Origin of the sequence: Francisella sp. 19S2-4, from assembly GCF_036281795.1 — a bacterium.
Taxonomy (GTDB): domain Bacteria; phylum Pseudomonadota; class Gammaproteobacteria; order Francisellales; family Francisellaceae; genus Francisella.
This window is the reverse complement of the sequence record NZ_JAWUZH010000004.1, coordinates 1-57671: the sequence shown is the minus strand read 5'-3', so window position 1 is coordinate 57671 and position 57671 is coordinate 1. Positions and strand designations below refer to the sequence as shown.

Here is a 57671-nt window from a genome sequence, read left to right as displayed (position 1 = left end):
ATGCTAAGTTTTTGATGAGCCTTTCTGATGATAAATTTGAGCAAGAGCTAGCAACTGCAATTGGTAATACTCTTGGAAGTGTGAAGCTTTTATCAAAAAGATTTAGTTTTGAGCTAATTCAGCGTCATGCAAAAAATTATGCACAAGATAATGTTGTATTAATTGGTGATGCCGCTCATACTATTCATCCTCTTGCTGGACAGGGCGTGAACATTGGTTTTAAAGATGTAATAGCTCTTACTAAAATTATAAGTGAAGCTTTTGCAAAAGGTAGGTTGATTGGCCATATCTCAACTCTTGATAAGTATCAACGTGAAAGAAGACTTGATAACAAAAAGATGATTGCTCTAATGAAAGCTTTTAAAGAAGTCTTTGCTAGTGAGAATGATTATATTAAAAAAGCTCGTAGAGCTGGATTTGAGTTTGTTGATAAAAATAGTATTGTTAAAAGTTTCGTAGTGAAGCAGGCTTTGTAAAATAAGTTTTAGGAGGTTGAGCTTGGAGAAAGAAGAATATCAAAAAATGCTTTTAGAATTTTATAAAGAAAATTCTAAATTTATGGAAAAGCTTATACCAAGCTCGTCACTTATTGTTGTAGGCTTATTTGTTAGTAAGTTAGAAATGATTCAAAATTTAAGTTGTTGTTATTTAAAGATACTTTTTTTATTATGTATATTTTGTTTTATAGCTACTATTGTTATATCTGTTTATACAATAATAAAAAGTCAAAAGATAATAAATGAAGTTTATGATAGTCTTGAAAATGAAAGATTTAGAGTTATTGAGATTATGGAAGCTACTTATCGGTGGTTTTTTATTTTATCGTTAATATTTAGTTTTATTTTTATTGTAATAATTGTTGTTGGAGGATAAGTACTATGTCAAAAGAGAATAAATCAATTAAAGTTATTAAAAATGTAGATTTTCAAGATTCAGCACCATTATCTAAAATCAAGGTTACTCAACCTAAAAAAGAATCTGCTCCGCCATCAAGAGTTAAGCCAAAGCCATCAAAGTAAAAAGAAAAGAATATTGAAAATAAAAACAGATGATTACAAATTACATATTAAAACTTCTTAATATCAATCCCTAACTTCTTTTGTAGTTTTTCGATATAAGAGAATTCAGATTCTTTAATTATTAGAATGCTATTACCAAATCTACCCATACGACCTGTTCTACCTGCTCGATGTTGATAATCTTCTACTTTAGATGGGATATCATAATTTATTACAAAATCTACATCATTAATATCAAGTCCTCTAGCTGCAACATCAGAGGCAACTAAAACTTTAATTTGTCCATTCTTGAATTTTTTGATGGTATTAGCTCTATCAATTTTATCTTGTTCGCCATGAATAGAACCAACACCACATTCTAGTTTATCTATTTTTTTAGTGACGAAATCTACATCATTATTTCTATGTAGAAATACTATAGATTTGGCAGGAGATATTTTATTAAGTAACTTTCGTAAGGTATCTGTTTTACGATTGCCATCAGCAGTAATATAGCCATGTTCTATAGTTTCTTTTTCTTTTGAATTATCAATAAGCTCTAAATTTTCAATAAAACCATTAGCAATATCAAAGGCATTATTTTTGATAGTAGCAGAGCCTAATATATATTGTAGATTTGTAGTTTTAGAGATAATTTGTTTTAAAAGCTTTAAGCTATCATCTTCAAGCATACGATCTGCTTCATCGATAACGCAATATTGTAAATGAGAGGCTTTTAGTTTTTTTTGATCAATAAGCTCTAGAATTCTTCCAACAGAACCAACAACAATATTTGGTTTTTTCTTTAATTTTTCTTTTTGTCTGTCTATTGATGCCTTACCAATTAATGCTAATGATTTAATACCTATGCTTGAGAAAGTCTCATTTATAAAATTACTAATTTGAATAGCTAATTCATGAGTAGGTGTAAAAAAAACAACTTGTGTAAGAGGTTTTTTATCTGTTAGCAATTTATTTATAATTGGCAAAATATAAGCGAGTGTCTTACCACTACCTGTTGGTGATTTTAGCCAAATATTGTTGCTATTTGAAATTTTTTCAAAGCTTAAGATTTGTGAATTTGTAGGTATTTTGATATTTTTATTTTCTAATATTTCTATAATGTTTTGGCTTAAATGTAAGTCTGAAAATAGCATAAATATTTATATTTAAATTTTTAATATATACGGATAATAGCATATTAGAGCGATAATGACCTAAATTGTTATATCTATTATCTAAGTTATGATAAGATTTTGCTCAAAAGCTTTTTTAAAAAATAATTTTATTAAATGAAAACTGATGATTTTGATTATAAGTTACCAGAAGAGTTAATTGCTAGTTATCCTTTAGAAAATCGTGATGCTAGTAGATTGTTGAAGTTGAATAAGCAAACAGGTGAAATAGTTGATCATAAGTTTACTGATTTTATAGATTTTATAAATCCAGAAGATCTGCTTATTTTTAATAATAGTAAGGTGATGCTTGCCAGATTGTATGGTGAGAAAACTACAGGCGCAAAACTTGAGTATCTTATAGAAAGAGTTAAAACTCCTAAAATTTTTGAAACACATATCAAAGCTAATCGCTCACCAGCTGTTGGCAGTGAGATATATGTCCAAGATACTTTGGCAAAAGTGTTAGAAAAAGATGGCGGTATGTATCTACTTGAGCTGCAGGGTGATAAAGATATTTATCAATTGATGGAGGAGTTCGGACATATTCCTCTTCCTCCATATATGAAACGAGATGATGAGGAGTTTGATGCAGAAAGGTATCAAACAGTATATGCTAAAGATTTAGGTTCTGTTGCTGCTCCAACAGCAGGTTTACATTTTTCAAAAGAGTTAATGCAACAGATAAAAGCTAAAGGAGTTGATATAGCTTATATCACTTTACATGTTGGTTCAGGAACTTTTAAACCTGTCCAAGTTGATGATGTTAATAATCATAAGATGCATTCAGAAGTTATATCAGTACCAGAAGATGTTTGCCATAAAATTCGTCAAACAAAAGCAAACGGTGGTAGAATTATAGCTGTGGGTACAACTTCTGTTAGATCTCTTGAGACAGCTGGAAAAAATGGTCAAATTGAGCCTTATCAAGGCGAGACCGATATATTTTTATATCCTGGGAAAAAATTTAATATAATTGATGCAATGATTACTAATTTTCACTTGCCGAAGTCTACTTTGATTATGTTGGTTAGTGCATTTGCAGATAAAGAGAAAATCATGAAAGCATATGAGCATGCAATAGCTGAGAAGTATAGATTTTTTAGCTATGGCGATGCGATGTTTATTTATGAATAGTTTTTAGAATATATAATGTCATTATCGTATTTAATACGATAGTTTCTAATTTATAAATTAAAATTTCAAAACTCTGCTTTTAAAGTGGATGATATATTAAGTTAAGGAATATGATGAAAAAAAAAGCATTCTTTTTTGATATTGATGGAACTTTAGTACATGAGAAAAAAGGTCAACTTTTTGTCTCTGATAAAAATATTCAGGCTATAGAAGCTTTAAGAAAACAAGGTTATAAGACTTTTATAGCAACAGGTAGAACACAAGGGTTTATTCCTAAAGCAGTGTTAGATTTACCAATGGATGGATTTATTACAGCAAATGGCTCTGTTGTTAGAGTAGGAGATAAGCTGGTTTATGAAAAGCTTTTTCCTCAAAGTGCTATAGATGATGTTTTAAAATTTTGTGAAAAACATAATCATGATTGGCTTTTTGAAGGTGAGTTTGCTTATGTTAATGATTTAGAGTCAGATGATCTTGAGTACTTTTATAATAATGTGATTGTCAATAAAGATAAAATTATAACAACACATAATTTATATAATGTAACTATTTATAATGCTCTAGTATTAGGTAGAGATGTTGACACTGTAGCGTTACAGCATACTTTAGGAAATAGCTATGTTATAGCTCCACATAATGAAAATGGTTATGTTGATTGTTATTTGGCTGGACATACAAAAGCTGATGGCATAGATAAAGTTGTTGAAAACCTTAGTTTAGATGAGTATGAAACATATGCATTTGGCGATGGTAATAACGATTTAGAAATGTTTGATAGAGTTGATGTTGCAGTAGCTATGGAAAATGCTTCAGATAGATTAAAAGAAAAGGCAACATTTATAACTAAAGCAAATTATCATGATGGTGTTTATTATGGTTTACTTAAGCTTGGTGTAATTTAGTTTTAAAATTAATTTGGAATATGAGTAAAAAATGATTTCTGTTATTTTCTGTTTTATTATTATAGGTATTATAGTAGGTACTTTATCAGCACTATTTGGTTTCGGTGGTGGGGTTATAGTAGTTCCAGCTATTGCAATGTATATTTCTGTTTATGATCCTACATATGCATCTAATTCGATGCATATAGCTATTGCGACATCTTTGCTTGTTATGTTGTTTACATCATTGAAAACAACTTATGCTCACCATAAAGCGAATAATATTATTTGGGATATTGCGCTAAAATTAAAGTTAGGGTTAATTATAGGTACTATTGTGGGCGCAGTAGTTGCTAGTTATCTTTCAAGTATCTTGTTAAAAATCCTATTTATTATATTTTTGATATATACAATTGCTAAACTAATATTAAAAATGATAAGTAATGCAAGATCAACAAAAGTTAATAAATCCAGTCATAGTATAAATAAGCCATCATCTAAGTTATTGTATGCTTATGGTCTTATAACAGGTTTTGTATCAGTTGTGCTTGGTATTGGCGGAAGTATAATTATTGTTCCTTTCTTAAGAGGGCGTAATTATAAACTTACATCAGCAGCCGCAATTTCATCATCGATAATACCTTTTTTAGCACTTTTTGGAGCTATTTCATACACATTGATAGGGTTTGGAGATCCAAACTTACCTAGTTATTGTTTAGGATATGTTTATCTGCCAGTAGCTGTTAGTATAATTGTTGGTTCTTTTGTTGGTGTATCAATTGGTGTTAAATTGTCACGAATAGTCCCTAATAAAATACAGGACTGGGTATATTTGGTATGTATTGTTGTGATTTTAATTCTTATGATTCTTTAGGTTTTGTAAAAGCTAAAATATAAAATAATGGTGCATTTATAAGAGCTATTATATATTTTATAACTAATGTTGATATTATTATTTCAAAGGCAAATTGTATAGGTAGTATTCCAGCTAGTGCAAATCCATAAGTTATAAGAGTTGTATCTAGTATTTGAGAAATTAATGTTGAACCAGTATTTCTAAACCATAACCATTTCATATCGGAGCTAAAACTTTTAATTTTTGAATAAATAAATACATCAAAAAGTTGTGATATTAGATAAACGCAATTACCAATAATTACAGCCTTTAATGCACCACCATTAATTGAAAAAAATAAGCTAAAAGCATGATTTGTTTCTTTATAAAAAGAATCATTAATAGAGTTAAATAGTGTGGCCATAAACATCAAAAGTACAAATGATAAACCAAAAAATATTGATTTAAGTACAGCTTTTCTAGCCTCTTGTCTACCATATTTCTCATTAAGTAAGTCATTAGCAGTAAAAATACCACCAAACATAACATTACCTAAAGTTGCAACTATATGGAATCCTGCTATATCATAAGTAACGCCCTTATTTACTTGTATGTTAGCAGCTATAACACTGATGACAATAAATACAAATAATCCTTTTTTACCAAAAAGCTTATAAGATAGCAGAAGTATAAAAAAGTCTATAAATGTAAATAGAATTAAAATATTAAAATTACTCATTTGTTTACCTTTAGTTTTGTTTACCCTGGATAGTTACGAACAGGGGGTTTAAAATCTGGTATAATATATCAAAAGTATTTGGTAATAACAAATCTATGTTATAGGAGATTGCTTTATGCGTTTTGCTCATGTGATGTTAAGAGTTAAAGATTTAGATAAATCTGTGGATTTTTATACAAATATACTAGGAATGAGTGTTCAAAAGAAAATGGATAATCATGAGTATAAATATACTCTAGTATTTCTAGGATATGGAGGTATTTCTAATCATACAGTTTTAGAATTAACATATAACTGGGGTGATCATCAGTATGATCATGGTAATGCATTTGGACACTTATGTATGCAAGTTGAAGATGTCTATAAAGCTTGTGAAGATGTTAAAAATAAAGGTGGAGTTGTAACTCGTGAAGCAGGCCCTCTAAAGGGTGGTACACAAGTTATAGCATTTATAAAAGATCCTGATGGTTATCAAATAGAACTTATTGAAAAAGCTTAATGAATACTATAAATATAAAAGATACTTTAAATATCATAATAATAAGGGGCTATTATAGTAAAGGTGATTCTGTTGAACATGTTAACGTTGATGGTATAAAAGTTAAAGTTACGACAGTAGCTCTAGGGCGTCCAGTTTTTGTTAAAAGAAAACTAAAAAGAATTATTAATAAATACCAAATTAGTTCGGAAAATTATGATTTAATATATGCTATTTCTATGTCAGCAGGAATATCGTCATTAATAGATGAGGAATTATATAAAAAATTACATTTAATTACGCCTTTTTTTATTCATCATAAAACCATGCTTGTTCTTAGAAAAGTTAGACTTAGAAAGATGCTGGGGGCTTATTTTTTATTACTTATGAATGGTAAGCTAGGTAAATTTAATAAGGATATTAGAGTTACTCTTACAGAAAATGATGATATCGTTGATAATAAATTTTTTGAAAGTACTTGGGGTAATGTTAACTTAGTTAGAGATTTAGATCATACATTAACTCATGAAGTTGTTGAGGAAATTATTAGAAAGGACATTCAGTTAATTTCCAAGAATAGTTAAAACCGTAAAACTTTAGCAGAATAAGATATTTATTTAATTATTGATAGAACCAAGTAATCCATACTTATTGTTATCTAAAGGCCCAGCAGGATTATCATCAAAGAACTTATCATTTATAGTAAGATGGTATGAGTTAAACTTCTGAGTAGGAATTGTAAGTCTAATATAAAGATAAGTATCTTTAGAATTAGGAGGAGATACAGCAAAATATTTAGCTACTGTAAACTGTCTATTGATACTATTGAACTCTCCATTGTAATGACTAGCAGAAAGTCTTGTTAGATCACCTAGCTGAACTTTTTTAGGCATATTAGCAATCCATTTTTTAAGAATATTAGTTCTGTCAACTATATCTGTTGAGGAATCTTGATTTTGGTTGTTAACATTATTTAGATGATAATAGTTAGTATTCCAAACATAACCATTATTAGTAACTTTAGATCCATATTCTCCTTTATATCCCTCTTCAAAGTTTGCAACTTGTTGATGATCACTTATTGTATATAAAGCAGGATTATTTTGGCTAAATATTTTTGCTTTATTTTTTTCAACTTGTGCTACCGTTGAGTAATTTTTAAGGAGATTTTCGACTGTAGTTGTTTCAATTTGATCTACATTTTTAGCAGCAGGCATATGGCTAGCAGGATCATTTACTAAGACGGTTAATCCTTTTGAATTAGTACCTCCAGCAATATATGGATATCCTTTTGCTGTATTATCTGTGTTGTATGTTAATGCTAAAAAACTATTCCCTTGTTTAAATTTAAATATCTCTAAACGTTCTTTACCAATTATTTCAGCATCTCTATTTTTAAATATCAAAGTTCCACCACCTTTGACGATATTCCCTGCAAATCCCATCGATGTACAAGCAAAACTTGAGATGTACGCTAGACTTATTACTGATGCAAAAAGGATCTTAAATTTATTTTTCATAAGTGAGATTTTATATTTAAATTTTATAACTTAAATATAATTTTATTTTAATTATGTATAAATATAAAGTTTAATTTTTTATGGCAATACCCCTAAGTCTTACATAATCAGCATACCACTTACCATTTTTAAAAAGATGCTCATGTGCAAGAATTTCAGCATCATTTAGAAATTCATCTATATTATCCATTTGTTTTAATAAATTTACTCTAAATGTTTTAACCCAGTTTTTGAAACCATCTTTGCCTTCAAGAAGAGTAGGTCTTTCAAATAGAGTCATATATTTTACTGTAAATCCATTTTTTTCAAGAAGAGAGCTATATTCAGAGATACTGGGGTAGAAATTATTTATATCATAGTCACTAATATTGTATTTTTTTGCAGTAGTATCTAAGCTAGATAATACTTCCTTAATATTACCTTTACCACCCATCTCAAATACAAATTTGCCATTTTTTTTCAGAATATTATTTATATTTTTAATAACAGCAAGAGGATTGGTCATCCAGTGTAGAGCAGCATTTGAAAAAACTGCGTCAAAGCTTTCCTTTTCAAAGTTTAGGCATTGTTGAGCATCCATTTGTTCAAAATCAATATCAGGATAATTTTCTTTTGCTTTTTTAAGCATGTTTTCTGAAATATCGACACCTGTAACTTTAGCGCCAGTTTTCTTTATTTCATTACTAAGCTCGCCTGTACCACAGCCTAAATCTAGAATGTTTTGTCCTTTAATAGGGTTTAAAAGATCTAAAACCTCATTACCATATTGTGTAACAAACTTTCCAGTAGAGTTATAGGATTTAGGCTTCCATAAATTATTATTGCTCATAAAAATCCTTATTTTATTTTCTATCCTCTAGAGATAGTCGAATGATGAAATAACCAATATATTAGTAATCCCCATATACCAAAGATTAAACCAACTAAAATCCAAATATTCTTAGGAAGTAGAATGGTTGTTAATCTTTTATCTAAGACTTTCGGAATATCTTTTGCAATTCCTAAGCCACAAAAAATATGTATTAGAACATTAAAAGCAACAATTATTGGTAATGAGTTATGTATTAAAGTTGAAGAAATTGTATTAATATCCATAATTAAACCTTTAAAAAACTATATGAGCATGTTCTTTAGAGTGATATGCATTTTGATAGTATTCACGAATAATATCAATAACTTCTTCTGTAGTATCAACAAGATGTAGAATTTTTAGATCATCTTTATTAATAACTCCATTTTCTAACATTGTTGTTTTAATCCAGTCTACGAGTCCTCCCCAGAAGTCTTTACCAAAGAGAATAACTGGCATGTATGTCTTTTTTTCAGTTTGAATAAGAGTTGATATATCAAATAACTCATCCATAGTTCCAAATCCTCCGGGCATAACTATATAAGCCATAGAGTGCTTAATAAACATCGCTTTTCGAGTGAAAAAATATCTATAAGAAAGGCTTATATCTTGGTACTTATTAGGCTTTTGCTCATGGGGTAATGTTATATTTAAGCCAACACTAGAGGAGCACCCTTGTAGGCCACCTTTGTTTCCAGCTTCCATAATCCCAGGGCCTCCACCTGTAATAATTGTAAATCCATGATTTGATAGCTTTTCTGCTATTTCAATTGTTTTTAAATAGTATTTATTATCTTTTTTTAATCTTGCTGATCCAAAAATACTTATAGCTGGAGTTAGCTTATCTAATCGCTCATAACCCTCTACAAGTTCAGATGTTATCTTTAATATATTCCATGTTTCTTTTGCTCGATCAAAAGTTACTTCACCATCATGTGTTGGTACTATTTTTTTATTATTATACATAGAGCATCTCTCTTTAAATAAATTAGGCTAGTGTTTTATTTTATGATTAACTATAATTATATCTATTAGTTTAGTGTATTTGTATCATATAATCACTAAAGGTTATAATACAAAAATTAAAGATTTTAATAAAACTTCACAAAGGAGAATTTACATGGGTTTTCTAAAAGGTAAGAAAATATTAGTTACTGGTCTTTTAAGTAATAAGTCAATTGCTTATGGTATTGCAACAGCTTTACATAGAGAAGGTGCCGAGCTAGCTTTTACTTATGTTGGCCAATTCAAAGAAAGAGTTGAAAAACTAAGTGCTGAATTTGATCCTGCAGCAGTTCTTCCTTGTGATGTTACATCAGATCAAGAAATCAAAGATTTATTTGTAGAGCTTGGCAAAGTTTGGGATGGTCTTGACGGTATTATTCATTCAATTGCATTTGCTCCACGTGATCAGCTTGGGGGAGATTTTGTTGATACAGTAACTCGTGAAGGTTTTGCGATTGCTCATGATATTAGTGCATATTCTTTCGCCGCATTAGCTAAAGAAGGTCGTGCAATGATGAAAGGTAGAAAAGGCTCTATCGTAGGTCTTACTTATATCGGAGCTGAGAAAGCTATGCCTAGTTATAATACTATGGGTATTGCTAAAGCATCTTTAGAAGCTACTATGAGATATACAGCTCTTGCATTAGGCCCAGATGGAATTAATGTAAATTGTGTATCAGCAGGCCCAATTAAAACTTTAGCTGCTTCTGGTATTTCTAATTTTAAGAAAATGTTAGATTATAATGCTACAGTTTCTCCGCTTAAAAAGAATGTTGATATTATGGAAGTTGGTAATACAGTCGCTTTCCTATGTTCTGATATGGCTTCAGGAATTACAGGGGAAAATATCCACGTTGATGCTGGTTACCATAGTGTATTAATGGGTAATGTTCTTTAATTCTCTTTAAATTAGTCTAATTCAATCTCATTTTATTCATATAAATAAAACTGATATGTTTTATCAAAAATATTAATTATTCTTATTTGTTTTAATAGTTGATAATAACCTTATAAAAAAATTATAAGGTTGTTTATGAAAAAAAGAGCTTTTAACTTTGTACTTGCTTCAATGTGTGTCTTTGGAGTATCTCAAGGTATCGCACAAACAAATCCACAGTGCTTAGATAAATCTTTCACTTTGCAACTTCTTGGTTCGGGAGGACCAATCACAGATGATGCTAGAGCATCTGCAGGTGAATTGATTTGGTTAGATGGCAAGTCTAAGATTTTGATCGATGCTGGCGGTGGTACTTATCTTAGATTTGGTCAATCTGGAGCTCGATTAGAAGATTTGAAAATGATTAATATGACTCATTTTCATGCAGATCACTCAGCAGATTTACCAGCGATATTAAAAGGTGCATATTTTTCTGATAGAAAAGATGATTTACCTTTATCTGGTCCTACACACTCAGGTCTTTTCCCAAGTGCAACAGATTTTCTTCAAAGAATATTTGGGAAAGATCATGGAGCTTTTGCATATTTACATGGAATACTTACAGGTACAGATGGTTTTCCTTTTAAGCTTGATCCTGTAACAAATGTTGATTATACAAAATTAGAGCCTACCAAAGTCTTCTCAAATGATGAGTTTACTGTTTGGGCATTAGGGATTCCTAAAGGCGATGTTCCAACTTTAGCATATAAGATTGTATCTAAGAAAGGAACTATTGTAGTAGCAGGTGCTGGTGGTAGTAACAAACATGACAGATTTAGAGATGCTTTTATTAAATTTGCAAAGAATGCAGATATTCTAATGATGCCTATGCCAATTGATGAAAGCGCAGATACAGCAGGTAGCTTCTTACATGCTAAACCATCAGTAATTGGGCAAGTTGCAGCAGCAGCTAATCCCAAAGCATTAGTTTTAAGTCATTTCTTAGGTAAAGGTTTAGTGCTTAAAGATGAGTCTACAAAAATAGTTAAAAAGTATTATAAAGGACCTATCTATGAAGGTCGAGATTTAGCATGTTTCCCAGTTAATGGAGTTAAATAGGAGAATTTAGGATGAAAAAAATACCTTTAACAATAGTTTTAACAGCTTCTATATCATTTAGTGTTGCTTTAGCAGAAGAGGCTAAAGCTCCAATTACTCAAACTCAAAGTGTTCAGGATGTATCTGAGAGTAGCCCTATAGCGCAAGGTGAAGGTAAATGTGCTAGCGGTAAATGTGGCTCTCTTAAAAAATTTGGAGTAGTGGATGTCGATGCTGATGAGCAAGATGGAAAACTTGTCAGAGCAAGAGATGGTAACTGTGGCACAAAGGTTTGTAAAAGTTATGGTAAACAAGATAAAAAAGAGATAGCACAACTAGGTAAATGCTCTAATGGAGTTTGTGGACAATGACAGGTAAATATCAAGGTATAGGTTTAAGATCAGAACATCAATCAATATTATCTACACAAAAAATTGATGGAATTGATTTTTTAGAACTTTCTCCAGAAAATTGGATGAATTTAGGAGGTTTTAAGCAAGACTATCTTGATAGAGTAGCTAGTATTTATCCTATCATAGCTCATGGTTTGAGTTTGTCGATAGGTGGTTTTCAACCGCTTAATAAAAAATTTTTAAATGAAATTAGAGTATTTTTAGATGATTACAAAATAGAAGTTTATAGTGATCATTTGTGTTTTTCTGATGATGAGAAAGGGTATCTGTATGATCTTTTGCCAGTTCCTAGAGAGAAAGAAAATATTTCTTATATTTGTGATCGTATAGATCAGGTTCAAGAGATTATAAAAAGACCTCTCACTTTAGAAAATATTTCATACTATTATGAGTATGATAATGATATGAGTGAGCTAGATTTTATTAATGAAATTTTACAAAGAAGTGGTGCAAAAATGCTTCTTGATATAAATAATGTTTATGTCAATGGGCATAATCATAACTATGATGCTTATGAGTTTATAAAAGGTATAAATAAAGGCAGTATCAATTATTACCATATTGCAGGGCATTATAAAAAAGGTGATTTTATTTTAGATACACATGGTAAGGATGTAATACAAGAAGTAAAAGAGCTAGCTAAATTTACAATAGAGCAGCACGGATGGCATCCAATGCTACTTGAACGCGATCATTTTGTACCAAAGCTTGCTGATTTAGTTAATGAGTTGAATGGCATAACAGATGTTATAGAGGGAAAAATATGAATATATCAGAGTCTATAAAAAGTAAAATGCAAAGTTTTACACATGCTATTCGTTATGGTAATTCAACTGATAAAAAGATACAAATGTATCGAGAATTTATCATTGGCAATGTTTCTGGTGTCTTGGAAAATACTTTTCCTTATTTTAACATCCATGCATCCCGAGAATTAAAAGATACTATCTTAAAAGTTTTCTTTGAGGATAATATATCATCTGAGCCAGCATTTCATCAGATTGCTACAGGAATATTAAAATCTTCAAAGTCTGTAGAAATGAGTGAAAAATGGTCTAAGTTAATAGAGTTTGAGTGGCTACTTTTTTCTATAGAAATAGATGAATCTAAAGTTTTTAAGAATATAGAGATTACTAAAAATCTAAGTTTTAGAGATATAAAAAGTATACAAGCAAATCCAACGTTAACTTTTATATCATTACCATTTGATATAAACGATTTAAATGAAAAAATAAGTGAAGATCAGAATATGCTATATGCAATCTATCGTGATGTAAATCACAGAACTTCATATCACATGTTATCACCATTAGAGTTTGCAGTTCTAAGCTCTATGCTAGAAAAAGGTGTTAGTATTGTTGACTTGTATGATTTTCAACAAATAGACAATAAATATAAAGAACAGCTAATCAAGAGTTTAGTCTCTTGGCACAATCAAAATATGATTAGTTTATCAGTATAAGGAGCAATTTATGATAAATAGGATATATGAAATATATTACAAGATTATCCAAAAGTTTCAGTCTATCGATTTTTTGCTTTTGTTAAGTATAAGACTTTATTTAGTACCAACAATGTTTACAGGGGCTAGATCAAAAATTGAAGGATTCAGTACTACAGCAGCTTGGTTTGGAGCACCAGCTTCTCAAGGAGGATTAGGCATGCCTCTTCCAGATGTTATGGCATTTTTAGCGACTTCTGCAGAAGTTATTGGATGTATAGGTATCGCGTTAGGATTATTTACTAGACTTGTTTCAATTCCAATGATGTTTGTAATGGGTGTTGCGGGTGTTATGGTGCATTGGGTTCATGGTTGGCCAGCTATTGCAGATAAAACAGCAGAATCTACACAAAGATTAAACGATCTATTTGTATGGCTATCGCAAAACTTCCCAGATAGATATAACTATGTTACTGCTTTAGGTGATCCTGTAATGCTAAATGGTGGTATGGAGTTCTCTGTTACATACTTCATTATGCTATTTACACTATTCTTATATGGTGGCGGAAGATATGTGAGTGCTGACCATTGGCTAAAAAAAATATTTATCAAAAAATAAATAATTTTCCTTTTTCTGTAATTATTAACTCATACATATTATAACTCTTAAAATAGAATAGTTATTATCTATTAATAAGATTTTATTTTGTCAGTGAATGATAATTATTATTCTTTTTGTATAGATCGGTGCTTGCAAAGTTTAATAGATTAAGAGATTATAAATTTAATTACATTTGTAAGATGTAATTTGGGATAGGATTAATCAAGGAGAAGAGTTATGAAAAATAAAATACCTTTAACGATAGCATTAACAGCTTCTATGTCATTTGGTGTAGCTTTAGCTGAGCAGGCAAATACTTCAACTACCCAAGGCTCCTCAAGTGCTGTAAGTAGTCAAACTGCTCCTAGTGATGCTAGTTGTGGTAGTAAGTGTGCTAGTGGATCTTGTGGTTCTAATAGTAAATCTGATAAAACACAGCCAACAAGTCAAAAGTCAGTTAAAGCTCAAGATAGTAGTTGCGGTAGTAAATGTGCTAGCGGATCATGTGGTAGCCACGCTAAGTCTAATTCTGGCAATACTGATGCTAATCAAGTACAAGATAGCTCTAGCCAAGATCAAGATATAGAAGCTTAATTATTTTCTAATTTTTAAATTAAAAAGTTTTAAAATAACGTTATGCGAATAACTGAAAAAGCTCAAGGTATTGGCTTAAGGTCTGAGCATCAAAAAACATTATCAGCTAGAAAGGTTGAGGGTATTGATTTTTTGGAGCTTGCACCAGAAAACTGGATGGGTTTAGGAGGGTTTAAGAGAGATTATCTTGATAAAGTTGCTAGTATTTATCCTATAATTGCTCATAGTCTTAACTTATCAATAGCTGGTTTTAGGCCGTTAAATAAGGAATTTCTAAATAACGTTAAAGATTTTTTAGATTATTATAATATAAGCATATATAGTGATCATTTATGCTTTACTGATGATGAAAAGGGCTATTTATATGATCTTTTGCCTGCACCAAGAGAAAAAGAAGTTATTACATATATATGTGATAGGATTGGACAGGTTCAAGATATTATTAAAAGACCGTTAGCTTTAGAAAATATTTCATATTACTATCAGTATGATAATGATATGGATGAGCTTGAATTTGTTAATACTATTTTAGAAAAAAGTGGTGCTAAACTTCTTCTTGATATTAATAATGTTTATGTCAATGGCCAAAATCATAATTATGATCCATATGAGTTTATAGCTAATATAAAAAAAGGAAGTATAAGCTACTATCATATTGCAGGACATTATAAAAGTGATGATTTTATAATAGATACTCATGGTAGAGATGTTATTCAAGAAGTAAAAGATTTAGCTAAATTTACAATTAAGAAACATGGTTGGCATCCTTTGTTGCTTGAAAGAGATAATTTTGTTCCAGAGTTAGGTGACCTTGTAGCAGAATTAAATAATATAACTAGTTTTATAGGTAATTAGATATGGATATCTCTGATATTATAAAAAGCAAGATGAAAAATTTTACTAGTTTTATTCGTTATGGAAACTCAAGTGATAAATCTGTTCAGATGTATAGAGATTTTATTATACAAAATATATCAAGTGTTTTGGAGAATACTTTTCCATATTTTAGTTCTTATTTATCACTAGATTTAAAAGACCAAATTATAAAAATATTTCTAGAACAAAACTCTTCTTTTGATCCTGCTTTTCATCAAATAGCAACAGAATTATTAGTGTGTTCAAAGAGCGTTAAAATGTCAGAGCAGTTATCTAAGCTAATGGAGTTTGAATGGTTACTTTATGCTATAGAAATATCTGAATCTAAAATTTCTCAAAGTAGTAAAATAAATAAAGATATTAAATTTTCTAATATAAAAGAAATCAATATAAACCCAACCCTTGAACTTATATCACTACCATTTGATGCAAATAACCTTGACTATAATATTGATGCTAAGGAAGAGCAATCTTACATTGTTTATCGTGACTTAGATCATCATACTCATTATCAAAATATATCTCCTATAGAGTTTGCAATGATAAGTTCAATATTAGAAAGAGGTATTGAGGTTTTTGAGTTAACAGATTTTAAAAATCTAGATGATCGTTATAAGAAATATCTTATTAAACAATTAGTCGTATGGAATAATCAAAATATAATTAATTTATCAATATAAATAGTAAGTGTTAGTTTATTTAAGGCCTAGTTTAATAAGGTCATGCATTGTTACAACACCTAGAACATGATGATCATTATCTACCACAGCAAGACTCATAATTTCAAACTCTTCCATTTTTTCTAATGCTGTCATAGCCATATCATCTTTAGATACAGTCTTAGGATGCTTACTCATTACATTAGAAATTGGTATATGAGAGTTAAAACTATCAGATTCGAATATCCTACGTAAGTCACCGTCTGTGAATATACCTAGGAGCTTATTGTTTTCACAAGTAACTAGAGTATTTCCTATTCCTTTACTGCTTATTTCAAGTATTGCACTACGGATAGTATCTGTTGGGCTTATTTTAGGGATTTCAATTCCTTTACGCATAATATTTTCAACCCTTAAAATTAGCTTTCTTCCAAGTGCTCCACTAGGGTGTGAAAATGCAAAATCTTTAGCAGAAAAGTTTTTTGCTTTGAGTAAAGCTATTGCTAAAGCATCGCCTAAAACCAAAGTGGCTGTTGTACTTGAGGTTGGGGCTAGATTTAATGGACATGCTTCTTTATCGACGCCAAGATTTATATGAACATCACTATTTTTAGCCATTAATGATTCTGGATTGCTAGTTATTGAAATAATAGGTATATTAAGATGTTTAATCATGGGCATTAACCCCATTATTTCACTTGAGTTACCAGAGTTTGATATGGCTATTAATACATCATTAGGAGTGATCATACCGAAGTCTCCATGGCCAGCTTCACCTGGGTGGACAAAAAATGCTGGGGTGCCAGTACTAGCAAAAGTAGCCGCTATTTTTTTACCTATATGGCCAGATTTGCCCATTCCTGTAATAATTACACGTCCTTTGTTATTAGTTAGGATAATATCACAGGCTTTTTTAAAACTTCCCCCTATAGAATTTTTTAAGTTTTCCAATGCTTCTATTTCCATCTTAAAGGCTTTTTTCGCATTTTCTATATGGCTCATTTGGTATTTATCCTCTATTTAAAAAAGTTCACTACTAGTTAAGGTTTTTAAATTGCGATTTGTTCAAATATTTTATACTGTTATGTTACAATTATCTCTAATATTTTATACTATAAAAAAATAAATATTATGAAAAAACTTCAAATTAATCCTTCTATTCTATCTGCAGACTTAGCAAGATTAGGAGATGATGTCAAAGCTGTTTTAGAAGCTGGTGCAGATAATATTCATTTTGATGTTATGGATAATCACTATGTACCTAATCTTACTTTTGGCCCTATGATACTCAAAGCGCTTAGAGATTATGGTATTGATGCAGGTATGGATGTTCATCTTATGGTGAAGCCTGTAGATAGTCTTATTGAAAGTTTTGCTAAAGCTGGAGCCAGTAGTATTGTATTTCATCCAGAGGCAAGTGAACATATCGATAGAAGTTTGCAACTTATTAAATCTTTTGGTATCAAAGCAGGTCTTGCACTTAATCCAGCTACAGGGATTGATTGTTTGAAATATGTTGAGAATCATATAGATAGAGTTTTAGTAATGTCTGTAAACCCTGGTTTTGGAGGGCAAAAGTTTATTCCAGCTATGCTTGATAAAGCTAAAGAAATTTCTCAATGGATTAAATCTACAGGTAGAGATATTTTATTAGAAATTGATGGTGGTGTTAATCCAAGCAATATTGCGGAAATAGCTTCTTGTGGAGTTGATGCCTTTGTTGCAGGATCTGCTATATTTAACTCACAAGATTATAAAAAAACTATAGAATCTATGAGGAATGAGCTTGCTAAAGTGTAATAAGCCACTTATTTATCTTAAGATTATTGAGATAATAATTTCTGTAATAATTGTATTGCTAAGTTATTCAATACCTTTACATCTTTTAAAATATAATACAAGTAACTTTAGTAGTTTTAATTTTCTGGCAACATTTATAGTGATAACTTCTTTGTTTGTTTTTCTTGTCAGTGAGTATACAAATGGAGAGAAAACTTCAAAGTCAAGAAATGTTCTAAAAGTACTATTATGTTGTTTATCGATTACTATAATAATAACTTCACTAGCTTTTTTTCTAAGAGGATTTTCATTCCCAAGAAGTCTAATTATTTTAGGTTTTCTAATTCAGTTTATAGTTTTATCTTTATTAAGAGTATTTTTTAGAAGTTTAATGAGGAAAACTATAAGAAATAAAATATTGATTTTAGGGTTAGAAGATGAAAATAAATGGATTTTTGAAAAAGCAAAAGGTTCTAAATTACCTAATGAGCTTATTACGGGATATCTTAGCTTAGATAATGAGGGTTTTGATTTATCAGAGATTATCAGTAAACATACTAAAGTTTTTATCTCGGATAAAGCTTTAAAAAAAATGTCTGATAATGATTTAGTAGTACTGAGTAAATATGGTATGGAAATTGTTCTGATCCCAAGAAAATATGAGATATCTATTTGGGGAGCTATACTTGTGCCATTAGGAGATAGTATGGCAATGAGTGTTAAAAACTTTGGTTTATCTTTTGAAGCTCAAGCTATAAAAAGAATTTTTGATATTGTTTGTAGTAGTATTCTTATTGTATTGAGCTTACCTATAATGCTTATAACGGCGTTAGCTATTTTTTTAGAGGATAGGAAGTCTCCTTTTTTTGTACAGGAGCGAGTTACAAAAAATAATGTAAAGTTTAAACTCATAAAGTTTAGGAGTATGAGACCTGGTGCGGAAGCTCAGACTGGAGCTGTGTGGTCATTTAACTCTGATGACAGGGTTACTAAAATAGGTAAAATAATTAGACCTATATGGATTGATGAGCTTCCACAGTTTTTTAATGTATTAAAGGGAGATATGTCAATAGTTGGACCTCGCCCTGAGAGACAAGAGTTAATAGATGAATTTACTAAGAGTATTCCTGAATTTATTTATAGAACAAAAATCAAAGCAGGCATTACAGGGTATGCTCAGGTTCTCACTAACTATGAAACATTACCTGAAAATAAATTAAAGCTCGATTTGATTTATATTAGACGGTGGAGTTTTATTTTTGATTTGCTTATTATTATTGAAACAGTAAGAGTTATATGTAAAAAGATTATAAATTTATTTTTACCTAAGAATAAGGTAAAAAATATACAAGTTAAAGAAACCAAAAATAAAAATTATATAGAGTATATTTATGAATAAAAAAATATTAGTAACTGGCGGTACAGGTTATATAGGCAGTCATACTGTAGTTGAGCTTTTAGATAGAGATTATGATGTCGTTATAGTTGATGATTTATCAAATAGTAAAGAATCAGTCATTGCAAGGTTAAAAACTATCACAGGCAAAGATTTTGAGTTTTATAAAGTTAATCTTTTAGATAAGCCAACTTTAGAGACTATTTTTCAGAATCATAATATTGACTCTGTAATACATTTTGCAGGGTTTAAAGCTGTTGGAGAGAGTGTCAAGAAACCCTTAGAGTATTATCATAATAATATTCAAGGAACTATAAATTTGCTTGAGTTAATGCAAGATTATAAAGTTTATGATTTTGTTTTTAGCTCTTCAGCTACTGTTTATGGAATGAATAACGAGCCCCCATTTACAGAAGATATGCCTCTGAGTACGACAAATCCTTATGGTGCTACGAAGTTGATGTTAGAAGAAATCTTGAAAGATCTTCAGAATGCTAATAATAAATTTAATATTACTTGTTTAAGATATTTTAATCCAGTAGGAGCTCATAAAAGTGGTATGATTGGTGAAGATCCTCAAGGAATTCCAAATAATCTCATGCCATATGTTGGTCAGGTTGGTGCTGGTAAGTTAGCTAAACTTAGTATTTTTGGAGGAGATTATGAGACTAGAGATGGTACTGGGGTAAGAGACTATATTCATGTGGTAGATCTAGCAATTGGTCATATTTTAGCATTAGAAAAGCTCTCTCAAGATAAGCCTGCTTGGAGAGCATATAATTTAGGCTCAGGTAATGGATATTCTGTATTAGAGCTTGTTAAAGCTTATGAAAAGGCATTAGGTAAGGAAATTCCATATCAAATAGTAGATAGGCGAGCGGGTGATATTGCTGCAAGTTTTGCAGATGTTTCCAAAGCTAAAAAAGAGTTAGGTTTTGAAACAAAAAAAACAATAGATGATATTTGCTTAGATATGGTTAGATGGCAAAATTACGTGAAAGAGAATAATATCTAATAAAATGAATATAGTTATTATAGATCACTATGCTACTAGAGCTTATAAAGGTAAAGGTGGGCGTCAGTACTACTTTGCTAGAGAACTAGCTAGAAAAGGTCATAATGTAAAAGTGGTTTGTGCTAATGTAGATCATCATAGTGATTATATTATTGATACAAATAAAAGTATTTCTAAGACTCTAGAAGATGATAATGGTAATGATTGGGTTTTTGTAAATACATTAAAATATAAACCTGTACAATCTAAGCGAAGATGGTTAAATGTTTTAGATTTTTATTTTAAGCTTTTCTTTTTTTATAAAAAGATAATACCTAAAGATACAGATATTATTATTGCTTCTAGCGGGCCTCTATCAACCCTTCATGCCGGTTTACACATTGCAAAGAAAATGAGTATTCCTTGCGTTTGTGAAGTCAGAGATTTGTGGCCACTCTCTATAGTTGAATATTCACGTTTAACTGATAAGAATCTAATTATAAAAGCCTTATATAAGCTAGAAAAATGGTGTTATAAAAAAGCGGCTGCAATAGTGTTTACTATAGAAGGTGGTAAACAATACATTAAAGATAAAGGATGGGATAGTGATATAGATCTTGAAAAAGTTTACTATATTAATAATGGAGTTTGTTTAGAGACATTTAACAAAAATAAAGAAAAGTATGTTTATAGTGACACTGATTTAGATAATCCTAATATATTTAAAATTGTTTATACAGGTACTATATCGAAAGTAAACAGGATTAAAGAACTTGTTAATCTTGCAGAACAGCTTAAAAATAAAAAAATAAAAATTATTATTTTTGGTGAAGGTTCGGAGGAAAGTAAACTAAAAAACTATTGTTTATCAAAAAGTTTAAGCAACATAGAGTTTAAAGGAAGAGTCGAGAAAAAATATATTCCGTCAATCATATCAAAAGCAGATTTAAATATTATTGTTATCGATGATAAACCAAACTTATATAAGTATGGTATTTCAATGAATAAGTTATTTGAATATCTGGCATCAGCAAAACCAATAATATTAACAAATCCAGCCGAAGACTATAATTTTATAGTGAAAAGAGGTTGTGGACTGAATGTCTATCCTTTAACTACAGACAATATAATTAATGCGATTGATAAAATATATTTATTAGATAGTCATAGTAAAGAGAAATATATTTCTAACTCTATACATCAAGCTAATAGTTTTGACTTTAAAAATCATGCAGAAAGATTAGAAAATATTCTTATAAAGGTTAAAAATGATTATGAAAGCTAGTTTATTAGAAAAGATAAAATCTAAAAGTATAACTATAGGAGTTGTTGGTTTAGGTTATGTAGGTTTACCTTTAGCTGTAGAGAAAGCCTTGGTTGGATTTAAAACAATAGGTTTTGATATTCAAAATGTCAAAGTAGATAAAGTTAATAAAGGTGAGAACTATATTGGAGATATTATTGACTCTGATTTATCAAAGGCCGTTGATAGTGGTTTATTGAAGGCTACGAATGACTTTAGCTTTATAAAAGATGTTGATTTCGTGGCTTTATGTGTACCAACACCATTAGATGCTTATCAACAACCAGATATTAGTTATGTGAGAGATTCTGCAAGAGCAGTAGCAAAGTACCTTAAAAAAGGTGCTATGGTAGTACTTGAATCAACAACATATCCAGGTACTACAGAAGAGCTTCTAAGACCAATTTTAGAGGAAGGTTCTGGGATGAAATGTGGAGAAGACTTTTACTTAGGTTTTTCACCAGAGAGAGTTGATCCAGGTAATAAGCAGTTTAAAACAAAAAATACCCCTAAAGTAGTAGGAGCAATAGGTGAAGATGCCAAAGAGGTTATTTCTGAGGTTTATAGGCAAGTCTTAGAAGGAGATGTATTTGTAACATCTACACCAGCAGTAGCTGAGATGACAAAGATATTAGAAAATACTTATAGAAATATAAATATTGGTCTAGCAAATGAGATGGCGATCCTTAGTGAAAGAATGGGTATTAACTATTGGGAGGTTGTAGAAGCTGCTAAAACTAAACCATTTGGTTTTCAGGCATTTTATCCAGGCCCTGGGTTAGGTGGACACTGTATACCTTTGGATCCGTATTATTTATCCTGGAAAGCTAGAGAGTTTGGTTTTCATACTTCTATGATAGAAGCATCTATGATGGTTAATGACCGTATGCCAGAGTACTGTGTGGAAAGAGTCTCTAAGGTTTTAAATAAATATAAAAAGTCTATAAATGGCTCAAAAATATTAGTGCTAGGTGTTGCCTATAAAAATAATATTGATGACTATAGAGAAAGTCCTATCTTAAAAATCATAGATATTCTTGAGTCAATGGGAGCAAATGTTGAGTTTTATGATCCGTATATTAACGAATATAAGTATAAAAATATTAAAAAAACTGGCTTAAAAGATTTGAGTACTAGTAATTTAAATAGTGCTGACTTAGTTTTTATAGGAGCAAATCATAGTAGTTTTGACTATGACTTAGTGCAAACAAATGCCGAAGTTATTTTTGATGCTAAAAATGCAACAACTAATTTAGTTGATAAATCTAATGTTGAGGTTTTGTAAAAGGAGTATATGAAAAGTATAATAATTTTATATCCTATAGGTGTTAAAAAAGGTGCTCCTGCCTATCAAAGAATAAGCTCATTTGTTAACTTTTATAAAAAAAATAATATAAAGGTAATATTTAAATATACTCCTAACAGTTTTTATTCAAGAATTAAACTAATAAAGTTTATGTACAAAAATAAAGTCTTTAATATTTTCATTTCTATGCCACCTTTTAGAAATTGGACATTTTTTTTAATTCCATATATTAACTTAATACTAGATATAAGAGACGGTTGGTCTATCGCAATTAAAACTGGGTATGGTAATACAGTTAAACCAAAAAAAATAAAGAGTTTCTTTGCTAGGCAAATTGAAAAAATAGCAATATATAGGAGCCATCTATCTATAACATGCACTAATGGTTTACAAGAGTATCTCAGAAAGTTGTCATCAAAAGATATTTTATTAATTACAAATGGCTATAATGAAAATGATTCAAAAATTGTTGAAAGCTATAGTCATAGTGTGAAGTCTCCAAATAAACGTAATGAAAAAGTTGCAGTATGTGTTGGTAAATTTTCAGAATATGGTGTTGATAAGGTTAAGACTATTTTATTCAGATTAAATAGAGAGAAAGTTTTAGTCAAGCTTATTGGCTCTAACTTTGAACAGAATAAGTGGATTTTTTCATTTTTAAAAAAACATCAGTTAAAAAATATAAGTTTAGAGATTTTGCCAAGGTTAGATAGAAAGCTTATGTATATAGAAATTTTGAAATCTGATTATGGCTTATCAATACTTAGAGACCCTAATTACGACTTTGGAACAAAGGTTTATGATTATATACTCTGTCAGAAACCTATTCTAAATTATTTTGATAAGGATAATAACTTTACTATTTTTTTTAAAAAGTTTCTTGATTCTTATGAATATAGTAGTTCAAGTAATAAATCCTTTCTAAGAGAAAAGCTGATTTTGGAGCATAGAGTAAGTTTGATTAAGGCATTAAAATGAGAGTATTATTATTAGAAGATCCAAACTCATCACATACTATAAAATGGGCAAAAGCATTAGCAAGAAATGATATTACTATACTAATATTCGGACTTAATAGTCTTTTAGTTAGCGATTATGATAATATTTCAAATATTGAGGTTAAAACATTAAATCAGATAGTTACTGGAACAAGTAGATTCCTTATAAAACTTAAATATCTTAGAGCTTTACCGTTATTAAAAAAGGTTATTAAAAATTTTAATCCAGATATAGTTCATGCACATTATGCATCAAGTTACGGCTTGCTTGGTGCTTTGAGCGGTTTTCATCCTTTTATTATCTCTGTGTGGGGTAGTGATGTTTTTGATTTTCCAAGAACTAATTTAATATGTAAAAAAGTCTTAAAATTTAATCTTAGAAAAGCTGATAAGATACTTTCAACTTCTCATATTATGGCCAAAGAGACTAATTTATATACAAATAAAAATGTTGAAGTAACTCCATTTGGTATAGATTTAAATCAGTTTAAACCGATGAAAGTAGATAGTTTATTTTATAAGGATGATTTAGTAATAGGTACTATTAAAACTCTTGAAGAGAAATATGGTATTGAATATCTAATACGAGCTTTTAAAATTGTCTGTGACAAGTATACAAACTTACCATTAAAATTGCTTATTGTAGGCGGGGGTAGTTTAGAGTATAAATTAAAAAAACTTACTGATGAACTAGATATTCAAAATAAAACAATTTTTACAGGTAAAGTGCCATTTGAAGATGTTCCAAAGTATCATAATATGCTGACAGTATCAGTATCAGTATCAAATAGTGAGAGTTTTGGGGTAGCAATAATAGAGGCGTCTGCTTGTAGTAAACCTGTGATTGTATCGAATGTGGGAGGACTTCCTGAAGTTGTGGAAAGTAATGTCACTGGTTATATAGTTCCACCTAAAGATTCTATTAAGACAGCAGAGGCAATTGAAAAGCTAATATTAGATGAAATAATGAGAAAACAGATGGGAGTAAATGGAAGAGAAAGAGTTAGGAAACTTTATAATTGGGATGATAACGTAAAGCAAATGATAAATATTTATAAGGATATTATAAATGCTTAAAGTATTGACAATATTAGGTGCAAGACCACAGTTTATAAAAGCCGGCTCAGTAAGTCGAGAAATAAAAAGGCAGAAGGAAGAAGGTAGATGTATTGAAGAAATAATCGTTCATACAGGTCAGCATTATGATGCAAATATGTCTGATATATTCTTTGATGAGATGAAAATTCCAAAGCCAAACTATTTTCTAGGTGTTGGTGGCAAATCTCATGGTGCTATGACTGGTCAGATGATTGAGAAAATTGAAGAAGTTGCTCTTAAAGAAAAGCCTGATTGGATAATGGTCTATGGAGATACAAACTCTACTCTAGCTGGAGCTATAGTTGCTAGTAAGCTACATATTAAATTAGCTCATATCGAAGCAGGTCTACGAAGCTTTAATATGAATATGCCAGAAGAAATAAATAGAATCTTAACAGATAGGGTTAGTAGCTTACTTTTTTGTCCAACTAATACGGCTATACAAAATCTTAAAAATGAAGGATATGATAATTTTAATTGTAAAATTATAAGTTCTGGTGATGTAATGCAAGATGGAGCTTTATTCTACAAAAAATTAGCAAAGAAACCTTCAACCTTTAGCCCTCAATCTTCTAACTTTATCCTTTGTACTATTCATAGAGCTGAAAACACTGATAATATAGATAGATTGAAACAAATTTTTTCAGCACTTAATGAAATTGCCAAAGAGAAACAACTAATTTTACCTCTTCATCCTCGAACAAAAAATATTTTAGAGAAATATGATATTTCTTCTGCTAATTTAACAGTTATTGATCCAGTAGGCTATTTAGAAATGGTTTGGTTAATAGATAATTGTGAGCTTGTGATGACAGATAGTGGAGGTCTTCAAAAAGAAGCTTATTTTTTTGCTAAGCCGTGTATTACTCTAAGAGATGAGACTGAATGGGTTGAATTAGTTGATCTTGGAGTAAATATCCTTGTTGGAGCTGATAAAACAAACATATTAAAAGCCTATAATGATCTAGATAAAACTAAATTGAATTTCTCAAATAGTTTATATGGAGATGGTAATGCTAGTAAAATAATTGTAGAAACTATTTTAAGCTATGAAGGTGAATAAATGAAAAACTTTGCATTAATTGGAGCTGCTGGGTATATAGCGCCAAGACATATGAAAGCTATTAAAGAAACTGGTAATAGTCTGGTTGCATCATATGACGTGTATGACGGAATTGGTATTATGGATAGCAATTTTCCAGAAGCTGAGTTTTTTACAGAGTTAGAAAGATTTGAGGATTTTATAGAAAAATTCAATAGAAAGAATCAAATAGATTATATAGGTATAACTACACCAAATTATTTACATAAAAGCCATATTCGTATAGCTCTCAAAAATGGGGCTGACGCTATATGTGAGAAGCCTCTTGTTTTAAATCCATCAGATATAGATGAGTTAAAGCTTATAGAAAAAGAGACTGGTAAAAAAGTTTACAATATTCTGCAATTACGGCTACATGATTCTATTATCGCGTTAAAGGAAAAAGTTACAAAAGAGCTAAAAGAGAATCCTAACAAAATATATGATATAGATTTAACATACTTAACAAGTCGTGGTAAATGGTATTTTGAATCTTGGAAAGGTAAAGAAGACAAGTCTGGAGGTATAGCATCAAATATAGGTGTTCACTTCTATGATATGCTTTGTTGGATATTTGGAGATGTAGAAGAAAATATCATTCATATTAAGCAAGCAGATACAAATGCAGGATACTTCAAATTAAAGAATGCTACTGTTAGATGGTTTCTTTCCGTAAACTATGACTATATTCCAGAAGATGTAAAAGCAAAAGGTCTTAAAACATATCGTTCTATTACTGTAGATGGTAATGAGATAGAGTTTAGTGGAGGCTTTACTGATTTACATACAAAAAGTTATGAGCATATTCTATATGGTGGTGGCTTTGGGCTTGATGAGGCTTATGGATCTATTCGTACTGTTTCAACTATTAGAAATTTACCTGCTATTGGTCTTGAAGGAGAGTATCATCCGTTTTGTGAGAAGGTAGAAGGTAGAAGGTAGAAGGTAGAAGGTAGAAGGTAGAAGGTAGAAGGTAGAAGGTAGAAGGTAGAAGGTAGAAGGGAAATGGCAAGTAGTTATCGTGATTTAGTTGTGTGGCAAAAGGCTATGGAACTTACAAAACAAGTCTATGCACTTACCAATAACTTTCCAAAAGAAGAAGTTTATGGTTTAACTTCTCAAATAAAAAGATCTTCAATATCAATTCCTAGTAATATAGCTGAAGGAAAAGGTAGAAACACGGACAGAGAATTTGTAAGATTTTTACAAATATCTTTGGGCTCATTATATGAATTACAGACTCAATTAGAGTTGGCAAAGAGTTTTAACTATATAAACGATATAGAAAATATTCTAAAACTATCAATAGAGATTGAAAAAATGTTAAACAAATTAATAACAGTAAAAGGAGGCAGAAATGTCTAATAAAAAATCTTCTTCCTTCTTCCTTCATCCGTCCTCCTTTATGGATGATAATGTAACAATAGGCGAAGATACTAAAATCTGGCATTTCTGTCACATTCACTCAGGTGCTCATATTGGGTCTAAATGTTCACTAGGACAAAATGTAAATGTTGGTAATAATGTTAAAATTGGTAATGGTGTCAAGATACAAAATAATGTTTCTGTATATGAGGGTATAGAGCTTGAGGATTACGTATTTTGTGGTCCCTCAATGGTTTTTACTAATGACTTAACTCCTAGGGCTAAATACCCTAAAGGTAAAGAAGCATATAAGAAAACATTAGTTAAATATGGTGCATCAATAGGCGCAAATGCAACTATAGTGTGTGGCAATACTATAGGTAGATGGGCTATGATAGCTTCTGGAGCAGTTGTGACAAAAAATGTGGCAGATTATGCTTTAGTTGCAGGTATACCCGCTAAGCAGATAGGCTGGGCTTGTGAATGTGGTAGTGTACTTAAGAACATAATTAAATGTGATGATTGTAACAGAAAGTATAAGTTAGAAGATAATAAACTGGTGCAAATATAATGGAATTTAGAGACTTAAAAGCACAATATAAGGCTTTGAAAAAAGAGATAGATACAGCTATTTTTAACGTTTTAGAGTCTGGACAGTATATTGACGGAGTTGAGGTTAAAGAGCTAGAGAAAGAGCTAGCTGAATATGTCGGAGTTAAGCATTGTATAACATGTGCTAATGGTACAGATGCTTTGACGATTTCTCTTGCAGCGTTAGGTATTGGCAAAGATGATATTGTTCTAGTACCTGACTTTACATTTTTTGCATCTGCTGAATCTGTAGCTTTTGTAGGAGCTACTCCGGTGTTTGTGGATGTCGATGAGCAGACATATAATATTTGCCCAAAGAAAATTGAAGAAACTATTTTAGAATTACAGCAAAAAGGTTATGCCAATCAAGTAAAAGCTATAATGACTGTTGACTTATTTGGACTACCTGCAGATTATCCAGAAATCCAAAAAATAGCCGATAAATATAACTTATTAATAATAGAAGATGCTGCTCAAGGATTTGGTGGTAGTATTAATGGTCAGAAAGCTTGTAGCTTTGGTGATATAGCTACAACTTCATTTTTTCCTGCTAAGCCTTTAGGCTGTTATGGTGATGGTGGGGCTATTTTTACTAATGATGATGAGTTGGCAGCTTTTATACGCTCGTATGTGGTGCATGGTAAAAATGGCAATGACAAGTATGATAATATTCGTATAGGTGTTAATTCTAGATTAGATAGTATTCAAGCAACTATTTTACGAGTTAAATTAAAAGCTTTTAAAAACTATGAATTAGATACGGTAAATAAAGTAGCAGATAAATATAATCAAGAGTTAAAGAGTAAAGGACATCAGTTACCATATATCCCACAAGGGTATATTTCTAGTTTTGCCCAATATACTATTAGGTTCGAGTCAAAAGAGGCTAGAGATAATTTACAAAAAGAGTATGCTAATAAAAATGTGCCAACTATGATTTATTATAATAAGCCAATGCATAAGCAAGGAGCTTTTAAAAATAAATTGATAGAGTTGGATTGTTTTACAGGTTCTCAAGACTTGTGTGATACTGTTTTGAGTTTGCCGATTAATTTATATGAGAAATTATGATTTATGAAATTTGTGGTTTAAAGTATGATATTAATACTATAAATTTAGACGAAAGTTATTCTACTATTTTGTCCAATGAGCTTGAATTATATAAGATTTATACTAAGAGTAGTGAAGAAAATACAATATCATTAAATATTGAGTCAGTTGATGACTATCCTTATTTTTATAAATCAAGCCTATGTAGTCCTAGTATTATGGAAGCGTCACAAAACTATTTGATTATAAAAAATGGTAGTCTGTTACTACAGTATGTGTTTAATAGTAGCAAGGAAGTTTCTGAGGTAAATATTTATATTAAGAAAACTGTTAATAATTTGAAAAAGTTAATATCTAAATTCATAAATATTCAATTCACATCACATGCTGAAGCTATTGGGCAGTTTATACATGAACTGGTTTTTATACCTATCTCTATTCTTTCATCAAGTACAATAGCTGTTCATGCGTCTTCAATATATAACCCACAAACGAATGTGGTAAATATATTTGGTGGAACTGGTGGAGTAGGTAAAAGTTCTACATTACTTGAACATGCTCACAGATATGGAGTAGAATCTAAATTTCTAGCAGATGACTTTACCATATTAAATAGTGATGGAGATGTTGTTCCTAATTATGCATACCCGAAAGTTTATGGTTATAATTTGGTTGGTAAGTTTTCTGAGATGGTTAGTATTAAAGGTCTTTTCAATAATTTCTCCTGGATGTTTAGGAGATCAGTTTTTGGAGAAAATAGAGTAAGAAGAAGGGTATCTCCGAAATGTTTGATGGGTACTGATTTACTTAGTTCATATGGATTATCAAAATGTTACTATATATTGCTAAAGTATAATATTGATAATATAACTGTAGTTGATGTAGATATTGACAAAGCAGCTGAAATTTCATGGAATATTGTTCAAAATGAATATAATCAAGCACTATTTAATTATTTAGTATGGTGTCAATTAGAAATATTTTTAGATAATAAAACATATATACCATCTTTAGCTGAAGTTGAAAATAATTATAAATCCAAATTTAAAAATGTATTTAAAGAAATGCCTATTAAGGTTATTAAGATTCCTAAAAGTTTTAATCATGAGCAAGTTCTTAGTAATATTATTAGTGAGGTTGAAAATATTTAGTGATGAAAATACTTGTTTTTTTAACAACTAGTTTTCCTGCATATGGGGGAGAGCAATTCATTGAGAATGAAATAAATTATTTATCTAAACATTATGATAGAGTTTTCATTATAAATAATAAACCTTTAAATAATCTATGTCGTGATACTCCAAGTAACATTTATGTTGAGTCTGCTTATAATAAAGAGTCTAAGAGAAGTGTTGTAAATATTCTTCTATCTTTATTTAAATTTAAGAAGATGCTTTTCTCAGAGATTCTAAAAGTTGGAATATCTCACAAAAAAATAATAAAAATGATTTCATGGATAGTTAATGCTAATAGCTACCATTATGCGATTAAAAGAATCTATCAAAAATATCAAATTAGTTCTAATATGAAAATAGATTTTTATAGCTACTGGGGGTCTCCTGCAGCATTGTGTCTTGCTAAGCTAAAATCAGATAATAATTGTTTTACCTTTAATCGTTTACATCGATACGACATATATGAAGAGAGACAAGTTGATAATTACCTTCCTTATAGAAAATATATTTATTTGAATAATCATCAGTTTATTATATGCAAATCAGCAGAAAAATATTTATTAGAAAATTATAACTTTATGAATAAGAGTAATATATCTTTATCATATCTTGGAACTGAAAGCATTATAAAATATAAACTATCTTCTAATACTTATGATTTTAACGTCATAAGCTGTTCTTATGTCACAAAAGTTAAAAGGGTTGATCTAATAGCAAAAGCTATAATATTGTTAGCAAGTAGATTAAAAAATATAAAAATTGGTTGGACGCATATAGGTGGTGGTAGCTGTTTGAAAGAGGTCGAAAAGATATTGAAACAAAAGCCAAATAATTTAGATGTGAATCTGCTAGGGGAATTATCAAACACTGAAGTTAAAGAACACTATAAAAATTATGGTTATGATATGTTTATCAATTTAAGTGAAAGTGAAGGAGTCCCTGTGTCTATGATGGAAGCACAAAGTGCTTTTATACCAGTCTTTGCTACAAATGTTGGAGGCGTTTCTGATATCGTAAATAATGATAATGGGTGGCTAGTTCCTAAAGATATATCTCCAGAAGAGGTTACCGATATGCTTTTTCACACTATTACTAATCCAAATTGTAAGGATTATTTGTTAAGTAAAGCAAATTTATCTAACAAACATTGGCAGAAGTTATTTCATGCTGAAAGAAACTATCCTGCTTTTTTAGATGAAGTAGATAGATTAAGTCTAAGATATGATTAAAAAGTTTTTAACTTATGGAATAGGATCAATAGGCTCGGCTGCTATTAGCTTTTTTACAGTTCCTTTTATAACTAGGGTTTTATCTCCTGATAACTATGGTAAAGGTACACTATATATAACTATTATTACACTCTTATTTTACATATCTAATGCTGGTTTAGATATGGGATATATGCGTTTTTTTTATGAGAAAAAAACTAGAGAAGAGCAAGTAAGATTATTTTATCAATGTCTTATTATAGTTTTGAGCTTAGCATTTTTTATATCTGTAAATTTCTTTTTTTTTAGATGTAATATTTTAGACTTTTTCTTTCAATCTAATAGTTTTGTGTTATATTTATCAATTATCTGTGGCTTAACTCTTTATATACTAAATCGCTTTATCATGCTATCTATTCGCATGCAGCAGAAAGCATTTCTATATTCATTAGCGCAGATTTTAAATTCTATAGGTTATTTAATAGGATTATTTGTTTTTTATTATATTTTCAAAATCTTTAGCTTTAAACTCATTATTTATTCTCAGCTAATATCTCTATCTGCTGTTTCATTATTTTTAATTTTGTTAGATTTGGATAGATGGAAGGTTGTAAAATACTTTGATTCATCAGTATTTTACAAAGGATCATTAAAAGAAATATTTAAATATAGCTGGCCATTTATATTTTCCTTTATAACCATTTGGGGAATGCAATATATAGATAGGTTATTTTTAATCAAATATGGTAGTTTCTATGAGTTAGGTATATATAGTGCTAGTTTTACCTTAATTGCTCCATTAGTGGTTTTACAGTCAACCTTTGGGACTATGTGGGTTCCCATAGGTAATAAGCTTCTATTACATACCTCTAAAAAAGCAAAAGTTATATATTCTTTTCTGTACCAAAACTTAATGTCTTTATTTTTTGTTGGCATGCTTTTTGTTTTTTTATTTAGAGAACCTTTGTCTTGGATATTAGGTGAGAAGTTCCGCGAAGCTATCAATATTTTTATGTGGCTTTTATTTATTCCGTTTTTTAATCTTCTAGGGCAATTACTTAATGCAGGTATCATTAAAACTAAAAAAACTATGTGGAATATTTGGGCAAGCATTTTAGGATTCTTAGCTAATATAATAAGTTGTTTTATTTTTATACCTATGTTGGGAGCTGAAGGAGCTGCTTTGTCTTTGGTAATAGGGTCTTTGGTGTTTTTCCTTGTAAAAATGTATAGTAATCAATATCTTTTTCCATATAGGTTAAATAATAAATTTTCAATTTTAAATATAGTATTATTCTGTATTCTATTTGTTATAAGTAGAGAGGAAAATTTAGGAGTAATAATTTACTTTATATGTTTTCTAATTTTCTTATTACAATTAACATTTTTATTTAAGAAAAAAAATATTCAGAGCTTTAAATTACTGAAGAAAACTTTGAATAAAATTTAGGTATTCTCATGTGTAATAATATTGTTATACTTAAGATATTTTTATTTAAATAAGGTTTTGTTTGTATGAAAACCTACATATTTGATCTAGATAATACACTTTACCCATATAATAATGGCTTATTTGACAGCCAAATGGCGAGAATGAGTGACTATATTAAATTAAAACTAAACATATCAGATACTGAAAAAGCTGATGCCATTCGAGATGAATTATATTATGAATTTGGTTCTACTATGCTTGGTATGATGCGCTATCATAGCATTGAACCCAGGGAGTTTCTAGATTATATAGATGATATTGAGATTAGTCACTTCAAGCCAAATGAAAGGCTAAATAAGTATATCGATGAGCTAAGAAAAGATAATCGTACTTATATTTTTACCAATGCTTCCAATTTTCATACAGATAGAGTCTTAAAACAATTAGGTTTAGATGATAGTTTTGATGGAATTTTGACTATTGAGGATACGGGTTTAGTCTCTAAGCCAAAAACTAAATATTTTGAAATAGGACGAAATAAGTTTGATATTGATTTTACCAATGCTATTTTCTTTGAGGATTCATCACATAACCTAGTTCCAGCGAAACATCTAGGAATGGAAACAGTATTAATTCATGCCGATGATCATAAGTCAGAGGCTAATTTCTACGATAATCAAGAAATAGACTATTATGTGAAAGATGTGGAGTCTTTTTTTGATGGTAAGTATTTAGCTAGAAGATAGTGAAAAAAGAATACAGTTATCCTGAACTGGTTGCTGAGCGTAGTCAAAGTACAGGATCTCCTAGATATGGTGATAGGTATAGAGATTCCGGATCAAGTCCGGAATGACCAAAATGTAGTTGGTGACAAGTAGTTGTGTTAGAAGTAAAAAAAGTATAGTCATACCCGCGCACATTCGACTTCGCTCAGTGACCGAGGGTATCTTTTAACCGATGATTATGATTTATGAGATTTCCTCCTTCGAGAAAATCACCGAGTAGTAAGGTAAAAGCTTATTATTACTAATCTTTTTTGTTATAATAACTGTAGTTATCATAATCTGTATTATTATATGAAGTTTTACAATCGTGAGCAAGAGTTAGCCATTTTGTCAAAAGCGGATGAATTAAAGTCTAAAAAATCTATAATGACTATGTTAATTGGTAGAAGAAGAATAGGCAAAACAACACTAGCATTATATAACTATACTAAAGATAAGGTTCTTTACTTGTTTGTGGCTAAAAAAGCTGAGTCGTTATTGTGCCAAGATTTCTGTAGAGAAATAACAGATAAATTAGCTGTTAAAATTTTTGGAGAATTAACAAAGTTTGAAGATGTCTTTGAATATCTTATGAATTTAGGAAAAGGACAGCCATTTACAGTTGTTATTGATGAGTTCCAAGAGTTTCTTAAGATTAATCCTTCAATATATTCTAGCATGCAAAAAATATGGGATTTAAATAAAAACGATTCAAAAATTCATCTGATAACCTCTGGTTCAATATATCATCTTATGAAAAAGATATACGAAGATGTTGGAGAACCTCTGTTTGGTCGTTGCGACTTTAAGATAGAGCTCAAGCCTTTTAAGCCACAGGTTTTAAAACAGATTTTATCAGATAATAATAGTTACTCATCAGACAACATGCTTGATTTCTATATTATGACAGGAGGTGTTGCCAAGTATATTGAACTTTTGGCATTAAATAATAGTTTTGACTTAGAATCTATGATAAATGTCATTGTAGAACCGAATTCTGTATTTCTAAACGAAGGTAAAAATAGGTTGATAGAAGAATTTGGTAAGGACTATGGCACTTATTTTTCTATACTTAGTTTGATAGCAGAGTCAAAGACATCTAGGTCAGAGATTGAATCTATTCTCCAAAGTAATATTTCTGGACACTTACATCGGTTAGAGCATGATTATTCTATCATAAAATCGATAAAGCCAATTAATTCAAAGCCTAATTCGAAAGTGCAGAAATATCAGATTGTTGATATATTTTTGGCATTTTGGTTTCGATTTATATTTAAATATCAATCTTTAGTAGAAGCAGAAAATTTCCTGAAATTAAAAGAGTTGATTTATAGAGATATTCCTATATTTAAGGGCAAGATTCTTGAAAAATTATTTATAGAGATTCTCAAAGAAAAACAAGATTATACAAAAATAGGCTCATACTGGGAAAGAGGCAATAAAAATGAAATTGATATTGTAGCAGTAGATGATATTTCTAAAAGATTATTAGTTTGTGAAATTAAGTTGAATTCTAAAAAGTTAAATCTTCAAACATTAATTCTAAAGTCACAAAAGCTACTAGATTACTATAAGGATTATAAGGTCAAGTATGAACTGCTATCATTGCAAGATATTGATAGGTTATTGGGCTAGGAAATTTGTAGTGGATATTTTTTAGTTGGTATAGCTAAAATCATATAAAAGTAGTGGACTATAATTATGATTTAGAGATTCCCTCCTACGAGGGAATGACAAAAATGTATAGTCACACCTACTAAGTCGGGTATCTTTAGAGTAGTGGTTATGGTTTAGAGATCCCCATCTTCATGGGATGATTTATATAGTTAATTAATCCAATTAATATCTTTACCATGGTGTAACAGTTATCTTTTTATCTAGACCACAGTTCATTTTTGATTTTATTCTTTCTAGACTTTCAGATGTCTGTAACCCAGATTTTGCATCAGAGTATTGAATTACATGACTAGCATTTATTAAAGCAAATTTTATAGAATCTTCAATACTGTTTCCTTTGTAAATATTTGCACAGAATGTTGAGCTAAAAGCATCTCCTGCACCAAGTGTATTTACAACATTTTTAATATGCAAAGATTCACTATGATATATTTTATCTTTGGTAGCTGCGTATATTCCATTTGCGCCATCAGTTACCATTATTAGTCTAACTCCAAGGTCTAAGCATATTCTAAAAAAGTCTTTTAATCTAAAAGTGGCATTTAGAAAATCACTTCTGTCTTCATCATGAAGCGTATCTAATCTATCTTTTGATTCAGTTACTTCCTTATCGTCTGAAGAAAGTAATGAAAGCATTAGTTTTTGAGCTTCTTGATAGTTTAAAACTAATATATCAATGCCAAACATAGAGTCTTTTATAAAGCTTTCTCCAACGCTTAGCTGGCTAGAGCCTGGATTTATAGCTACTTTAGTATTATTTTCTGATGCAAGTTTGACTATCTCAGGTAGTCTAGCTGCAGAAGATTTGCTTAAAGATGTTATATATATAAAATCACTATCAATTATTGCTTTAGATGGTAAATCATCTTCTAGAATATCTTTATTTGCACCTCTATAAGCAAATATGGTTCTATCACCACTTAATGTAGGAATTACATATGATGTTGCTGTGCCGTAAGTATTTGAGTATCTTATATTTGAAATATCTATACCAAAATCTTTAAGTTCTTGAGTTATTTTTTCACCTGTAATGTCTTTACCTATTTTACCAAAAAAGCTAACATCTATATTTTGCTTTTTAAAAGAGACAGCAGCATTAGTTGCACCACCACCAGAAAAAGAGTTATGTTCTTTTACTTCAATTTTTGCTCCTTCTTCAAGTAGCATAAAAGATTGGGTAGTGTCTTTTTTCTGCATGTTCATAGTAAACATTTCTTCATATTCTATAATAGTATCTAGAGTTGCACCACCAATAGTTAGGGCTTTTAGAGTTTTCATTTTTACAAATTTTTATAGTAAACAAATTATTTGGTAGATAGCATATCATCAAATAATAGAGGCGTAAATGTTTTAAATACCTTAAAGATTTGAAAAAATAAACCTTTTTTATAGAAAAATCATCTATTAATTAGTATTATTTCACCAAAATGTTATTTTATTGCATATTATATTTTTTAAATATTATAAGGAGATTTTTAAAATGCCTTCTAAGCCAGTCAAAAAGGACCATCGTGGCTTTATTATGCCTATCGGAGGTGGTGAGGATAAGTTCGCAAGTCCTACCGTGTTAGAGAAGTTTATAGAGTTATCAGGTGGAGAAGAAGCAAAAATAGCTGTAATACCTACAGCATCTAAGCTACCAGATACAGGTGATATATATGTTGATATTTTTAAAAAAATGGGCGTCAAAGAGGCCTATAATTTAAGAATTGAGACTCGCCTTGAAGCAACTACTAACAAAGAGTATCAAGATTTACTTTCTCAGTGTACAGGTATTTTTATGACAGGTGGAAATCAACTTTTGCTTTCCACGACTTTAGGGGGTACTCCTATAGCTCAGCTTATTCGTAGACTAAATGCTAAAGGAGTTAATGTCGCAGGTACATCTGCAGGAGCAGCATTTATCTCTGGGTTTATGATTGCAGGCGGTCAAGCTGGACTTATGCCTAGATGTAACATGGTTAATTTAGCCCCAGGTCTTGGTTTAACAAATAAGCTTTTAGTTGATCAACATTTTTCTCAAAGAGATAGATTAGGTCGACTTCTTGCTGCACTTTCATATAATCCATATATGGTTGGTGTTGGTATAGATGAAGATACTACAGCATTATTAAATGCTGAGAATGTCATTGAAGTTGTAGGTTCTGGTATGGTAACAATCATTGATTTTTCTCATTTAAAACATTCATCATTACACAATGCTCGTAACAATGCGCCTATTAGTTTGGTAGATATCCGTATGCATATGCTATTAGAAGGGCAAAAATTTGATCTAAATACTTGTTTAGTAGAATACTAATCATAAAAATTCTTTTATAATCTCTTTATTAGTCAATCAGACTATGTTTATCAACAATATACACTTTAACTTTAAATAGGGTGAAATATGCAGAAAATTATAATTCATGGTGGTTGCGGTGCTAGAGAGGACAAGAATACTTCTTTTGGAGATTATCATCAGCATTTGTTGCCAATAATTAAAAAATCATATGAGTATCTCAAACAAGTTGATGATGCTAATCAAGCGGCAATTTTTGCTGCCAAACTTTTAGAAGATGATGAGATTTTTAATGCTGGAACAGGTTCAAGAGTACAGCAGGATGGTCAAATAAGAATGTCTGCATCAATAATAGATAGTCAACATAAGAAGTTTGCAGGTGTGATTAATATACAAAATATTAAAAATCCAATAGAAGTTGCTAATCGATTAATGCAACAGCATCATAGTGTTTTAGCTGCAGAACAAGCAACTACATTTGCCCATGAGGTTATGAAATTGCCTAAGTATAATCCAATGACTGAAAAAAGATATCAAGAGTATCTAGAGCTTAAGAAAGGTTATACAGGGACAATAGGTGTTGTAGCTTTAGATTCTAAAGGAAAAATATGTGCAGTAACTTCTACTGGAGGTGCTGGATTTGAATATCCTGGTAGAGTGGGGGATAGTCCAACAGTTGCTGGAAACTTTGCAAATGATGATATGGGTATTTCTTGTACAGGTATTGGTGAGCATATTTTAAATCAAGCAGTTGCTGCTAAAATTGCTACAAGGGTGAAAGATGGTATGGATTTATCTGAAGCTGTAAATAAATCAATAGCAGAAAGTGATGAGTTAGGTGACTATGTTGGTCTTATCGCAATAGATAAAAAAGGTAGTATTTGTTCAGAATCAACATCAATAGCACAGACTTTATATGCTTATGCAAGTGAGAATGAAATAAAAACATTTTATGATGAAAAAATCTTGTAAAAACATGTTGACTTAAAAGCAATAGTGCGTAATAATATACGTCATTGGCCTGATAGCTCAGTCGGTAGAGCAGAGGATTGAAAATCCTCGTGTCGGTGGTTCGATTCCGCCTCAGGCCACCATTATTTTAAAGATTGTCGGAGCATAGCGCAGTTTGGTAGCGCATCTGGTTTGGGACCAGAGGGTCGGGGGTTCAAATCCCTCTGCTCCGACCATTTTTGATGCGTCCGTAGCTCATCTGGATAGAGCATCGGCCTTCTAAGCCGAGGGTAGCAGGTTCGAATCCTGCCGGACGTGCCATTACAATAATTGATTAGCAATTTGTAATGGTGGTTGTAGCTCAGTTGGTAGAGCCCCGGATTGTGATTCCGGTTGTCGTGGGTTCAAGTCCCATCAATCACCCCAGATATTGCGGACGTGGCGAAATTGGTAGACGCACTGGATTTAGGTTCCAGCGGGCAACCGTGGGAGTTCGAGTCTCCCCGTCCGCACCACACTTTATATTTTCTTACAATTTACTTGCAAAGATTTTTTTCACAGTATAAAGTACATTATCTAATTATATTTCTGATTTTTGTATTTAATGAATAGGCTTTCAAAAAAACATATATTATTTGCCTCTGCTAGTACTATAGTTGAATGGTATGATTTTATGCTTTTTGCATATTTAACGCCAGTTATTGCCCAGATATTTTTTCCTGATATTAATAAATATACAGCGATACTAATGACTTTTGGAGTTTTTGCTGCAGGTTTTTTTATGGGGCCAGTGGGAAGTATTGTTATGGGAAGTTTTGGAGATAGGTTTGGAAGAAAAAAAGCATTAATTGTATCTATCGTTATGATGATAGTTCCAATGTTTGTTATAACTTGTTTACCGGTGTATAGCAGTATAGGTTTTTTTGCACCGATAATTTTAGTATTAATGAGACTACTTCAAGGATTCTCTATAGGTGGCTCATATGGTGGAGTTATGGTTTTCATGATTGAATCAGCTAAGCCAAACCGAAGAGCTTTTGTTGCGAGCTTTGCTACTATGTCATCAGGTACAGGTGTTTTTCTAGCCTCTCTTGTTGCGATGTTACTGTTTGGTATATTTAGTCAAGAAACTATAAATCTATGGGGATGGAGAATAGGCTATATTATAGGATTAATTTTAGCGATAATATCTTTGTTTATGAGGTTGTCGATTCCAGAAAGTTATTCTTTTGAAAAACTACAAAATGAAGGCGAAGTATGTGCGACACCTGTTAGAGAAATGTTTAAAAAACAGGCGAAACCTTTATTCTTTGCTATTACGTTATCAGCATATGCTAATATTATTTATTACTTAATTCTGTCATATTTACAATCACATTTTACAGAACTACATTATTCTGAATTTTATTCTTTAGCTATAATTACAATTTTTAGTTTACTTTTTTCTTTTTCAGCTCCTTTATGGGGACTCTTGAGTGACTATTTTGGGAGAAAATCATTAGTCAAATTTTCTATAATTATTTATATATTTTTATCATATCCAAGTTTTATGATAATGGGACAGGGTTTGACTTATCTTATTATTTCTATGATTATTTTAAGTCTTCCTTTAATGGCTGTTTGGGGATCTTATGGAGCTTTCGCCCCTGAGTTATTTAATACAAGATATCGTTATAGTGGTAATGCATTAAGTTATAATATAGGGAACTCTTTTTTTGGAGGAACAATACCTTTTATAGCTACTTCGCTTGTAGTTTCAACTGGAAGTTTGCTAGCTCCTGCATGGCTCTTAATAGTAGCTTCGATTATTATGATTCCGATAGTATATCTTATGCCAGAAACTAGAAATTAATATTTTTATATAAAATCCTAGGGCTTTGTATAAAAAAAATTAAATGCTATACTTTAGTAGGTGTCTTAGGTAAGAGGATAGCACTTTGGATTTTTGGTTAATTATAGGTGTTTTTGTAATTTTATGTTTCTACTTGATAATAGAAAACATAATTCATAATATTAGTATTAAAAGTATTCCAATTAGAATTCATGTCAATGGTACTAGAGGTAAGTCTAGTGTTGCTAGACTTATTGCTGCTGGAGTTCGAGCTGGTGGCTATACAACTGTAGCAAAAACTACAGGTACTCTTGCAAGGTATATTGATGTAGATGGCTCAGAAACTCCAGTTTTTAGGATAGGTTTTAGTAATATTGCGGAACAAGTTAAAATTATGTTTAAAGCAAAAAGAGCTAAAGCAGATGCTATTATTATAGAATGTATGGCATTGCAGCCTTTGTTACAATCTTTATGTGAACTTAAACTTATAAAAGCAACACATGGTGTTTTGACAAATGCACGACCTGACCATTTAGATGTTATGGGTCCAACAGAAAGAGATGTAGCTAAGGCATTAGCAGGAACAGTTCCTATTAACTCTAAATACTTTACAGCAGAAGATGTATACTTAGATTTCTTTGAATATGCATGTAAAGATAGAGGGAGCCAGTTAATTGCAGCTACAGTTGATGATGCTGAGAAAATATCTGATGAAGAAATCAATAAATTTGTATATTCAGAATTTAAAATTAATGTTGCTTTAGCTTTGAAAGTTACAGATGATCTTGGTATTCCTAGAGATGTTGCACTTAAAGGAATGTGGGAAGCAACTCCAGATCCTGGCGCGATGACTGAGTATAATTTCAATATTAAAGATTCAGAAATGAATTTTGCTAATGCATTTGCAGCTAATGATCCAGTATCTACTAAAATGCTGTGGGATAAACTCTATGATAAGTATAGAGAGTGTCAAAAGAAAGTTCTTGTTGTCAACTGTAGAGCTGATAGAGAAGATAGATCTAAGCAAATAGCTGAAGCTATATTAGGGTGGGAAAAGCCAGATTTAGTTACTCTTATAGGTACAGGAACAGATGTATTTGTATCTTTTTATAAAAAATATGCTAAATCTCTAGGTATTAAGCCAGAGCAAGTTATTATTTGTGAAGACATGAAACCTTTACAAATTCTTGAGAAAATTTATTCTACACAAAAAGCAGAGTCTTATATGCTTGTAGGTGTTGGTAATATTAAAGATATTGGTATGGACTTAGTTGATTATTGTGATCAAAGCCATAAAAGTAAACATGATTTGTGATTTTAAGATATAAATAGGAGAAAATATGGATCCATTAACGCTCTCGATCGGGATTGGTCTAATAGTTGGACTAGTTTTTGTTTCACTTTTAGGCTTATCTACAGGTGGTATGGTGGTACCAGGATACTTTGCTTTAGAAATGGGTGCTCCTGATAGAGTTATAGTTACTATTTTAATATCAATAGTAATATTTGGTATAGTTAGGCTTATGTCAAAGTTTATGATTATCTATGGTCGAAGAAGGATTGCGATTACAGTATTATTATCTTTTATTTTAGGTACTGTTTGTAATATTCTATTTTCACAGTATTTGACTACTAGCTTTTATTCGAATAATCTTCAGGTAATTGGATATATTATTCCTGGACTTATAACTTTGTCGATTGATAGACAAGGGCTTATCGAGACAATAGGATCTTTATTAATAGCATCTATTGTTATACGTTTATTATTAATAGTTTTAATTGGACCTCAAATAGTAGGAATATAATATGAAAACGATGTATTGGCACCGTAAATTTTTATCTCGCTATATAATATTATTTTTATGCGCGTTTATGATTATTTCTTTGTATATTGTCGAGAAAAACTTAGTTGTTGAGACTAAGGGTTATACTCAGAAGCTACAAGCTGCAAAAATGACAGATAGAGCATTTGAGTTGACAGAAAGACTTTTTATGTCAAAGGGATATCTATGTGAAAGAATGGGCGATATTTCTTGTACAGGTTTAATAGGCTTGTCGATGACGGAAATAACAACAGATTCTGGGGATTTATATGCAAAAAGATCTTCAGTAAATCCTAATATGTCAGCTCTTTTTGTTGGTTGGTTAAGCCAACTTAATTTAAAAGAGGGTGATACTGTCGCGGTACAAGAAACAGGATCTTATCCTGCGTTAGATATAGCTATGTTAGCAGCAATAAAAACATTGAAATTAAAACCGTTAATAATCTTTTCTGCGGGAGCTTCTCAATTCGGAGCAAATAGACCAGATTTTACATGGCCTGATATTTATCATAATTTAGTAGAGAAAGGTTTATTTAACTATGATGTTTTAGGTATAACATTGGGAGGATCTCATGACAATGGTTATGGCATGACTCCAAGAGCTATTTTAAAATTAAGTGATGCTATAAAACGAAATGGTTATGAGGTAATAAATATACCATATAAAGATGCTACTAACACTTCTGTTAAAAAACGTATGGAAATTTATAAAAAAGCTGCTGGCGATGATAAGATTAAAGCTTATGTTAATGTTGGTGGTAATATGGCATCTATAGGTTTAAAACAAATAGAAACAAAACCAACAGATAACAAAGCCATTGATGAAAAGGTTGCTGCTAAAGATAAAAACACATCAAAGGTAGATAGTTCTGATAAAACTATAATTAAGCTGCATAGTTTCCCTGCAGGAGTTACAAAAAGTTTACCTCCTGAGTATAAAGCAGTAAATTCTGTAGCAGTAAACTTTTTGAAAGATGGAGTTCCTGTTATAAATGTTAGAGATATAAATAGTTCGATAATTAAAGACTATGGTTTAGCTTATAATCCATCTAGTGTTATACCTCCTGGACAAGGAGCTGTTTTTTCTCAGAAAAAATATAATACAACTTTAGCTGCAATATTACTAATAATTGATATTGCTTTAATAATCTTTATGGCATTTATTTCAAGAAAATATTTAATTTCTTTTAAAACGAAGTAGTTATAAATTGCTTTGATTTTTAATTCAATTTATTATTTAACTAATATGTTTTAATTATTGAATTATTATGTTTTGCTATTATGATCTTAATAAACTTATTTCTAGCTATTTACCTGATGAAGAAAGATATAAAATAGCTCGAGCTTTTATCTTTGGAGCTGATGCTCACGAAACGCAAGTACGAAGCTCAGGAGAGCCTTATTTTACACATCCTGTAGCTGTGGCATGCATATTAGCAGAACTTAGAATGGATGTTGATACTGTTATAGCAGCTCTTTTGCATGATGTTGTTGAAGATACTGAATATACTGCTGAAGATATATCTGAACGTTTTGGTGAAAAAGTTGCTCAACTTGTCGAAGGAGTAACAAAACTTACTCAAATTAGACATAAAAATAAAGTAGAACAGCAAGCTGAGAACTTTCGTAAGTTACTTTTGTCAGTAACAAAAGATGTTAGAGTTATATTTATAAAGTTGGCTGATAGATTACATAATATGAGAACTTTAGCACCTTTGAAACCTGAGAAGAAAAGAAGGGTTTCTAAAGAGACTCTTGATGTGTTTGCTCCGCTAGCTCATAGATTAGGTATTAATACATTAAAAGAACAGTTAGAGACGCTTGCTTTTGAAGGAATGCATCCTTATAGGTATCATATTTTAGAAGAAAAAGTTAAAAAGGTAGAGAAAAATAAGGAAAAAGTCTTTTATCAAGTAAAAGAAGCTTTGATTGAAAAATTAGGAAATCTAGCTGGTCCAGATGATATAAAAGCAAGAAAAAAGACTTTATTTAGTATCTATAATAAGATGCGGAAAAAAGGAATTTCATTTGATGAAATTATGGATATGTATGCTTATAAAGTTATTGTTCCTAATAGAATTGATTGTTATGTTGCTTTGGGAAAGGTCCATGAGCTATATAAACCAATTCCTCAGAGATTCAAAGACTATATAGCTACACCAAAAGCTAATGGCTATAGATCAATTCATACTGTTGTTTCTGGCCCATATAATATTCCGTTGGAAATACAGATTAAAACTGAGCAAATGGATCGTCAGGCTGAATATGGTATTGCAGCTCATTGGAGCTACAAAATTGGTGAAAAAACAGACAAAGCTTTACAAAGATGGCTTAAAAAAATATCTGATATTAATGTATATACAGCTAGTTCTGTTGAATTTTTGGAAAATGTTAAAGCTGATGTATTTAATAATGATGTTTTTGTCTTTACTCCTCAAGGAGAAATTGTTGAATTGCCGATAAACTCAACATGTGTTGATTTTGCTTATTTTATTCATACAGATATAGGGAATAAATGTGTTTCTGCTAAAGTAAATAGAAAATCAGTGCCTCTTAATTATAGGCTTAAACAAGGCGATCACGTTGAGATAGTCACTTCAGCAGTAGCTGATCCTAACCCAAGTTGGTTAAATTTTGTTGAAACAGGTAGAGCTAAGTCTGCTATTAAGGAATTTTTAAAACAGCAGTATAAAAATACTGACTATATAAAAGGTAAAGAGCTTGTTGAGAGCCGACTTAAAGAATTAGAAGTTGAATTAAAAGAAGTGCCAAATGAGATTATAGATGGAGCTTTGTTTAATTATGAAGGTATAGATACGATTAATAGATTTTATCTTGATACAGGTTTAGGGTTAATAGATCCAAGTAATTTTATTGAATTTATAGCTAAATACTTTGACGATATACGTAATTCATATAGAAAGTCTTTTGTTTCTAAGATTCAAATAAGATACGGAGATGATCCTCGTATAGCAGACTGCTGTTTACCACTTCCTAATGATGAAATCCTAGGAATTGTTAATGATGATGGTAATGTAGAGGTCCATAGAAAAAGCTGTAATCAATTATATGCAAAATTAAAAAGAGAAGATATTAAAGAAATTGAAGCTGATTGGTATGTCAATAGTGATGATGATCCGAGCTTTAAAACTCGTATTGCAATTACACTTAAAAATATACCAGGCTCAATAGCAAAAATTACAGCGACTCTTGCTAGAGAAGGAGTAGATATTCGTACTTTTGAGATGATATCTGTAGATAATAAATATGCAAAACTAGCTTCTATTGTTATTGTTAGAAATAGAAGAGAGCTTTATCTACTAATTCGTTTAATAAGAAAACTAGATGTTTGTGTCGATGTGGAAAGAATTCTTAATATATAAAAGGATTAAAAATTTGTTCTTGCATTAAATGCATGTAGTAATGTTTGTTGATCTAGATATTCTAACTCTCCACCAAAAGGAACCCCAAATCCAATACGAGAGATTTTTATATCGTCTCTTATCATTTGAGAGATAAAATGAGCAGTAGTTTCTCCTTCAACTGTAGGACTTATTGCAAGAATTACTTCATCAATTTCTCGAGAATCAATAATTTCTGTTAAGATATCTAACTTAAGCTCATTAGGACCAATTCCATCTAAAGGAGAGATTCTTCCATTTAAAATAAAGTATTTTCCTTTAAAAATACCTGCCTCTTCAATAGCTATCATATCTAGCATATTTTCAACTATACACAACTTAGTATCATTACGATTTGTGCTACTGCATATATTACAAATAGTATTTTCTGTTAAAGCTTGGCATTGTTGACACTTTTTAATCGACTGTGTAGCTTCTAAAAGAGAGTTGGCAATAGCAATAGCTGTCTCGGGAGACTTATCTAATAAATGTAAAGCTAATCGTTGTGATGATTTTTTACCAATAGTGGGTAACTTACGTAGAGACTCTATTACCGCGGTAATTTTTGGAGAGAATATTTTATTGTTCATTATTTGAAAGGGAAGTTCATGCCGCTTGGTAAATCAATACCAGCATCTTTTGCCATTTGTTGAATATCTGTAGAAGAAGAGTTTTCTTCAACTTTTTTAACTGCACTATTAACGGCAGCTGCAACTAAATCTTCTAACATTTCTTTATCTTCACTCATTAGAGAACTATCAATGTTTACAGATTTAACGTCATACTTTCCTGTCATTGTTATTTTTACAAGACCAGCTCCAGATTCACCTGTAACTTCCATATTGTCACGTTGTTCTTGGGCTTTTTTCATTTGTTCTTGCATTTTTTGTGCTTGTTGCATTAGCTTTGACATATCAAAGTTCATTTTAGATCCTTAATTATTCTTATTTAAAATTTCCTTTACACATTCTAATATTTGTTCACTTGAGTCTTTTATCAATGTTTTTTTTGCAATTTGTGACATTCTCTCAAGTTGAGTTTTATTTTGTGCTAAAGGCTTAATTATATCGATTAAATTTTCCAAAGTCATCTCTTGTTGTCTTAAGCAAAAACCAGCGCCATTTTTAACAATATTTTGGGCATTAAAAAATTGATGATCATCAACAGCTGAAGGTAGTGGTATAAATATTGTAGGTAGGCCTGCAACAGCACATTCTGATACAGTTAGAGCTCCTGCTCTACAAATTATTAAATCTGCCCAATCGTAAGCTTCTGCCATATCAAAGATAAAAGCAGATATATCTTTAATGTTCTCATGAGGAATGTCTTTATAGTTGTCTTTTGTTTCTTCAAATGATAGTTTACCGGTTTGATGCCAAACTTTTATATTTAGATTTTCATCAAGAGCTTTTGCTATTAAGTTTGGAATAATATCATTTATAGCTTTTGCTCCTTGACTACCTCCAATAATTAGTAGTTTTAATTGAGAATTAGAAAAATTTTTAGACTTATTATTTAAGGCTACAATGTCTTTTCTTACGGGGTTACCAACAACTTTTGTTCTAGCTAATTGTTTTTGATTGAAATAGTCTTTTATATTGTCAATTTCAAAAGCTAAACATATCTTTGTTGCAAGTTTAGCTAAAACTCTATTGGTTAAACCAATTTTTGCATTTTGTTCATGTATTATAATAGGGATTTTCTTTTGTACGGCAGCAAGACATATCGGTCCAGAGACATAGCCTCCAAAACCAATGACAAGATCGGTTTTAAATTTTTTTAATATTGAGCGAGCTTTGATTGTGCTTAATATTAGTTTTATAGGAAATGTAATTTTTCTTATTATTCCTTTTCCTCTGATGCCAGATGATTTTATGTATTGAATATTAAAGTATTTAGGAACTATGTTAGCCTCCATGCTATTAGGTGTTCCAACCCAAGTTACATTGGCTTTGTTTTGTTTTAGTAGTTCAGCGACAGCTAGGGCCGGATATATGTGTCCGCCTGTTCCACCAGCAGTTATAATAATATTTTTATTTTCTAGATTCATAAGTGTAATGACTGAGAATTTGTTTTTTACAAATTAATTTTAAAGGATTTTTATGCTATTATCATCAATTAGCTAAAATAAAAACTTGTTTTGTTAAAGAGGAAATATGTCAGAAATTAATAATAAGTATTTATATACAGAATCTAATGAGTGGGTTGACATTAAAGGTAATATTGCAAGAGTTGGGATAGATGATTATTCTCAAAATGAATTTGGTGAAATCGTTTATGTTGATCTTCCAAAACTTAGACAAGAATATTCTAAGGATGATGAGATTTGTGTTATCGAATCTGTTAAAACAGCGTCTGATATTTATTCGCCATTATCTGGAAAAGTTGTCAAAGTTAATGAAGAATTAGTTAATAATCCTAAGCTTATAAATGAGTCTTGTTATACAAAGGGCTGGATATTTGAGATAGAGATTGGCGATAGTGAAGAATTAAGTAATCTTTTAAAGCCAGAAGAATATAAGAGTTATGTTGAGTAAGAGCTATTTTATATTTATTTCTTTATTTTCTCTCTCGTTTAATACTTATGCATCAGAAGAGTATCTTAATTATTGTAAAATCTACAATCCTAAAAAAGGTATAGAGTATGAAACGCATGAAAAAATATCAGTAGATTTTTGTAAGTACTATCTAAAACTATGTAATGAAAAATATGATAATAAGTGTCATGCTGTAATGAATAGTTATCAAGGTCTATATAATACAAATAAAGTGATAGCTACGATGCATGTTCTTTATAATGATAATTTTGATAAGTCTGATAATTAGGAAATATTTTTTGTTAAAATAACATCTTAAAAGATACGGATAGTAAATTTGACTATTTTATTCTACAAGTTACATTATTTAAGTCGCCTTCAACTAAATAAAGAATACTAGTTTGATTGCCATTTGGTTTAGGACATTTAACATAATCCGAACTATCATTGTTTGCAACTTTGTCCCAAGGAACTATAGTTATTTGGTTTTTGTCTAAGTCGATAGAACCTATATTGCTATACCAAGTGCGTGCGGTAACAGTATTATTAGAGTTCACTTGATAGTAAGGCGTTTTAGCTTCGATATCAACATTTACTAAATGAGTATTATCACTAGGGTTTTCGTTAGTTTCATTTGATGTTGCTTCATATAGGTTCCAAGCTTGTTGCCAAGCACTGCCTGTACCTGGAGCATATGCCCAAGCAGCTCCAGAACACCAAGCAGCAACATTTGTTTTACATTGATATAATTCACCATTGTTACTAACGATATCGCCACTATTATATACAGTGTTTGCTTTATATTCTGGATATTTGCTAATGTCTTCACCTGTGGTTTCAGAGTATTCATTAACGGTAATGTCTAAGTCTTCTTGCCAAGCTTGAGCCCCTGGTAGTTGACTATATATTATAAGCTCATAATCTCCTGCAGATAGGTTTTCAACTTTCATATTTAGATCATAAGTATCCGTAGGAGCAATTTTAATGTCGTCTTTTCTATATACTTGATTACCATCTTTGTCCTGTAGTGTAACAGTGACATCTACTTCTTCAGAACTATGAGACATTATTTTAGCATTAATGTTTAAGTTTCCAGAAGAATCTAAAGTATATGCATTATTAAAGTCCATTAAGTGTAGCTCATTTACTAAATTTTGATCAGCAATATCATGTTCGAATCCAACATGATTGTAAGGTTTATCAGCTGTTTGATAAATATATAGAGCTGTCGTGCTAGGAATAACAGCTCCTTCAGCATTTTTCTCTCCCGCAATAAGAGCGTCATTTAATTGTTGTGAACTTAATTCATTAACTTTTTCTGCTAAAGTTTTTAAAAGATTTTCAGGAGACATATTGGCAGGTACATCTAGAAGCTTTATTTTTTCTAAAGTATTATCAGATGCTTTTGCTAGCTCTAAGTTTATTATATCGCCTTCTTTAACTTTAGATGGATTTAGATTAAATCTAGTTACTTCAATAGGATATTTATCATTAGGGTTAACAGGAGATTCTTCTTCATAGTCACGGACATATACCCAGACATTATTTTGCCCTGGCGGATTTTCACCTGGGTTTACCCACCACTGACTTTTGTAAACTTTACCTTCATAAACGACCTCTGTACCTTTATTAGGATATTCTTTATTAGGGTCATATGTAGGTATACCTGTTGAAGCTTCGATATCACCTTCTGGAAGAATAATTGTACCAGCAGCATGCTCATTTGTAAAATATACATCTATAAGATTATAAAAGCTTGCTTCAGTGTCAGCGACATCCCATTCAGCCATAATTACTTGATAACCAGTTCTTTCAGGCATTGTACAAGTAAAAGTTAATCCTTCCTTATTTGGTTGTTCATCAGGTTTCCAAAAAGGTTGAGGATCATAACAATTTAAAGGCTGATCTTCAAAACTATCTCTAGTTAGTAGTTCATTTGGATTCCAGTTTTGCTTAGTGATATAGAATTTGAAATGTCTTGAGCTATGGTTTGCTGTAAAATACCATTTAATATTTAGTGGCTGTCCTGAGGCTACTACAGTTTTTGTCCATCTGCTTTCTTGCTGTTCATCTAAGGCTATAGAATCATCTCGACCAACGGAGCCCATTTTATTATCTAATTGACCGTTGTTAAATAATCTATCACCAGCTTCAAGTGATTGAGGTTCATACATAATCCCTCCACAGTTTATATTTTGTCCTGTTTTACATAAATATGCTCGAGCAGCAGGACTCTCAACGTAGCCGTGGGAGTATGCTTGTGAACTAGCTAATATAGATAATCCTGTTAATAAAGTTATCTTATTTAATTTCATTGTTAAGCTCCTTTCTGTAAGTTTTTATAAAATAATTAACATGAATTTTATTTCATTAGAATACAATCTATCATTAATTAAATAGTCCATGGTATGTTTACTTTTGACAACGACTGTTAAAAATTGACAAGATTAGAATTGATTTTTATGCTTTTTCTACCAAACAGATAAAATTAGATATTTTTATCTAGGGTTATAATTAGTAGTTTACTAAGCTTGATAAGTAATTTACATAGTTAATGCTATACCATATAATATAGCTCGTGCGTAATTTTATATTAATAAGAAAAAGAAGAAATATATGATAAATATTACATTTCCAGATAGCTCTATAAAAGAGTTTGAAAAGGGTGTTAACTCATTACAAATTGCTAAGTCTATATCTCCTGGTTTAGCTAAAGTAACTGTGGGAGCGTATATAAATGGTCAATTAAAAGATGCTAAAGATATAATTGAAAATGATTGTGAGTTAAAGTTAATTACGACAAAGGATTCAGAAGGTCTAGAAATTTTGCGTCATTCGTGTGCTCATCTTTTAGCACATGCAGTTAAAGAGTTATATCCTGATACAGAAGTTACTATAGGACCTGTTGTGGAGAATGGTTTTTATTATGATTTTTCTTTTAAAGAGAATATTGGTGAATCAGATCTTCCTATAATAGAAAAGAAAATGAAAGATCTTGCTAAAAAAGGTACTCCAGTAAGCTATAAAGTTGTTTCTAAGCAAGAAGCTATAGAGTTTTTTAAAGCTCAAGGCGAAAAATATAAAGTTGATATAATTGATAGTATTCCTGCTGATCAACAAATTAAAATTTATACTCAAGGTGAGTTTAGTGATTTGTGTCGAGGACCTCATATTCCTAGTACAGCACTTATAAAAGCATTTAAGTTAACAAAGTTAGCTGGAGCGTACTGGAGAGGCGATTCTAATAATGAAATGTTAACTAGAATTTATGGTACTTGTTGGGCTACTAAAGAAGATTTAGATCAATATCTGCACATGTTAGAAGAAGCAGAGAAACGTGACCATAGAAAAATTGGTAAAGCTTTGGATTTATTCCACTTTCAAGAAGAGTCTCCAGGAATAGCTTTTTGGCATGATAATGGGACTAGAATTTGGCGTGAAGTAGAAGATTATATGAGAGCTTCTAACAAGAAATATGGTTGTGGTGAAATTCGAACTCCATTAATAGCAGATTTTAGTTTATGGGAAAAGTCAGGACATGCTTCAAAGTATGCTGAGAATATGTTTTCAACAAAATCTGAGAATAGAGATTTTGCGATTCGTCCTATGAATTGTCCAACTTGTGTGCAAGTTTATAATACTAAGTTACATAGTTATCGCGATTTACCGATTAGAATGGCAGAGTTTGGTATAGTGCATAGGAATGAACCTTCTGGTTCTTTACATGGTTTGATGAGAGTCAGAAGTTTCACTCAAGATGATGGTCATATTTTCTGTTCACCTGAACAAGTTGAAGAAGAAGTTATCTTAATGGTTAAGCAATGTTTTGAGGTTTATAAAAATTTTGGTTTTAATGATTTTGATGTAAAGATTGCTCTAAGACCCGATAATAGAATAGGTGATGATGAAACTTGGGATAAATCTGAGCAAATGCTTAAAAATGCTTTAGAAGCCAACAATGTTGCTTATGAGCTACTACCAGGTGAAGGGGCTTTTTATGGGCCTAAGATAGAATTTCATTTAAAAGATGCTATAGGTAGAAGTTGGCAATGTGGTACTGTACAGCTAGATTTCTCTATGCCTCAGAGGCTTGGAGCAACTTATATTGATAAAAATGGTGATAAGCAAGTCCCTGTAATGTTACATAGAGCAATAGTTGGCTCTTTAGAGAGATTTATAGGTATGCTTATGGAGCATTATGCAGGTAATTTACCATTGTGGTTAACGCCGACTCAAGTAGTAGTGACAGGAATTAGTAATAATCAGGATGAGTATTGTAGAGAAGTCTTTGAAACTCTTGAAAAAAACGGTATTCGTACTAAATTAGACTTGAGAAATGAAAAGATTGGGTTTAAAATACGTGAGCATACTCTTTTACGTGTTCCTTACCTTGTTATTCTAGGTAAAAATGAGCAAGAGCAAAAAGTTGTAAATATAAGAAAGCATAATGGTGAAACTCTAGGACAAATGTCTGTAGATGATTTTTGTGTATTCTTAAAAGAGCAAATTGAAGCTAAAAGATAATAATTTCTTTGGAGGAAAAAAGTTATTAAAACGGAAAAAAAAGCACCTGTTAATGAGCAAATAAAAGCTAAAGAGGTGCGTTTAGTTGGTGTTGATGGAGAACAAATAGGAATTGTATCGATCAATGAGGCTTTAGCATTGGCTGAAGAGGCTAATGTTGATTTGGTTGAAATGGTAGCAAATGCTAATCCACCGGTTTGTCGTTTGATGGACTATGGTAAGTACTTATTCGAACAGGGTAAGAAAAAAGCACAAGCTAAAAAGAACCAAAAACAGACGCAGGTAAAAGAAGTAAAGCTTAGACCTGTGACTGATGTAGGTGACTACCAGGTAAAACTACGCAACCTGATAAAGTTCCTAGAAAAAGGCGATAAAGTAAAAGTTACGCTAAGATTCAGAGGTAGAGAGATGTCACATAAAGAGTTAGGCATGGAAATGCTTCAACGTATGGCAAATGATGCTGCTGAACACAGTGTAGTGGAACACCAACCTAAAATGGAAGGTCGTCAAATGATTATGGTTTTAGGACCAAAGAAAAAGTAGTAAATAAAAACAACAATTAATACAATGCGGAGTATTTAAAAATGCCAAAGTTAAAAACTAAAAGTGGTGCTGCTAAGCGCTTTAAAAAGACTGGTAAAGGTGGTTTCAAACACCGTTGTGCGAATCGTGCTCATATCAACACTAAAATGACAACAAAAAGAAAACGTCATTTAAGAGGTATGAATCAAGTAGCTAAAGTTGATACTGCTAGCTTAGTTCAACAAATGCCTTACGCATAAGTTTGTTTATCAATTTTTAAAGTGGAGATTAAATTATGTCAAGAGTAAAAAGAGGCGTAACAGCACGCGCACGTCATAAAAAGGTTTTAAATCAAGCTAAAGGTTATTATGGTGCTCGTTCAAGAGTATATAGAGTAGCTAAGCAAGCTGTGATTAAAGCAGGTCAATATGCTTACAGAGACCGTAAAGTTAAGAAAAGAACATTCAGATCTCTTTGGATTGTTCGTATTAATGCTGCTGCAAGACAACACGATATTAGCTATAGCCAATTAATCAATGGTTTAAACAAAGCTGGTGTTGAGCTAGATAGAAAAGCATTAGCTGAACTAGCTGTATACAACAAAAATGCATTCGCTGCAGTTGTAGAAAAAGCAAAATCTGCTTTAGCTTAATATTATTTATATTCTAATATCTTTATAAAATCTAAGTGAAATTCTTAAATTCATTACTTATAAAAAGATTGTTTATTGTATTTTTTTTTAGTTTTGGGGTCTTTCTATTTTTTATTTTAAATGGTTATAAGTACTTTGATCTTAAAGAGTTACAAATAGCGTACAATAAAGCAGATTTGTATGTTAATAGTAATATTATAAAATCAATCTTTATATATAGTGTAATATATATACTTACAGTTTTTTTCTCAGTTCCTATTAAACCTTTTTTAAAAGTATTGGCAGGACTATTATTTGGTCTATGGTTAGGATTTATAGTTTCTTTATTTTCAGCAACTATAGGTGCTACATTGACATTTTTAGTTATAAAATATAGTTGGGGTGAAACAACTAAAGATTCAAAAATAAAAATTGTTTCACAATTTAAGTCTTTAGTAATAAAACATCCTATTTTAGTATTGTTTGTTGCTAGACTGATACCAATACCTTTTTTTATACCTAATGTTTTAGCAGCTATTTTAAAAGTTAAAAATAGTATTTTCTTTTTTACTACTTTCTTTGGGATAATACCTTTTACATTTATATATGTTTGGTTTGGTGTTCATTTTAAGAATGCTGTAATAAAAGGGACTGTAGATAATTTTGTCGATGATAAGTTTATACTAGCTGTAAGTGTATTGACAATAATGGCTCTAGTACCTTTTATTTTAAAATCTTATTATAATAAGAAAAAAAGAATAGAAAATATTTAAGCGTACTTAGTTAAACCTTTTATCTTATAAACTTTTAGCTTAACATAGCGTACTAAAGATCTATCCTGAATATGAAGAACTTCTTTGGCATTTTTAGGCTGAACTTTTTCAATATCAATTATAGACTTATTTAGTATTAGACCATGAGTATGGGTCAATAGTTTATTTTTGTTAGCAAAAGGGTTATGGTATAGAACTGATGATAAGTCTTTATTAATCTCTGTTAATTTTTTATCATTAGGGTTACTAATGACTCCCATGATTGCAAAGTTTACATCAGTATCTTCGTACTTTTTCTCATCGTAATAATTATCAGAATTATTAAATATATTTTCTTTATTTATAGGAGCCTTAGTTATGGCTTCAGCATTTACCGTTGCAAATTGTACACAACCAACTATAGCAAAAGGACATTTTAATTGTTCATAAATACGTTTGTATATATCAGCTAGAGAGTATTCTTTATCAAAAGAAAAGTATTTGACATAATAGTTTACAGGAGTGTTTTTAGGTATGAGAAAAATGCCTGTTGTAACAAATTCAGGTCCCCACATTAAAGGATCTCTTTCTGTACGGCTTACATCTGTTCGAGAAGAATAAATCATATCATTAAGTAAAATGCATTCTCCTAAATTATAAACACTTTGTGGTGAGCCAAGCTCGAAACCATAATCAAAATTACTTGCAAGAAAGCGCCTGTATTTTAGTTCCTCTGGAACAATACCATGAATTACATTATCGACATGACCAATATATGCTAAAGTTTCTGCATTATCATTTTGCTTTTCTAAAAAAATCATAACTAGTTACCTAAATTTGCCCTTTGGAATATTGTAAATAAATTAAAGTTACCTCCAGTAGTCTATATTAATTATAATTAGTTTATAATACTTAGAGAGTTTATTTTAAAGTTTTAGAGGATCAGTTAGATGTTTAAATATAGTTTTCTTGATGATTATAGTGAAGGATGCCATCCTAAGATAATTAAAGCATTAGAGGATACAAACTTAATTCAACAGTTACCTTATGGAAATGATGAATACTCCAGTCAGGCAAGAGAATTAATATGCAAACATCTTAATAAAGATAATGTAGATGTATATTTTGTTGCAGGAGGAACTCTTGCTAACTTGATATGTATTTCAAGTATTTTAAAGCCATATGAAGCTGTAATTTCTGCTAATAGTGGGCATATTGCTTTACGTGAGGCTGGTGCAATTGAAGCTACAGGACATAAGATTATTTCAGTTTTTTCTGATAATGGAAAATTAACATCTAATGATATCAAAGAAGTGATTAAAAATAACTCTCATGCTCCTCATATGGCAAAACCTAAATTAGTATATATTTCTAATTCAACAGAATTAGGAACTATATATACAAAAAAAGAATTACAGAAGCTATCAGAAGTTTGTAAACAAAATAATTTATTATTATTTATTGATGGTGCAAGATTGGGTGCGGCATTGACTGCTAAAGATAGTGATTTAAGTTTAGCTGATATTGCAGAGTTTTCAGATATATTTTGGATTGGTGGGACTAAGGCTGGAATTTTATTTGGAGAAGCAATAGTTATTCCAAATAAAAATCTAGCTGAAGAGTTTGGCTTTAATATTAAGCAAAGAGGAGCGCTATTAGCAAAAGGTAGAGTGTTAGGACTTCAATTTAGGGAATTATTTTCTAATAATCTTTTTTTTGAGTTAGCTAGCCATGCTAATAAAATGGCAGAAAAGCTTTCACAAGCAATAATTGACGCTGGTTTCAGATTATTGCAACCTACACAAAGCAACCAGGTTTTTGCTATTTTTCCAAATACTTTAATTAAAACTCTTCAAGAGAAGTTTACATTTTTTGTTATGAATGAAGTTGATGAAGAAAGCTCTATGGTACGACTAGTTACTTCTTGGGCTACAATAGAGGAAAAAGTAGATAGTTTCATAAGAGAAATAACCTAAACAAATAATGAGGGAGTCTACATGAAAATTAAATATATAATTAACGCAAAGACTAATAATATAGATAGTTTAGAAGTTAGACGAGTTCTACCAACAACAAAACAAAGAATGATTGGTCCTTGGATATTTTTTGATCATTTTGGTCCAGTTGAATTATTTGCTGGTGATTGTATGGATGTTAGACCCCATCCTCATATCAATTTAGCTACAGTTACATATTTATTTGAAGGGGAGATTTATCATAGGGATTCATTAGGGAGTGCTCAATTGATATTGCCAGGAGAAGTAAATCTTATGGTAGCAGGTAAGGGAATAACACACTCTGAACGTGAAAGAGATGAGGTTAAATTAAAAAACCGTATCCTTCATGGTATACAGCTTTGGTATGCTTTACCTAAGCATTATGAAGAGATTGAACCTACTTTTTATCATTATTCAAGTGAGGAGTTACCAGAGTTTACTATTAATAATATAAAGTTTAAACTTCTGGTTGGAAATGCTTATGGATATAAGTCCCCAGTTAAAACATACAGTAAAACTCTATATATTGAAGCTAATATTCCAAAAGATGATTTTATTACATTGCCAATTGAGGAAGAATTAGCTATCTATGTAATTAAAGGTAAGATTGAGTATGGCAAAAAGACTATAGGAAGTCACACAATGCTTGTGATAGATACTCAAGAAATATCTAAATTAATTGCTATATCTGATGCTCAGATTGTTATAATTGGAGGTGATAAGCTTTCTTATAGATTTATTGAGTGGAATTTCGTGTCAAGTAGTAGAGAAAGAATTGATAAAGCAAAAAGTGATTGGTTAAGTGGCAAATTTGAAAAAGTATATGGTGATGAGGAAGAGTTTATTCCGTTACCAGAATAGAAGGAGTTAAAGCTTATATATTTTATAATCAAGGCTATTATATGGCCTTAGGTTAGTCGTTATATTTAGTGATTATTTTTATGAATAATAACATAAAGACTGTTGAATTAATATCCCAAATTGTTAGATATATTTTGTAAAATACAGATGTTACAGATATTAGTATTTT

The 57671-nt window shown here is 30.7% G+C and carries 63 protein-coding genes and 5 tRNA genes (1 of these 68 running past the window's edge); 55 read left to right on the top strand and 13 right to left on the bottom strand.

Translation table 11 applies throughout. The annotated features are described in order from the left end of the window. The 3 genes in view from R8535_RS01750 to R8535_RS01740 are tightly spaced (at most 22 nt apart) and all read left to right on the top strand, a layout consistent with a single transcriptional unit that may run on beyond the window. Positions 1 to 476, top strand: the final stretch of a protein-coding gene (locus R8535_RS01750) for an FAD-dependent oxidoreductase (protein WP_329495951.1). 706 nt of this gene lie to the left of the window's left edge; 476 of the gene's 1182 nt are visible here — the last part of the coding sequence; its start codon lies off the left edge, out of view; it ends in the stop codon at positions 474 to 476. Between the two features lie 22 nt (positions 477 to 498). Continuing rightward, positions 499 to 873, top strand: a complete 375-nt coding sequence (locus tag R8535_RS01745) for a hypothetical protein (protein WP_329495950.1) — start codon at positions 499 to 501, stop codon at positions 871 to 873. 5 nt (positions 874 to 878) lie between these two features. Next, the gene (locus R8535_RS01740; RefSeq protein WP_329495948.1) at positions 879 to 1019 is read left to right on the top strand and encodes a hypothetical protein; all 141 of its coding nucleotides are present in this window, start codon (positions 879 to 881) and stop codon (positions 1017 to 1019) included. A gap of 47 nt (positions 1020 to 1066) precedes the next feature. Here R8535_RS01740 and R8535_RS01735 read toward each other — a convergent pair whose 3' ends face one another. Next, positions 1067 to 2155 (bottom strand): DEAD/DEAH box helicase, encoded by a 1089-nt coding sequence (locus tag R8535_RS01735; protein WP_329495947.1) that lies wholly within the window; start codon positions 2153 to 2155, stop codon positions 1067 to 1069. 135 nt (positions 2156 to 2290) lie between these two features. Here R8535_RS01735 and queA point away from each other — a divergent pair, with 135 nt between their 5' ends. The 3 genes from queA to R8535_RS01720 all read left to right on the top strand — a co-directional run bounded on the left by queA (position 2291) and on the right by R8535_RS01720 (position 5065). Continuing rightward, positions 2291 to 3310 (top strand): tRNA preQ1(34) S-adenosylmethionine ribosyltransferase-isomerase QueA, encoded by a 1020-nt coding sequence (gene queA / locus R8535_RS01730; RefSeq protein ID WP_329495945.1) that lies wholly within the window; start codon positions 2291 to 2293, stop codon positions 3308 to 3310. 113 nt (positions 3311 to 3423) lie between these two features. Further along, positions 3424 to 4212 (top strand): Cof-type HAD-IIB family hydrolase, encoded by a 789-nt coding sequence (locus R8535_RS01725; RefSeq protein ID WP_329495997.1) that lies wholly within the window; start codon positions 3424 to 3426, stop codon positions 4210 to 4212. A gap of 31 nt (positions 4213 to 4243) precedes the next feature. After that, positions 4244 to 5065 carry a sulfite exporter TauE/SafE family protein gene (locus R8535_RS01720; protein ID WP_329495943.1) on the top strand — a complete coding sequence of 274 codons (822 nt, stop codon included), beginning with the start codon at positions 4244 to 4246 and terminating at the stop codon, positions 5063 to 5065. On the opposite strand, the gene R8535_RS01715 is transcribed toward R8535_RS01720, so the two are convergent. Next, positions 5052 to 5765, bottom strand: coding sequence for a queuosine precursor transporter (locus tag R8535_RS01715; RefSeq protein ID WP_329495941.1), 714 nt, complete (start codon positions 5763 to 5765; stop codon positions 5052 to 5054). The two genes, R8535_RS01720 and R8535_RS01715, sit on opposite strands and share 14 nt — an antisense overlap. Positions 5766 to 5880: 115 nt before the next feature. Between R8535_RS01715 and gloA the strand changes: the two genes are divergently transcribed. Further along, entirely contained in the window at positions 5881 to 6264 is a 384-nt protein-coding gene (gloA, locus tag R8535_RS01710; RefSeq protein ID WP_329495940.1) for a lactoylglutathione lyase, read from the top strand. Beyond that, a complete protein-coding gene (locus R8535_RS01705) occupies positions 6264 to 6827 on the top strand; it encodes a hypothetical protein (protein ID WP_329495938.1) in 564 nt (187 codons plus the stop codon). Before gloA ends, R8535_RS01705 begins: the two co-directional genes overlap by 1 nt. A gap of 33 nt (positions 6828 to 6860) precedes the next feature. Here the strand turns inward: R8535_RS01705 and R8535_RS01700 are convergent, their stop codons facing one another. From R8535_RS01700 to R8535_RS01685, 4 genes are all read right to left on the bottom strand, one after another. Next, a complete protein-coding gene (locus tag R8535_RS01700) occupies positions 6861 to 7763 on the bottom strand; it encodes a hypothetical protein (RefSeq protein ID WP_329495936.1) in 903 nt (300 codons plus the stop codon). 70 nt (positions 7764 to 7833) lie between these two features. Continuing rightward, positions 7834 to 8592: a class I SAM-dependent methyltransferase gene (locus R8535_RS01695; RefSeq protein WP_329495935.1), complete on the bottom strand. Its 759-nt coding sequence runs from the start codon at positions 8590 to 8592 to the stop codon at positions 7834 to 7836. Between the two features lie 20 nt (positions 8593 to 8612). After that, complete coding sequence (locus tag R8535_RS01690) at positions 8613 to 8858, bottom strand: hypothetical protein (RefSeq protein WP_329495933.1); 246 nt, start codon at positions 8856 to 8858, stop codon at positions 8613 to 8615. A gap of 10 nt (positions 8859 to 8868) precedes the next feature. Beyond that, on the bottom strand, positions 8869 to 9579 hold the full coding sequence (locus tag R8535_RS01685; RefSeq protein ID WP_329495931.1) for a TIGR00730 family Rossman fold protein: 711 nt from the start codon (positions 9577 to 9579) through the stop codon (positions 8869 to 8871). A 154-nt stretch (positions 9580 to 9733) separates the two neighbouring features. On the opposite strand from R8535_RS01685, the gene R8535_RS01680 reads away from it, so the two are divergent. The 9 genes from R8535_RS01680 (at position 9734) to R8535_RS01640 (ending at position 16198) form a co-directional block, all read left to right on the top strand. Next, a complete protein-coding gene (locus R8535_RS01680; protein ID WP_329495928.1) occupies positions 9734 to 10516 on the top strand; it encodes an enoyl-ACP reductase FabI in 783 nt (260 codons plus the stop codon). A gap of 135 nt (positions 10517 to 10651) precedes the next feature. Next, positions 10652 to 11614: an MBL fold metallo-hydrolase gene (locus R8535_RS01675; protein ID WP_329495924.1), complete on the top strand. Its 963-nt coding sequence runs from the start codon at positions 10652 to 10654 to the stop codon at positions 11612 to 11614. 11 nt (positions 11615 to 11625) lie between these two features. Continuing rightward, entirely contained in the window at positions 11626 to 11964 is a 339-nt protein-coding gene (locus R8535_RS01670) for a hypothetical protein (RefSeq protein WP_329495922.1), read from the top strand. Continuing rightward, a complete protein-coding gene (locus R8535_RS01665) occupies positions 11961 to 12773 on the top strand; it encodes a DUF692 domain-containing protein (protein ID WP_329495920.1) in 813 nt (270 codons plus the stop codon). Before R8535_RS01670 ends, R8535_RS01665 begins: the two co-directional genes overlap by 4 nt. After that, complete coding sequence (locus R8535_RS01660) at positions 12770 to 13468, top strand: HvfC/BufC family peptide modification chaperone (protein ID WP_329495918.1); 699 nt, start codon at positions 12770 to 12772, stop codon at positions 13466 to 13468. Before R8535_RS01665 ends, R8535_RS01660 begins: the two co-directional genes overlap by 4 nt. A 10-nt stretch (positions 13469 to 13478) precedes the next feature. Next, on the top strand, positions 13479 to 14066 hold the full coding sequence (locus R8535_RS01655) for an HvfX family Cu-binding RiPP maturation protein (RefSeq protein ID WP_329495916.1): 588 nt from the start codon (positions 13479 to 13481) through the stop codon (positions 14064 to 14066). A 219-nt stretch (positions 14067 to 14285) separates the two neighbouring features. Continuing rightward, on the top strand, positions 14286 to 14642 hold the full coding sequence (locus R8535_RS01650; protein WP_329495913.1) for a hypothetical protein: 357 nt from the start codon (positions 14286 to 14288) through the stop codon (positions 14640 to 14642). 42 nt (positions 14643 to 14684) lie between these two features. Next, complete coding sequence (locus tag R8535_RS01645; protein WP_442902153.1) at positions 14685 to 15497, top strand: DUF692 domain-containing protein; 813 nt, start codon at positions 14685 to 14687, stop codon at positions 15495 to 15497. 32 nt (positions 15498 to 15529) lie between these two features. Next, positions 15530 to 16198, top strand: a complete 669-nt coding sequence (locus tag R8535_RS01640) for an HvfC/BufC family peptide modification chaperone (protein ID WP_329495911.1) — start codon at positions 15530 to 15532, stop codon at positions 16196 to 16198. Positions 16199 to 16213: 15 nt separating this feature from the next. Here R8535_RS01640 and R8535_RS01635 read toward each other — a convergent pair whose 3' ends face one another. Further along, entirely contained in the window at positions 16214 to 17179 is a 966-nt protein-coding gene (locus R8535_RS01635) for a KpsF/GutQ family sugar-phosphate isomerase (RefSeq protein ID WP_329495910.1), read from the bottom strand. A 129-nt stretch (positions 17180 to 17308) separates the two neighbouring features. On the opposite strand from R8535_RS01635, the gene rpe reads away from it, so the two are divergent. From rpe to R8535_RS01550, 17 genes are all read left to right on the top strand, one after another. Further along, positions 17309 to 17977, top strand: a complete 669-nt coding sequence (gene rpe / locus R8535_RS01630) for a ribulose-phosphate 3-epimerase (RefSeq protein ID WP_329495908.1) — start codon at positions 17309 to 17311, stop codon at positions 17975 to 17977. Continuing rightward, the gene (locus R8535_RS01625; RefSeq protein ID WP_329495906.1) at positions 17958 to 19355 is read left to right on the top strand and encodes a sugar transferase; all 1398 of its coding nucleotides are present in this window, start codon (positions 17958 to 17960) and stop codon (positions 19353 to 19355) included. Before rpe ends, R8535_RS01625 begins: the two co-directional genes overlap by 20 nt. Beyond that, positions 19348 to 20367 (top strand): UDP-glucose 4-epimerase GalE, encoded by a 1020-nt coding sequence (galE, locus tag R8535_RS01620; protein ID WP_329495904.1) that lies wholly within the window; start codon positions 19348 to 19350, stop codon positions 20365 to 20367. Before R8535_RS01625 ends, galE begins: the two co-directional genes overlap by 8 nt. A gap of 4 nt (positions 20368 to 20371) precedes the next feature. Next, complete coding sequence (locus tag R8535_RS01615; protein WP_329495902.1) at positions 20372 to 21631, top strand: glycosyltransferase family 4 protein; 1260 nt, start codon at positions 20372 to 20374, stop codon at positions 21629 to 21631. Continuing rightward, positions 21615 to 22934: a nucleotide sugar dehydrogenase gene (locus R8535_RS01610; protein ID WP_329495900.1), complete on the top strand. Its 1320-nt coding sequence runs from the start codon at positions 21615 to 21617 to the stop codon at positions 22932 to 22934. The genes R8535_RS01615 and R8535_RS01610 overlap by 17 nt, the downstream gene beginning before the upstream one ends. A gap of 9 nt (positions 22935 to 22943) precedes the next feature. After that, the gene (locus R8535_RS01605) at positions 22944 to 23933 is read left to right on the top strand and encodes a hypothetical protein (protein WP_329495898.1); all 990 of its coding nucleotides are present in this window, start codon (positions 22944 to 22946) and stop codon (positions 23931 to 23933) included. Continuing rightward, the gene (locus R8535_RS01600) at positions 23930 to 25030 is read left to right on the top strand and encodes a glycosyltransferase (RefSeq protein ID WP_329495896.1); all 1101 of its coding nucleotides are present in this window, start codon (positions 23930 to 23932) and stop codon (positions 25028 to 25030) included. Before R8535_RS01605 ends, R8535_RS01600 begins: the two co-directional genes overlap by 4 nt. Continuing rightward, positions 25023 to 26114: a non-hydrolyzing UDP-N-acetylglucosamine 2-epimerase gene (wecB, locus tag R8535_RS01595; RefSeq protein ID WP_329495894.1), complete on the top strand. Its 1092-nt coding sequence runs from the start codon at positions 25023 to 25025 to the stop codon at positions 26112 to 26114. The genes R8535_RS01600 and wecB overlap by 8 nt, the downstream gene beginning before the upstream one ends. Further along, positions 26115 to 27074 carry a Gfo/Idh/MocA family oxidoreductase gene (locus R8535_RS01590; protein ID WP_329495892.1) on the top strand — a complete coding sequence of 320 codons (960 nt, stop codon included), beginning with the start codon at positions 26115 to 26117 and terminating at the stop codon, positions 27072 to 27074. It begins immediately after the preceding gene. Positions 27075 to 27137: 63 nt separating this feature from the next. Continuing rightward, positions 27138 to 27497, top strand: coding sequence for a four helix bundle protein (locus R8535_RS01585; RefSeq protein ID WP_329495890.1), 360 nt, complete (start codon positions 27138 to 27140; stop codon positions 27495 to 27497). Beyond that, entirely contained in the window at positions 27490 to 28068 is a 579-nt protein-coding gene (locus tag R8535_RS01580; RefSeq protein ID WP_329495889.1) for an acyltransferase, read from the top strand. Before R8535_RS01585 ends, R8535_RS01580 begins: the two co-directional genes overlap by 8 nt. Further along, positions 28068 to 29159, top strand: coding sequence for a DegT/DnrJ/EryC1/StrS family aminotransferase (locus R8535_RS01575; RefSeq protein WP_329495888.1), 1092 nt, complete (start codon positions 28068 to 28070; stop codon positions 29157 to 29159). The genes R8535_RS01580 and R8535_RS01575 overlap by 1 nt, the downstream gene beginning before the upstream one ends. Then, positions 29156 to 30289: a hypothetical protein gene (locus tag R8535_RS01570; RefSeq protein WP_329495886.1), complete on the top strand. Its 1134-nt coding sequence runs from the start codon at positions 29156 to 29158 to the stop codon at positions 30287 to 30289. The genes R8535_RS01575 and R8535_RS01570 overlap by 4 nt, the downstream gene beginning before the upstream one ends. Before the next feature lie 2 nt (positions 30290 to 30291). After that, entirely contained in the window at positions 30292 to 31542 is a 1251-nt protein-coding gene (locus tag R8535_RS01565) for a glycosyltransferase (protein ID WP_329495884.1), read from the top strand. Then, positions 31535 to 32971: a lipopolysaccharide biosynthesis protein gene (locus tag R8535_RS01560; RefSeq protein WP_329495882.1), complete on the top strand. Its 1437-nt coding sequence runs from the start codon at positions 31535 to 31537 to the stop codon at positions 32969 to 32971. Before R8535_RS01565 ends, R8535_RS01560 begins: the two co-directional genes overlap by 8 nt. Positions 32972 to 33036: 65 nt before the next feature. Continuing rightward, on the top strand, positions 33037 to 33699 hold the full coding sequence (locus R8535_RS01555; RefSeq protein ID WP_329495880.1) for a pyrimidine 5'-nucleotidase: 663 nt from the start codon (positions 33037 to 33039) through the stop codon (positions 33697 to 33699). Between the two features lie 330 nt (positions 33700 to 34029). Continuing rightward, on the top strand, positions 34030 to 35352 hold the full coding sequence (locus R8535_RS01550) for an ATP-binding protein (protein WP_329495879.1): 1323 nt from the start codon (positions 34030 to 34032) through the stop codon (positions 35350 to 35352). A 213-nt stretch (positions 35353 to 35565) separates the two neighbouring features. Here the strand turns inward: R8535_RS01550 and R8535_RS01545 are convergent, their stop codons facing one another. Continuing rightward, complete coding sequence (locus R8535_RS01545; protein ID WP_329495877.1) at positions 35566 to 36672, bottom strand: carbohydrate kinase family protein; 1107 nt, start codon at positions 36670 to 36672, stop codon at positions 35566 to 35568. Positions 36673 to 36874: 202 nt separating this feature from the next. Between R8535_RS01545 and R8535_RS01540 the strand changes: the two genes are divergently transcribed. From R8535_RS01540 to R8535_RS01485, 12 genes are all read left to right on the top strand, one after another. Continuing rightward, positions 36875 to 37693, top strand: coding sequence for a cyanophycinase (locus tag R8535_RS01540; protein WP_329495875.1), 819 nt, complete (start codon positions 36875 to 36877; stop codon positions 37691 to 37693). Positions 37694 to 37780: 87 nt separating this feature from the next. Further along, a complete protein-coding gene (locus R8535_RS01535) occupies positions 37781 to 38644 on the top strand; it encodes an isoaspartyl peptidase/L-asparaginase (RefSeq protein WP_329495873.1) in 864 nt (287 codons plus the stop codon). A 46-nt stretch (positions 38645 to 38690) separates the two neighbouring features. Next, positions 38691 to 38766: transfer RNA gene (locus R8535_RS01530), tRNA-Phe, on the top strand. Positions 38767 to 38782: 16 nt separating this feature from the next. Further along, a tRNA-Pro gene (locus R8535_RS01525) sits at positions 38783 to 38859 on the top strand. Positions 38860 to 38867: 8 nt separating this feature from the next. Continuing rightward, positions 38868 to 38944, top strand: a tRNA-Arg gene (locus R8535_RS01520). Positions 38945 to 38973: 29 nt separating this feature from the next. After that, positions 38974 to 39049: transfer RNA gene (locus R8535_RS01515), tRNA-His, on the top strand. Positions 39050 to 39055: 6 nt separating this feature from the next. Next, positions 39056 to 39138 (top strand) — tRNA-Leu (locus R8535_RS01510). An 89-nt stretch (positions 39139 to 39227) separates the two neighbouring features. Continuing rightward, entirely contained in the window at positions 39228 to 40475 is a 1248-nt protein-coding gene (locus R8535_RS01505; RefSeq protein WP_329495872.1) for an MFS transporter, read from the top strand. A gap of 85 nt (positions 40476 to 40560) precedes the next feature. Then, positions 40561 to 41769, top strand: coding sequence for a poly-gamma-glutamate synthase PgsB (gene pgsB / locus R8535_RS01500; protein ID WP_329495870.1), 1209 nt, complete (start codon positions 40561 to 40563; stop codon positions 41767 to 41769). 25 nt (positions 41770 to 41794) lie between these two features. Further along, on the top strand, positions 41795 to 42259 hold the full coding sequence (gene pgsC, locus R8535_RS01495) for a poly-gamma-glutamate biosynthesis protein PgsC (RefSeq protein WP_329495868.1): 465 nt from the start codon (positions 41795 to 41797) through the stop codon (positions 42257 to 42259). 1 nt (position 42260) lies between these two features. Further along, positions 42261 to 43478 carry a poly-gamma-glutamate system protein gene (gene pgsW, locus R8535_RS01490; RefSeq protein WP_329495867.1) on the top strand — a complete coding sequence of 406 codons (1218 nt, stop codon included), beginning with the start codon at positions 42261 to 42263 and terminating at the stop codon, positions 43476 to 43478. 67 nt (positions 43479 to 43545) lie between these two features. Beyond that, positions 43546 to 45660, top strand: a complete 2115-nt coding sequence (locus R8535_RS01485) for a RelA/SpoT family protein (protein WP_329495866.1) — start codon at positions 43546 to 43548, stop codon at positions 45658 to 45660. A 5-nt stretch (positions 45661 to 45665) separates the two neighbouring features. Here the strand turns inward: R8535_RS01485 and recR are convergent, their stop codons facing one another. From recR to murG, 3 genes are read right to left on the bottom strand one after another with little or no spacing between them, the layout of a single operon-like run. Further along, entirely contained in the window at positions 45666 to 46268 is a 603-nt protein-coding gene (recR, locus tag R8535_RS01480) for a recombination mediator RecR (RefSeq protein ID WP_329495864.1), read from the bottom strand. Next, positions 46268 to 46603 (bottom strand): YbaB/EbfC family nucleoid-associated protein, encoded by a 336-nt coding sequence (locus R8535_RS01475; RefSeq protein WP_329495862.1) that lies wholly within the window; start codon positions 46601 to 46603, stop codon positions 46268 to 46270. Before R8535_RS01475 ends, recR begins: the two co-directional genes overlap by 1 nt. Before the next feature lie 9 nt (positions 46604 to 46612). Further along, a complete protein-coding gene (murG, locus tag R8535_RS01470) occupies positions 46613 to 47728 on the bottom strand; it encodes an undecaprenyldiphospho-muramoylpentapeptide beta-N-acetylglucosaminyltransferase (protein ID WP_329495860.1) in 1116 nt (371 codons plus the stop codon). Positions 47729 to 47834: 106 nt separating this feature from the next. On the opposite strand from murG, the gene gcvH reads away from it, so the two are divergent. Together gcvH and R8535_RS01460 are read left to right on the top strand one after the other, a co-directional pair. Continuing rightward, complete coding sequence (gcvH, locus tag R8535_RS01465; protein WP_329495859.1) at positions 47835 to 48215, top strand: glycine cleavage system protein GcvH; 381 nt, start codon at positions 47835 to 47837, stop codon at positions 48213 to 48215. After that, the gene (locus R8535_RS01460) at positions 48205 to 48504 is read left to right on the top strand and encodes a hypothetical protein (RefSeq protein ID WP_329495858.1); all 300 of its coding nucleotides are present in this window, start codon (positions 48205 to 48207) and stop codon (positions 48502 to 48504) included. Before gcvH ends, R8535_RS01460 begins: the two co-directional genes overlap by 11 nt. Positions 48505 to 48556: 52 nt before the next feature. On the opposite strand, the gene R8535_RS01455 is transcribed toward R8535_RS01460, so the two are convergent. Further along, a complete protein-coding gene (locus R8535_RS01455) occupies positions 48557 to 50530 on the bottom strand; it encodes a lytic polysaccharide monooxygenase (protein WP_329495857.1) in 1974 nt (657 codons plus the stop codon). Between the two features lie 301 nt (positions 50531 to 50831). On the opposite strand from R8535_RS01455, the gene thrS reads away from it, so the two are divergent. The 5 genes from thrS to R8535_RS01430 are packed head-to-tail and all read left to right on the top strand — an operon-like array spanning position 50832 to position 54665. After that, positions 50832 to 52739 carry a threonine--tRNA ligase gene (gene thrS / locus R8535_RS01450; RefSeq protein ID WP_329495855.1) on the top strand — a complete coding sequence of 636 codons (1908 nt, stop codon included), beginning with the start codon at positions 50832 to 50834 and terminating at the stop codon, positions 52737 to 52739. A gap of 24 nt (positions 52740 to 52763) precedes the next feature. Next, a complete protein-coding gene (gene infC, locus R8535_RS01445; RefSeq protein WP_329495993.1) occupies positions 52764 to 53282 on the top strand; it encodes a translation initiation factor IF-3 in 519 nt (172 codons plus the stop codon). A gap of 41 nt (positions 53283 to 53323) precedes the next feature. After that, positions 53324 to 53521, top strand: a complete 198-nt coding sequence (gene rpmI / locus R8535_RS01440; RefSeq protein ID WP_003034330.1) for a 50S ribosomal protein L35 — start codon at positions 53324 to 53326, stop codon at positions 53519 to 53521. Positions 53522 to 53556: 35 nt separating this feature from the next. Then, a complete protein-coding gene (gene rplT / locus R8535_RS01435; RefSeq protein ID WP_329495836.1) occupies positions 53557 to 53913 on the top strand; it encodes a 50S ribosomal protein L20 in 357 nt (118 codons plus the stop codon). 35 nt (positions 53914 to 53948) lie between these two features. Then, positions 53949 to 54665 carry a TVP38/TMEM64 family protein gene (locus R8535_RS01430; protein WP_329495835.1) on the top strand — a complete coding sequence of 239 codons (717 nt, stop codon included), beginning with the start codon at positions 53949 to 53951 and terminating at the stop codon, positions 54663 to 54665. On the opposite strand, the gene R8535_RS01425 is transcribed toward R8535_RS01430, so the two are convergent. Further along, complete coding sequence (locus tag R8535_RS01425; RefSeq protein WP_329495833.1) at positions 54662 to 55465, bottom strand: hypothetical protein; 804 nt, start codon at positions 55463 to 55465, stop codon at positions 54662 to 54664. The genes R8535_RS01430 and R8535_RS01425 overlap by 4 nt on opposite strands. Before the next feature lie 129 nt (positions 55466 to 55594). Between R8535_RS01425 and R8535_RS01420 the strand changes: the two genes are divergently transcribed. Then, positions 55595 to 56620 carry a threonine aldolase family protein gene (locus tag R8535_RS01420; protein WP_329495831.1) on the top strand — a complete coding sequence of 342 codons (1026 nt, stop codon included), beginning with the start codon at positions 55595 to 55597 and terminating at the stop codon, positions 56618 to 56620. A 21-nt stretch (positions 56621 to 56641) separates the two neighbouring features. Beyond that, positions 56642 to 57502: a pirin family protein gene (locus tag R8535_RS01415; protein WP_329495829.1), complete on the top strand. Its 861-nt coding sequence runs from the start codon at positions 56642 to 56644 to the stop codon at positions 57500 to 57502. Positions 57503 to 57671: the final 169 nt, after the last annotated feature.

Bases quoted from the DNA above. Each gene is read 5' to 3' on its own strand.
- R8535_RS01635 (WP_329495910.1), bottom strand. From the start codon at position 17,179: ATGAGCCATATAGAAAATGCGAAAAAAGCCTTTAAGATGGAAATAGAA.
- R8535_RS01740 (WP_329495948.1), top strand. From the start codon at position 879: ATGTCAAAAGAGAATAAATCAATTAAAGTTATTAAAAATGTAGATTTT.
- R8535_RS01415 (WP_329495829.1), top strand. From the start codon at position 56,642: ATGAAAATTAAATATATAATTAACGCAAAGACTAATAATATAGATAGT.
- R8535_RS01615 (WP_329495902.1), top strand. From the start codon at position 20,372: ATGAATATAGTTATTATAGATCACTATGCTACTAGAGCTTATAAAGGT.
- R8535_RS01685 (WP_329495931.1), bottom strand. From the start codon at position 9,579: ATGTATAATAATAAAAAAATAGTACCAACACATGATGGTGAAGTAACT.
- R8535_RS01665 (WP_329495920.1), top strand. From the start codon at position 11,961: ATGACAGGTAAATATCAAGGTATAGGTTTAAGATCAGAACATCAATCA.
- R8535_RS01605 (WP_329495898.1), top strand. From the start codon at position 22,944: ATGAAAAGTATAATAATTTTATATCCTATAGGTGTTAAAAAAGGTGCT.
- R8535_RS01600 (WP_329495896.1), top strand. From the start codon at position 23,930: ATGAGAGTATTATTATTAGAAGATCCAAACTCATCACATACTATAAAA.
- R8535_RS01715 (WP_329495941.1), bottom strand. From the start codon at position 5,765: ATGAGTAATTTTAATATTTTAATTCTATTTACATTTATAGACTTTTTT.
- R8535_RS01425 (WP_329495833.1), bottom strand. From the start codon at position 55,465: ATGATTTTTTTAGAAAAGCAAAATGATAATGCAGAAACTTTAGCATAT.
- rplT (WP_329495836.1), top strand. From the start codon at position 53,557: ATGTCAAGAGTAAAAAGAGGCGTAACAGCACGCGCACGTCATAAAAAG.
- pgsC (WP_329495868.1), top strand. From the start codon at position 41,795: ATGGATCCATTAACGCTCTCGATCGGGATTGGTCTAATAGTTGGACTA.
- R8535_RS01535 (WP_329495873.1), top strand. From the start codon at position 37,781: ATGCAGAAAATTATAATTCATGGTGGTTGCGGTGCTAGAGAGGACAAG.
- R8535_RS01695 (WP_329495935.1), bottom strand. From the start codon at position 8,592: ATGAGCAATAATAATTTATGGAAGCCTAAATCCTATAACTCTACTGGA.
- rpe (WP_329495908.1), top strand. From the start codon at position 17,309: ATGAAAAAACTTCAAATTAATCCTTCTATTCTATCTGCAGACTTAGCA.
- R8535_RS01420 (WP_329495831.1), top strand. From the start codon at position 55,595: ATGTTTAAATATAGTTTTCTTGATGATTATAGTGAAGGATGCCATCCT.
- R8535_RS01690 (WP_329495933.1), bottom strand. From the start codon at position 8,858: ATGGATATTAATACAATTTCTTCAACTTTAATACATAACTCATTACCA.
- R8535_RS01625 (WP_329495906.1), top strand. From the start codon at position 17,958: ATGAGCTTGCTAAAGTGTAATAAGCCACTTATTTATCTTAAGATTATT.
- R8535_RS01485 (WP_329495866.1), top strand. From the start codon at position 43,546: ATGTTTTGCTATTATGATCTTAATAAACTTATTTCTAGCTATTTACCT.
- R8535_RS01545 (WP_329495877.1), bottom strand. From the start codon at position 36,672: ATGAAAACTCTAAAAGCCCTAACTATTGGTGGTGCAACTCTAGATACT.
- recR (WP_329495864.1), bottom strand. From the start codon at position 46,268: ATGAACAATAAAATATTCTCTCCAAAAATTACCGCGGTAATAGAGTCT.
- R8535_RS01455 (WP_329495857.1), bottom strand. From the start codon at position 50,530: ATGAAATTAAATAAGATAACTTTATTAACAGGATTATCTATATTAGCT.
- R8535_RS01680 (WP_329495928.1), top strand. From the start codon at position 9,734: ATGGGTTTTCTAAAAGGTAAGAAAATATTAGTTACTGGTCTTTTAAGT.
- R8535_RS01565 (WP_329495884.1), top strand. From the start codon at position 30,292: ATGAAAATACTTGTTTTTTTAACAACTAGTTTTCCTGCATATGGGGGA.
- R8535_RS01705 (WP_329495938.1), top strand. From the start codon at position 6,264: ATGAATACTATAAATATAAAAGATACTTTAAATATCATAATAATAAGG.
- thrS (WP_329495855.1), top strand. From the start codon at position 50,832: ATGATAAATATTACATTTCCAGATAGCTCTATAAAAGAGTTTGAAAAG.
- R8535_RS01700 (WP_329495936.1), bottom strand. From the start codon at position 7,763: ATGAAAAATAAATTTAAGATCCTTTTTGCATCAGTAATAAGTCTAGCG.
- R8535_RS01610 (WP_329495900.1), top strand. From the start codon at position 21,615: ATGATTATGAAAGCTAGTTTATTAGAAAAGATAAAATCTAAAAGTATA.
- R8535_RS01645 (WP_442902153.1), top strand. From the start codon at position 14,685: ATGCGAATAACTGAAAAAGCTCAAGGTATTGGCTTAAGGTCTGAGCAT.
- R8535_RS01735 (WP_329495947.1), bottom strand. From the start codon at position 2,155: ATGCTATTTTCAGACTTACATTTAAGCCAAAACATTATAGAAATATTA.
- wecB (WP_329495894.1), top strand. From the start codon at position 25,023: ATGCTTAAAGTATTGACAATATTAGGTGCAAGACCACAGTTTATAAAA.
- R8535_RS01540 (WP_329495875.1), top strand. From the start codon at position 36,875: ATGCCTTCTAAGCCAGTCAAAAAGGACCATCGTGGCTTTATTATGCCT.
- R8535_RS01725 (WP_329495997.1), top strand. From the start codon at position 3,424: ATGAAAAAAAAAGCATTCTTTTTTGATATTGATGGAACTTTAGTACAT.
- R8535_RS01580 (WP_329495889.1), top strand. From the start codon at position 27,490: ATGTCTAATAAAAAATCTTCTTCCTTCTTCCTTCATCCGTCCTCCTTT.
- R8535_RS01660 (WP_329495918.1), top strand. From the start codon at position 12,770: ATGAATATATCAGAGTCTATAAAAAGTAAAATGCAAAGTTTTACACAT.
- R8535_RS01475 (WP_329495862.1), bottom strand. From the start codon at position 46,603: ATGAACTTTGATATGTCAAAGCTAATGCAACAAGCACAAAAAATGCAA.
- R8535_RS01575 (WP_329495888.1), top strand. From the start codon at position 28,068: ATGGAATTTAGAGACTTAAAAGCACAATATAAGGCTTTGAAAAAAGAG.
- R8535_RS01570 (WP_329495886.1), top strand. From the start codon at position 29,156: ATGATTTATGAAATTTGTGGTTTAAAGTATGATATTAATACTATAAAT.
- murG (WP_329495860.1), bottom strand. From the start codon at position 47,728: ATGAATCTAGAAAATAAAAATATTATTATAACTGCTGGTGGAACAGGC.
- R8535_RS01670 (WP_329495922.1), top strand. From the start codon at position 11,626: ATGAAAAAAATACCTTTAACAATAGTTTTAACAGCTTCTATATCATTT.
- R8535_RS01650 (WP_329495913.1), top strand. From the start codon at position 14,286: ATGAAAAATAAAATACCTTTAACGATAGCATTAACAGCTTCTATGTCA.
- R8535_RS01640 (WP_329495911.1), top strand. From the start codon at position 15,530: ATGAAAAATTTTACTAGTTTTATTCGTTATGGAAACTCAAGTGATAAA.
- pgsW (WP_329495867.1), top strand. From the start codon at position 42,261: ATGAAAACGATGTATTGGCACCGTAAATTTTTATCTCGCTATATAATA.
- R8535_RS01655 (WP_329495916.1), top strand. From the start codon at position 13,479: ATGATAAATAGGATATATGAAATATATTACAAGATTATCCAAAAGTTT.
- R8535_RS01585 (WP_329495890.1), top strand. From the start codon at position 27,138: ATGGCAAGTAGTTATCGTGATTTAGTTGTGTGGCAAAAGGCTATGGAA.
- R8535_RS01505 (WP_329495872.1), top strand. From the start codon at position 39,228: ATGAATAGGCTTTCAAAAAAACATATATTATTTGCCTCTGCTAGTACT.
- gloA (WP_329495940.1), top strand. From the start codon at position 5,881: ATGCGTTTTGCTCATGTGATGTTAAGAGTTAAAGATTTAGATAAATCT.
- galE (WP_329495904.1), top strand. From the start codon at position 19,348: ATGAATAAAAAAATATTAGTAACTGGCGGTACAGGTTATATAGGCAGT.
- R8535_RS01460 (WP_329495858.1), top strand. From the start codon at position 48,205: ATGTTGAGTAAGAGCTATTTTATATTTATTTCTTTATTTTCTCTCTCG.
- queA (WP_329495945.1), top strand. From the start codon at position 2,291: ATGAAAACTGATGATTTTGATTATAAGTTACCAGAAGAGTTAATTGCT.
- R8535_RS01590 (WP_329495892.1), top strand. From the start codon at position 26,115: ATGAAAAACTTTGCATTAATTGGAGCTGCTGGGTATATAGCGCCAAGA.
- R8535_RS01550 (WP_329495879.1), top strand. From the start codon at position 34,030: ATGAAGTTTTACAATCGTGAGCAAGAGTTAGCCATTTTGTCAAAAGCG.
- R8535_RS01560 (WP_329495882.1), top strand. From the start codon at position 31,535: ATGATTAAAAAGTTTTTAACTTATGGAATAGGATCAATAGGCTCGGCT.
- R8535_RS01720 (WP_329495943.1), top strand. From the start codon at position 4,244: ATGATTTCTGTTATTTTCTGTTTTATTATTATAGGTATTATAGTAGGT.
- gcvH (WP_329495859.1), top strand. From the start codon at position 47,835: ATGTCAGAAATTAATAATAAGTATTTATATACAGAATCTAATGAGTGG.
- R8535_RS01675 (WP_329495924.1), top strand. From the start codon at position 10,652: ATGAAAAAAAGAGCTTTTAACTTTGTACTTGCTTCAATGTGTGTCTTT.
- R8535_RS01555 (WP_329495880.1), top strand. From the start codon at position 33,037: ATGAAAACCTACATATTTGATCTAGATAATACACTTTACCCATATAAT.
- rpmI (WP_003034330.1), top strand. From the start codon at position 53,324: ATGCCAAAGTTAAAAACTAAAAGTGGTGCTGCTAAGCGCTTTAAAAAG.